This is a genomic window from Marisediminitalea sp., from assembly GCF_984433645.1.
The window spans coordinates 1-40,810 of record NZ_CFIDRX010000017.1; the positions used below are offsets into that span (position 1 = coordinate 1).

A 40,810-nucleotide genomic window follows, 5' to 3' on the forward strand; every position below is an offset into this window, starting at 1 on the left:
CTTAGGTATCTGCCCATATCTGGTACTGTGGATTTTAGGCCTCCAGCCGCATTAATGTAGTCAGATGCGTCAGGTGTAGGGAGACCGTTTTCATGTATCCCACGTCTCCACCTTGCACGTTCACTCTCAGAAAAGTGAGCGTAGGTCTCGATTTGCCCTGTAAACTTAAAGACATAGCGCTTGAGAAGTTGCTCTATCGGCGCATTGTATAGCTCTTCCAGTGCGATACCGATGAGTCGAACACCTGCGTTTGAATAACGATATCTATTTCCTGGTTTTTCTTGAAGTGTATATCCGTTTAATATGTTGAGTAGGTTTTCATCATCGTGGGCAATAAAACATGTCAACCTTTCATCTGGTAAGAGGTTAGCCCCATCACACGATAGATCTGTTGGTAGTCCAGAGATATGTGTCGCTAAATGCCTGACTGTGATTTCTACGCCTTGATATTGTAATGCCTCTTTATTAACCCTATCGAGGTATCGAGAGATTGGCGCATCAAGTTCTATGAGTCCATCAGATACGGCTTGCGCTAAGATTAATCCGACATGCGTTTTGGTAATAGAACCTATGTCGTAAAGGGTATTGTCGGATGGACTTGAGCCATCGGAAAATTCGCCGTAATGATAGGTACTCACGACGCCTTCTGTGACGAATGCTACGGATACTGCACTAATCTTAGCGTTCGAAATGAGCTTCCCAACTTCTTCGTCAACTATTTCAACCTGTTTATACTGCTTAGTTATATTAGGCTTTGTACATCCCAAACCGAAAACGCAAGCTATGAACACCGTAAAAAGACGCAGTCTTTTACGTTTTTTAAAATGAGTTGAATAACACATCAATCTCTCCTTGAAACCTTTGCTTTTGACCCAGAAGGGAAGTGTTAAGCATAAGGCTTTAATACTCTCCTACTCCACTGGCCATAAAGATGATTTCGCGCAAGTGAAGCAAGTATTTCCAGTGAATCATATTCGCTATCAAAGCTGAATATCTGATTGTGATTTACGCCTAGGGGTTCGTCACACACGTCTTTTGAATAATTGCCTGACTGGCTTGTTCACCATATTCATCACCCGTGGATTTTGCGACAGCGAGATCGATGCGAGCCGCATCACATTGACGCTGCAACGACAAAGACATGAGGTAGTTCTGATCTTTTTGCTTTTGTGCCAGCCCCTTTATTCCATTGTATTCGGTTCGGTTTTCGGGGCTTTTCTCTCGCTCATAAGGCGGTGCAGAACTCGTTGAACAGCCACCTAAGAGCAAAATAATAAAGCCAGTCAGAACAGTGTATTTGAACAAAACCGTCACTCCACGTTGTACCAGATAGTATCACGGTGAGTTTATGGTATTAATTCAGGATGTTAGTGCTGATACGCCGGACTTTTTACCCGTTTGTACATACTTGGGAAGTTTGGAAATTCCGAGCCTACTCTTCTTACTTGTTATATGCCGAATAACTCGGGGTTTTCCAGAAAAACCCGTAAGCGCTTTTTTTCAGCGTCGCTGAAATGTGCTGCCATGTATTGTTCAATAGCCTGTTGTTGCTCTGCATCGGTCATTTGCTGGTCTTGTTGCAATGCATTGTGCCACTGCTTGTAATTCTTTACCTTATTCTGCCAGGCCGCACGTTTCTCTGTTGTTGCCTGTAGGCGAGCAGCCACCTCGGCGCCGAACTCTGCCGATGCGGCGTTATATAAGGTTTCGCCTTCATATTGAATGGCGAGTTCACGCAATGCTTTGACTTCCATCGAGTCAGTAAAACCTTGCTTTTGAGACTCGGGCAGCGCAGCCAACTGCTGCTCAATAAGCGCCGCTTTTTGCGCTTCAGAATAATAAGGATCCTGAGATATTCTCAGGCGCTCAAAAGCAGCCAGATCAAACGCGACGTCATCGGCGAACAGACATTCATACTCCGGTTCCGAAAAGAAGTCGTAGCGCATCTGTGTTAGCGCGTCCATTCTTGCTGTAATCGCTTCCAGGTCCGGTGTAGCCATTGCATCTTCTGGTTCGAGAGCCAGCAAAGCCACTTTGTATTCCACGTACCGCGTAAACAAATCCATGTAAGCAGCGAGCTGTTCGCCGTCGTAACCTTGTTGAATTTTGGCTTCCCGGTATTCAGCCAGAATAGCGTCCGTTCCGAGACCTTCTCGTTCAAAAATAAAGGCGTCAAACTCGTCCTTTAAACCCGCATGCAATGTAAACAGGCGCTCTGAGGGAACAGGGTTAATTGAATGGTGAGGTTGTGTGCTGTCATCTGAATCAACCGCCGGGGTCGATTCCATCTTGTTTGACGTGATTGCCCTTTCAACATCGCTTTCAGGTTGTTGTTGCTTTGACGTGGTGGTGAGTTTTAACCCCACCACCAGCACCAAAAGCGCAATCAGTATTACGCTTTTTCGCACGTTACAGGCCCAGTGACTTCAGGCGCTGCGCCTGTTTTACAAATACCTGTACCGGATCGGTTTCAAACCAGTGATGAATACCAAAAACCTGATTGACTTCATCCAGGTGGTTCATGCGATAGCGGTCGTTGATAACATACCCCAACTGAGAGCTACAGCTGGATACCAGGCCGTCGTTGGGCTCGTCAAATGCCAGGCCGGTTAACACCATAAGCGGATCGCTAACATCAAGCGGATTAGTCAGTGTCTTGCCACCACTCCATGAAAAATAGTACACACCATTTTCAGCCAGCATATCGCCGTCATTGGTACAGTAACCACTTGGCATACCCTCTGGATAACGAGCATTAAATTTGGCTGCGCCTTCTGTGGTAAGCGAATCCATTGCCGCTACGCTGTCTGTTGGCAACTCACGCGGATCTGAACCTGAAACAAGTTCAATCACATTCGCAAAGGCATTTACTACCGTACCGGCAACGCCTTCTTGTGGTGAGTCTTCATCCAGGCTTTTGCGCACTAAATCTGCTACCTTGCTGCCCTGATTCACACCCGCAACTGAAGTTGCTGATGCAACCAACTCGGGCGCAACGCTGGCGACGTATCGAATAGTTGGACCACCATGACTGTGACCAATCAGGTTAACCTTTTCAGCGCCTGAATGTGCTAATACTTCCTGTACATACGCTAACAACTGCTCGCCACGTACTTCACTGGAATTGGCAGGTGACACGGTAGCGGTGTATACCTTCGCGCCGTAGCGCGTCAGTTTGTTGGGTACTTTGTAAAAGTAATCAACGCCCAGGGCGTCATCAAATCCAAACAGACCGTGCACAAGCACAATCGGATATTTGGTTGAGGTATCAGGAGCCGCGTAGGCAGGTACAGCAGCATTAAACAACCATGCCAAACAAGCGAAATAGAGTGCTTTTTTCATGTGTGTGTCCTGTATTGTGTATTTTCAGTTGTCATTAATGTTCTGTCGTTAGGCTCTCATCAGAGGTCTAACCATTGTTATTATTTTGTTAACATTTCATTAATTTTCGCAACTTTCAAGTGAAAAATGACTATTTGGACACGCCAGACTTACTACACGATACCAGCAAGATTTGTAGTATTTATTCAATTTTCCTTAAAAATTAGCGCATTAATCACTAAATCTGAAGGTGGAGAGGTCCACCAGCCCCAACATTCACAATATGAATGCGCATCATGGATAGTAGAAATACATTTGAGATAGTAAATACGTCGAGACATCAGTGTAAATGATGTCTCTTTACAAGGAATGGACACCCGGGTTTTGAAACCAGATTAGAAAATTTTGCGTGTTTTACTCAAGCCGACGCGCTGGCTCTTGCGCTAACGAGTTGATGCCAACGTTTAAGGTTTTCCTGATGCTCAGCCATTCTGATTTTAACTACGCGGGCAAAGTCGATTGCGCACAACGCAATAATGTCAGCAACGGTGAATGCATCACCGGCAATGAAGTCACTCTCGCCCAAACGCGCGTCGAGGATATCCAGAAATGCGACAACATCTTTACCGGCTTGTTCTCCAAAAGCAGGCACAGGGGTCATACGGTCTTTGAAATAACCGGTTGAATGTTGAAAACACTGGGTAACGGGCAACATCAGGCACTGATCTACCCGGCGCTGCCACATGCCCACGATGCCCTTTTCTAATGGTGTGGTTCCAAGTAACGGCGGTTCCGGATGCATGGCTTCTATGTAGGTACAAATCGCGTCTGTTTCACTAATACAGGTGCCATCAGCCAATTCCAGAATGGGTAACTTTCCCATCGGATTTTTGGCAAGCATGGCGGGTGACAGGTTTTCTCCTTTCTGGATATCCAGTTGAACATAATTCACGTCAACGCCTTTTTCCGCCAGAAACATGCGTACCCTGCGCGGATTGGGTGCCCGGGAAGCATCATATACAGTGTAAGCCATCATCAGTTCCTTTTTATACGCCTGCAGAACATTCAGATTAGTCGATGAAGTGGCGTTTATAAAGCTGTATGTAATTTACCTTGAGAGACGAAGACAACCGCCATTGGCCTGAAAGCGGGTTCAGTTTCATACCGGTTTCATAGACGGCTTCAAACTTCTCCGGCTTAACCCAACTGGCTAACTCTGCCGGTTTTACAAACTGCTTCCAGTCATGAGTGCCCACCGGTAGATACCGCATCACATACTCTGCCCCCACAATAGCAATTAGCCAGGACAACCAGGTACGGTTTAACGTCGCTAGCACCAATGTACCTTTGGGACTGACAAGCTGTGCACATTGTCCAATAAGTGCGGGCTGATCCGGAACGTGTTCCACGACCTCAGCGTTAATAACGATATCGTATTTGTTGCAAGCTTGAACTTCCTGCTCGGCAAGATGGTGCGAATAGCGAATATTCAATCCGGATTGAGCCGCGTGCGCTTTTGCTACCTCGATACTAACTGCACTGGCATCAATGCCCGTTACATCGGCGCCCTTTCTGGCCAGCGCTTCGCTTATCAAGCCACCACCACAGCCGACATCTAAGACGGACAGGCCCTGTAAACAACGCTCCGAATTGGGGTCGCGATTGTGACAATAAGCCAAATGTTGAATCATATAAGCAGCGCGCGTGGTATTAAACGCCAACGCGGTTTTGAACTTACCGTTCGGGTCCCACCACTCCCTGGCCATCTGATTAAACCGGGCGATTTCCTGTGCCGAGGTATTATCGTTAATCGGTTGACTTAACTGACTTTTGTCTAACATCTGGACTATTCCAAAGACGCCATCACTGGGCGGGAAGTATAGTATAACCAACGCACTTGCATGAACACTTACTTAAGAGACCACCCACTTACTGACGAAAACTATGCTTTTCAATTTGTGTTTGTTCATAACGGTAATAGGTTTAAGTTTAATACCCCCCTCACACAGGAATTGATCAAAGCCCACATTACCGCACCATTTAAACTTAGACTAAAGTTGAAATTGTGCATTTTTCACACTACGTTTTAAGTAATCGTGATAGGAGCGTATCGATGAACCTGCAATTTACGGCTTTGTACACAACGCCGCACCATTCCTTAATCGTAGTCGCAAAAAAAACCGGCACCCAGCTCGCTTATTTGGTTATAGGTCTGGCAGCCTGTGTACTGGCAGGGCATGCTTTCGACATAGAGTATCTTTACCGTCCGGTGGCGGGTGGGCCTGCAACCCATCCTTTTACCGCTATATTGTTTTTGTCGTTGTCTTTTTCCTTGATTTTGCAATTCAGGAAAAAGGTCGTTTCAATTAGCCTGCAAGTCGCTGTTGCTTTGGCCATGCTGAGCCTTTTACTGTTAAATATGGCCTTTCCAGTACAGTCGTCAGATACCTTTTTTTCTTCACCCCATCTGGCTGAAATTTTCCAGCTCCACCCTTCAAATCGCTTATCGGGTAACACTTTCTTAGTGATCAGTTGCTTGTTAATGGCCATCTGGGCCCGAAAGGCTCGACACTCCACAATTTGTCAGGCCCTGGCGTTAATGGCGCTTTGTATTTCAACGATGGCGCTCACCGGGTACGCATACCAGATTCCCGCCTTCTATCAGGATATGTCTTTATTTACCGTGACACTCAGCTTTTTTCTGGCTGCATCAGTGTTAGGAATCACCGCGAATCGGGGCACAGTCCGCGCGGTACTTTCCCCACATTTAGGCGGACAGATCGCACGGGTGCAGTTTATTGTTGGCGGGATGTTTTTCTTTGGCACTGGCTACCTGGTTATTCGCTCAGTTGCCAGCACTCAGGTGTCCAGTCTCTTTGGCAGCTATGTCATTGCCGTGTGCTGGTTTCTGTTTGTTGTGCTTATGATTGGGGCCAGTGTGCATGAACAAACCGATCGCACGCGTCGCAAATTAGAAAAGAAACTACGTGCCGTGGCACTTTACGACGAACTCACCCAGTTATTGAATCGACGTGGCTTTAAACAAGTAATAGACCAGCAATTGGCTCATCAACGACGTGTTGGCGGTGGCGTGGGGTTAATGCTGGTTGACATAGATCACTTTAAACAGGTGAACGACCGCTACGGCCATGACGTTGGCGACAAAGTCATTCGTCATATTGCCTGGAATCTACGGCGTCTGGTGCGAGACACAGATTCAGTGTGTCGTTACGGCGGGGAAGAGTTTGCAATATTGCTACCGCACACTGATCCCGAAGGTGTCATCATTGCCGCCAATACCTTACAACATGCCATTGAGGCGCTTAGCATCCCCATTTTTGAGGAAGAGTCGTTGTCGGTAACGGTGTCGATTGGCTGTGCGAATGTGGTCAATGGGTTAATAGAAAAAGCGCTTAAACGGGCCGATGAAGCCTTGTACGAATCAAAACGCGCGGGGAGAAACTGTGTGTCTGGCAGGTTCGAAGCGCCCCAGTCAGTTTACTCCTTGCCCAAACAGGCGCAGCGGAGCCGCCATTTCTTTCGATCAGCCAAGCAGCAAAATTAAATTGGTTACTGCTGTTTGGCCGACCAGGCCTCCAAGGCGGATTTGGCGTTGGCGTCGATGGCGTCTTTATTCTGACTCACCCAGTATTTTTCCATAACGCGTACATTGGCCTGATTCGCTTTATAGAAAAAGTCTACGATATCGCCGACCAGGGGAATAAATCCCAAACCAAAATCAAGTAGCGCATTGCGCAACATTACTTTCACCAGGCCCGGTGGAAGCCCCATTTTCTTGCCGAGGTACACAATTCTTAACGCGGCGATAAGCATAACCGCATCCCCCAGCCCCGGGATCAAGCCTATAATGGCATCTAGACCGATGCGAAACGGAATAAACGGGAGCTTGAAGGCAGTATCTAACCGATTGGCCAGCTTTTGTGCTTTCAGCAACTCAGTAGGTGCTGTGACTCCCGTTTTATTGTTCATTGTTTGCTTCCCATCTCCTTCGCCAGCTGTTCACGCTGGGCATTGTTGTCTGACACCTGCCAGCCATGCAGGTTTTCCTTAATTAATCCGAACAACATATTGATGTGTTCCGGTTCGCTGTTCAACGCCGGGATATATTCATACCGCTCACCGCCAGCTTCCATGAAGTAGTCACGATTTTCCTCGCCAATCTCCTCAATGGTTTCAAGGCAATCCGCAGAAAAGCCCGGACATACCACTTGTACCGACTTCACGCCCTCAGCGGGTAACCCTTTTAAGGTTTCGTCGGTGTAAGGTTTCAACCACTCTTCACGGCCAAAGCGCGACTGGAATGTTGTCATATACTCTGATTTATCCAGACCCAGCGCCTCGGCTATCAGGCGTGACGTTTTATGGCACTCACAATGGTAAGGATCACCGCTGTCCAGATAGCGTTTTGGCACCCCGTGGTACGACAGGATCAACTTGTCGGCCCGACCGTAATGCTGCCAGTGTTGCTGAATTTTATCTGCCACTGCCTGAATATAATCGGGTCGATCGTGATAGTGACTCACGAATCGAAAATCCGGTAACCAGCGACGCTTTACAAAATCATGGGCTACAGCATCAAAGGTTGATGCCACCGTAGATGCACTGTACTGTGGGTAAAGCGGCAAAACCAGTAACTTGCGTACGCCCTGGCTGAGCATGCGGTCGATGGTGCCACTTACCGACGGTTCGCCATAGCGCATGGCAAATTCCACCACCACGTTGTCACCAAACTCGGTCGCACAACGTTTAGCCAGCGCTTCGGCCTGAGCCTTAGTGTGAACCATGAGTGGCGAACCTTGTTCTGACCACACTGACGCATAGGCTTCAGCTGAGCGTTTGGGGCGAATATTCAAAATAACGCCGTTGAGGATAAACCACCAAATCAACCGCGGCACTTCTACCACCCGGGGATCAGACAAAAACTCTTTCAGATAGGGTTTCAGCGCCGCTTTTGTTGGCGCTTGAGGCGTTCCAAGATTGGTAATTAGCACGCCTATCTTGTCTGACTGACCGTGGGTAAACCCGGCATTTCCAGTGAATTTCATTGATTACTATCTCGCTGTTATTACTTACTGTTTGGGCATACTACGTGGCGTATACCCAAACAGACTACTACGGCTGATAATAAGTCGCGGCGCCCGGTCCGACCGGCATCCCCAACACAAATACCCAGATGTAAAACAACAGGGTCCAGCCAACAATAAATACCATACTGTAGGGCAGCATCATGGCAATCAGCGTACCCATTCCCACATCTTTCTTGTATTTGGCGGCCATGGCCATTATCAGGCCAAAATAGCTCATCATCGGCGAAATAACATTGGTAACCGAATCACCTATGCGGTACGCCGCCTGAATGACTTCGGGCGCAAATCCCACCAGCATCAGCATGGGCACAAACACCGGGGCAGTCACAGCCCATTGTGCCGACGCACTGCCCAGTGACAAGTTAACAATGCCGCACATCAAAATGAACAGGAAGAATACTTCCGGGCCATCTAAACCCAGTTGCTGCAGCAGCGCTGCCCCTTCAACCGCCATTACCGTGCCCAGATTGGTCCATTTAAAGAAGGCCACAAACTGCGCAGCGAAAAACACCAGCGTAATATACAGTCCCATTGAGCCCATGCTCTTGGACATGGCATCGATAATGTCTTTGTCGTTTTTCATCGTGCCAGCGATACGACCGTAAACAAACCCCGGTACGGCAAAGCTGATAAAAATAAATGCGACTATGCCCTTAAGAAACGGCGAGCCTGCCACCGCGCCGGTTTCCGGATGACGCAGGATACCGTTTTCAGGCACCACAGTTAGCGCTAACACTGCACATACCGCGACAAATGCAACACCCGCCCATTTCAGCGCGCGAATTTCCTGTGCAGTCGGCGCTGCCATTTTTTGTTCATCCAGCTTAACCGATGCTTCATTCGCGTCGTATTTACCTAAACGAGGCTCAACGATTTTCTCTGTTACCAGCGTACCCATACCAGCAATCAAAAACGTGCTGATGAACATGAAATACCAATTCACTTCTGGGCCGACGACATAGTCGGGGTCGATCATGTGTGCTGCCGCTTCGGTAATACCAGAGAGTAACGGGTCAACCGTACCCAGCAACAAGTTAGCGCTATATCCTGCAGATACCCCGGCAAACGCCGCGGCCAAACCTGCCAGTGGATGACGCCCCAGAGCGTGGAAAATCATCGCTGCAAGTGGGATCAGGACCACATAACCCAGCTCTGATGCGGTATTAGAGATAATCCCGGCAAATACAATCGCGAAGGTCACCATGCGCTTGGACGCGTTCATTACCAGTGCTCGCATTGCAGTAGACAGTAAACCTGAGTGCTCAGCTACTGAAACACCCAGTAGCGCAACCAATACCGTACCAAGCGGCGCAAAGCCGGTGAAGTTAGTCACCAGGCCAGTTACGATGCGCTGGAGCCCTTCGGCGCTCAGCAGTGAAATAACTTCAATGGTGCCATCTGGCGAACGCCCTTTTGCGCCCTCTGGGCGCGGGTCGATAACGGATACCTCAAAATAACCGAGTATGCCACTCAGAATAACGATACCCACTGCCAGAAGGGCAAATAGCGTAACGGGGTGCGGCAGGAGGTTTCCCAGCCACTCTACCGTCGCAAGAAACCGAGAGAAGAGCCCTTTAGACGGCGTCGATTCTGTCGGTTTAGTTGTGTTTTCTAAACTCAAAACAAGTCCTCTGTCGTTTTTTATTATGATGTTGCTTTTATGCACTGACTTTATTTGTCTTTGTCAGGCTATTTTAAAGGCGAAGTTTACCTCAATTCGCAGCATTTGGGCAGAGAACCAGCAGTATTTGCGGCAGTACGCGATTTATTAAAGAGCAAAAATGGTGTTATTCGATGTTGTAAAGCATATCGTCTGGGCTTTGCTGCTTCCAACAAAAAAAGCCGATGCAATGCATCGGCTTTTTCAACTTGATTTATTGGCGCTGTGGCTGCTTATTTACCGCCGCCAGTGCGCGACTTCATATAACGGAAGAAGTCACTGTCCGGCTCAACTACCAACACATCATCTTTGCTGTTGAAGCTGGAGCGGTACGCGTCCATGCTGCGCAGGAAGCCATAGAACTCAGGATTCTTTGAATAGGCTTCAGCGTAGATTTGCGCTGCGGTCGCATCACCTTCACCGCGTAACTGACGCGCGTTACGTTCAGCATCAGCCAGCATTACGGTAACTTTAGCTTCAATGTTCGCCTTGATAACCTCAGCCTGCTCCTGACCTTGTGAACGGTGTTCACGCGCCACACCAGCACGCTCTGCACGCATACGCTGGAAAATAGAGTTACTGACTTCAGTTGGCAGGTTGATTTGCTTCACCCGTACGTCAACAATTTCAATGCCCAGTTCGTCAGACGACGTGGAGGCTTGTTCCATGGCACGTTCCATTAACTCGGTGCGCTCACCAGAAACAATCTGCGAAATAGTCCGGCTACCAAACTCTGTTCTTAGGCCGTTGTTCACCTTTTGCTTAAGCAGCGCTTCAGCTTGCAGCTTGTTACCGCCGTTTGTAGACAGATAGTAACGTGCGAAGTCTTTGATGCGCCATTTCACATAGGAATTCACGATCAGGTCTTTCTTCTCCGACGTTACAAAACGGTCTGGTGAATCATCCAGTGTTTGAATACGCGCGTCTAACGAGCGCACGGTATCAATAAACGGCAGTTTGAAGTGCAGACCTGGTTCAAACACTTTGGTTTGACCGGTTGTATTGTCACGCTGAACTTTACCGAACTGAATAACAATGGCGCGCTGGCCTTCTTTCACTACGAAAAGTGACCCTGAGCCCATCACCACCAGCGTGATGAGTAATGCAATAAATAAATTCTTCATCAGTGCTTATCTCCCACCACGAACGCTGTCACCGCGTAAACCAGACGACGTTGTTGGCGTTACGCGCGTACCGCTCGTATTGCCACTGTTCACGTTCTGCAGGCCTTCCAGCGTGTTGCGCATACGGTTTATGGTTGTACTGCTGGAGTTCTGACCGTCCATAATCTTATCGAGCGGCAGATACATGATGTTGTTACCGCCTTCACCACTGTCTACCATGATCTTACTGGTGTTAGAGAACACCTGCTCCATGGTCTCAAGGTAAATACGCTGACGGGTAACTTCAGGCGCTTTTTCAAACTGAGGCAGTAATTCACTGAAGCGGGCAACCTCACCCTGCGCTTCCAGAATCACACGCTCTTTATAGGCCTGAGCTTCTTCGTTCATACGATTAACCTGACCACGTGCACGTGGTTCCATTTCACGGGCATAGGCTTCTGCTTCACGAATGAAGCGCTGCTCATCTTCTTGTGCGGCAATCGCGTCATCAAAGGCGTCTTTCACTTCTTCAGGCGGACGCGCATCCTTGAAGTTCATATCAACAATAGCAACACCAATGTTGTACGGTGCCAGGATGCCTTCAAGCTCTTCCCATACGCGTTGACGGGTAACTTCACGACCGTCGGTTAGCACGTCATCCATGCTCGAATGACCCACAACATAACGAATGGCGCTGTCCAAAGCCTGACTCAGGCTCATTTCCGGGCTGGTTACGGCAAATGTCCAACGGTACGGGTCAACGACCCGGTACTGCACTTCCATCTGTACACTCACCACGTTCTCATCTTCGGTAAGCATAGAACCTGAAGATGACTGATAGCGGATAGATTGCACGTCTACCGGGATCACAGTATCGATAAAGGTCGGTTTCCAACGGAGTCCTGGCTCAACCTGAGAATGGTATTGGCCGAAGCGAAGTACAACACCCAACTGGGCTTCGCGAATGGTGTAGAAACCACTCACCACGTACACCACGATAAGCAAACCAACAATAAGTGCTGCACCAACACCGCCGAGCTTCTTACCGGAACCGCCGCTGTCGCCACCGCCCATCTTACCGAGCTTACCAAACAGATTTTTAAACACGTCATCCAGATCGGGAGGCCCTTGATCACGGCCGCCACGATTCTTCCACGGGTCGTTATTCTTATTACCACCCGGCTCATTCCAAGCCATGCTAATACTCCGTAAAAAAAAATTATTATTTAATACTGAATTCTATTCGTTTTAGATTGCAAAACCTACGGGCGTTGCACGAAGTCATTCATGATTATGTACATTTCATCGCAATTATAGGTGCTAAAGCCCTAACGCTGCATTAATGCTTTACTACAAACTGTGACAAACTGTTATCTAACCGCTTTTCCAATCGGTTCCAGTCTGCTGCAGGCATACGAACATCAACCACCCAATCACCCTGTGAGTCGTAGGATTGCTCAGCAATACAATCCAACTCATACAATACACCGCGCAGGCGGCTTTGTGCAGGTGGAATTTTCAAGGTGTAACTCACCATGCTCTGCGCTAAACATTCATTGAGGGCAGTTAACAGGAGTTCAACCCCCACACCGGTTTTAGCTGATAACCACACGCGAATCGGCATGCCGTTTTCGTCGCGGTCAATTTTGGGTTCAACTTCTTCCAGTTGATCGATCTTATTACACACAATCAACTGTGGAATATCGCCGGCCTCAATTTCCTCTAATACCGCGTTCACTTCGTCCATGGTCTCGAGGTAATTGGCGGCTGAATAATCCACAACATGCAGCAACAAATCGGCTTCCTGAGTTTCTTGCAATGTCGCTTTAAATGCGGCAACCAAATCGTGTGGCAAATGCCGGATAAACCCTACGGTGTCTGCCAGGATAACCGGCCCTAATTCCTTCAGTTCGACTTTGCGCAGTGTTGGGTCCAGTGTGGCAAACAACTGGTCAGCTGCGTATACGTCCGCATCGGTAATGTGATTAAACAGAGTGGATTTACCCGCGTTGGTATAACCTACCAGCGACAAAGTAGGAATTTCAGCGCGTTTCCGGGAGCGACGCCCCTGTTCGCGCTGTTTAGCAACTTTTTCAAGCCGCCGAAGAATAGTTTTGATGCGCCCGCGAAGTAATCGTCGGTCAGTCTCTAACTGCGTCTCACCTGGCCCGCGAAGACCAATCCCGCCCTTTTGACGCTCAAGGTGTGTCCAGCCTCGGATCAATCGGGTAGAAATGTGACGAAGTTGCGCGAGTTCCACCTGAAGTTTACCTTCGTGAGTTCTCGCACGCTGAGCAAAGATATCCAGAATAAGGCCTGTGCGGTCGATAACCCGGCACTTACAAACAGCCTCTAGATTACGCTCTTGAGAAGGCGATAGAGCGTGATTGAAAATAACCACATTCGCCTCGTGCGCTTTTACAGCAGCAGCGATCTCTTCTGCTTTACCCGTACCAACAAAGTACTTGGGCTGCGGAGAACTGCGGGAAGTGGTAATAACATCAACGGGGTTTACACCAGCCGACGATACGAGAAGTTCCAGCTCAGCTAAGTCTTCACGACTGTCTTCGTCGGCAAAATTGACATGAACAAGTATAGCCTGTTCACCGGCTTCATAACGGTCAAACAAGCGTGTTACCTTTGCAATTACTCACTTTTGTTCTCAGCGTCCCCTTGAGCACTTGGCATTGTAATGGCACGAGAAGGCACAACAGTAGAAATAGCGTGCTTATAGACCATTTGGCTTACAGTGTTTTTTAACAGGATAACAAACTGGTCAAATGACTCTACCTGCCCTTGGAGTTTGATACCGTTAACCAGATAAATGGAAACGGGAATACGCTCCTTGCGTAATGCGTTTAAAAATGGGTCTTGTAATGATTGCCCTTTAGCCATTTCAAATCCTTAGTTTTTATTATTAAACCGACAAATTTTTCAATTTGTCCCAGCGCTTTTGCTTTATATCACACTTCCTTAAATCAAAGTGTGACTTTTGCAGTAATTTTAGTCAAATTATCTTTAGCAAATGTGTCAAGCCAAGTTAACTCCGACCAGCCACGCAGCCAAGTTAACTGGCGTTTAGCTAACTGCCTTGTCGCAATAATACCTCTATCGCGCATGTCTGCATAGCTTAGCTCACCGTTAAGGTATTGCCACACTTGCCTGTATCCCACCGAACGAATCGATGGCATGTCCTCATTTAAGTCGCCGCGTTGATATAATTTTTCGACTTCAGCGACCAGCCCTTGCTCCAACATTAAGTCGAATCGCTGGGCTATACGATCATGTAACACAGCACGGTCCTGCGGCGCAATGGCAAATTGTTCTATGTTATACGGACAACGTGTAGTTGCCTGTTGCTGCCAGTGCGTCAATGTCTGCCCACTACTGCGATACACTTCCAGCGCCCGGGTCAGTCTCTGCGGGTCATTGGGGTGAATACGGGCAGCAGCCACCGGGTCGATCACAGCTAATTCATCATGCAAGACCTGCCAGCCTTTTTCCTCGGCTTCACGGGCAATGTCGTCGCGAATCTTTGTGTCCGATTTAGGTAGGGGCGAAATTCCATTTATCAAGGCATTAAAGTACATAATTGTCCCACCTGCCAGAATTGGCAGTTTACCTCTACTATGAATTTCACCAATCAGGCGTGTCGCATCCTTTACAAATTCAGCAACGGAGTAGGCCTCATTGGGCTCAATAATGTCTACAAGCCAGTGTGGCGCAATGGCCATTTCTTCGGGTGTGGGCTTAGCCGTACCAATATCCATATGACGGTACACCAGCGCCGAGTCGACGCTGATAATCTCTGCGGGTATGTGTTTGGCTAACTCCAGGGCAAGGCCCGTCTTTCCTGAGGCCGTCGGTCCCATAATGGCCACTACCGGGCCAGTTTGACTCGTCATCGTGTTATTCTTTTTCTATCCACTGCATTAGCGCTTGTTGCGATTTTTTCGCACCACAAGCCTTTAGTATGTCCGATTGTGAAGAAATCGCCAGTTGGTCGAACCAGCGCCATAATGTATCGGGTTGATATGCCTGCGCGGCCAGAGAATTCGCCAGCGCAATAGTAAGTGACTCAACACTGTCAGGCTGCGCTTCGCAAATCTGCGGAAACAATGCTGCCCAGGGTAATTGACGCAGCGGTGCTGGCACTTTCAACAGGCGGGTTTTGCCAGCGTTACAGTGCAATTCAAAAGCGAACTCCTCAAGCACAGCAGACGCAGCAGAATTAACAGCCTGACTGACACTGACTGGCATCAACAAAGGCTGAGCAACCAGCTGACCTTCCAAGATAGCTGCTAGCCAAGGCTGATAGAGTGAGTTTACCGATAATAACCAGCACTGTTCGACACCTGAATCAGCATAAAGCCTGGCAGATTCACCCAACGGCAAAAACGCAATGCCATTGCTACCAGCCTGAACAGCACTGGTAACGCTCTCATCTGTAGGTGTCATCAACTGCTGATAGTTTTGCTGATAGCCTGCACTTACCTGCGGCGATCCGGCTGAGTATGGCCGTCCTGAGATGCCCCGGCTACCGGCACTGCCTGCTACCCCCGCCCTGTGTGACGAAGTTGGCCCGGATTGATTGGGTTGGTCGCTTTGCCCCGTGAAGGCGGTTGGTGATTGAGACGGTGACGCTGGCTGAAACTGGCTGTCCTGATGACTTTCCCGAACAACGGGTGACAGCGGACGAATATAATCGTGTCCGGTATCTTGCTGTATGTCATGATCAACTGCGAAGTCACTGCTTTCGCTCAGCGCATCACACACGGTCTTACAAATAAAGTCATGAACCAGCCTGCCTTGCTGAAAGCGGACCTCGTGCTTGGCAGGATGCACATTCACGTCGACTTCACGTGGGTCAATGGTGAGGTAAACCACAAAGGCGGGTTGCTCAGCACTTCCCAACACCGAATCATACGCCTGACGCAACGCGTGCAATATCAATTTATCGCGCATACCGCGACCATTAACAAAACTGTACTGGCAGTCATTGCTGCTGCGAAGCTGGCGAGCGTCGCCAAGCCAGGCTTCGAGCTTAATAGACGCATAGTCACACTGGGTGTGGATAGCTTGCTGCACAAACTTTTGTCCGCACACCTGCCCGACTCTTACCGCCAGATCGTTTGAGCCGGCAAAACGCTTGGTGACCTTGCCATTGTGGCGCAATACAAACGTGACGTCCGGCCGGCTAAGGGCAATGCGTTTGATCACCTCTTCAATGTGCTGATATTCGGTTTTTTCAGTGCGCAGAAACTTACGGCGGGCTGGCGTATTATAAAAAATGTCCATCACGTCAATGGTTGTGCCGTCAGGGTGGGCCGCAGGCTGGACCTGCACTGCCATATCACGCCCTTCACAACACGCTTGCCAGGCCTGCTCTTGCGCTGCTGGTTTAGACGTCAACGTCAGACGGCTTACCGCAGAGATACTGGCAAGCGCCTCACCGCGAAAACCTAACGAGAGTATTTGTTCCAGATCGTCCAGTGTCGATATTTTACTGGTGGCATGTCGCGACAGCGCAAGTTCTAGCTCGTGCTTTGCTATGCCACTGCCGTTGTCCCGCAGTTTAATGCGCTTGTGTCCGCCTTTTTCGATATCCAGTTCAATGCGATTCGCTCCCGCGTCCAAACTGTTCTCAACCAGTTCTTTCACAACGGAAGCCGGGCGCTCGACAACTTCTCCGGCAGCGATCTGGTTGGCAAGTCGAGGTGGCAATAGCTGAATGGGCAAGGGCGGTCCTGTGTATTTTGCTTGAAAACTTGTGTAACGGCGTGCGGCGTAAATCAGGTACTGGGAATGGTAAGCACCTGCCCGATTCGCACCATGTCGCTGGTGAGGTTATTGGCACGTTTGATACTGCTTACCTTCACGTTGTAACGCTGCGCTAGCAACGACAACGACTCGCCACTGCGCACTTTATGGGTGCGATTTTCCGCTTTGCGAGACGCCCATAGTGTACCATCGGGCGGGGTTTGCTCAAAATAGCGTTTTGTGGCGCTAAACATGGCATCAGCCAATTGCTGACGGTATTTAGACCAGTTGAGATTCTTCTCTTCCTGAGGATTTGAGATAAAGCCGACCTCAACAAGAATCGACGGGATATCCGGCGCGGTTAATACCGCCAGGCTGGCGGCCTGGGGCGATCTTTTGTGCAGTCGGGTTACGCCTTTTAACTCACTGATGACCTTCTTGCTTAAGTCATAGCTGGTCGACATGGAGTGGTCCATAGACAACCCCAGAATGGTTTCCGCCAGATAGCGCTCGGACGCGTTGTCTGAAATCACCTCGGCTGCGCCACCTAACAATTCGGAATGTCGCTCTGTTTTTTCCAGCCAGCGACCTAATTCACTGTCGGCCCGACGCATAGACAACACCCACACCGAACCGCCTCTGGGTTCAGGCTGTGTGAAGGCATCGGCATGAATAGAAATCAGTAAGTCGGCTTTGTGCTGACGCGCCACTTCCGGGCGTTTGTTGGGTGAAATATAATAGTCACCATTACGCGTCATAACTGCCCGCATACCGGCTTCTTTGTTAATGCGATCTTCCAGCATTTTGGCGATGCTAAGGGTAATATTCTTTTCGTAAGTACCGGCAGGCCCAATTGAACCAGGGTCTTTACCACCATGACCGGCATCTATCGCAACAATGATATCCCGGTCGCGACTGGATTGATTCATATCGAGCACCACACCACTGCTTTGTGGGGCCGAGTCGAGTAAATCTACCACAAGTCTGTGCCCCAGGTTGTCGGCCGGAGGCACGGCGAACAGCGACGTTTCTGCTTTGCGGGCGAGTTCAATCACCACGCGCGTAGAGGCTTTATTTTTGGGTGTTGAGTAGCGAACCTTGTTCAGTAAGCTGCCCGTGTTGTCTAATTTGAGCGGAGTGTCACTGCGGGTATTAGCCAGGTCGATAACCAGTCGATGTGGATTACTCAACGTAAAATAGGTGAATTCGGGCGCGTTTTTCAGATCAAAAACCACCCGCGTGCTGGCGCTGGTTGGCCATACCCGAACGTCTTTGATGTCGTTGCTTGCAATAGCGTTAAACGCTAGTAAGCACCAACTTAGTAGTAATATTAATTTACCGCGCAACATGACAAGCCCTGGTCATCAATTGTAGTTATTCAGGCTGTGTAATCCAATGGGTACACCGTCTTGCCAGCATTCCGGCCAGCCGTTAAATGCGTTTACACTGCTGCAAAATCGCCTGTCCCGTCTGCGATTCCGCGTTCACACTGAAACGACGTCCCGTACCATTTGATTCTATACTAATCACTAAATCCGCCGGTGCCAAGCATTGGCCCCCATTTTGCGGCCATTCGATCAAACAGATTTGATTCGTGTCGAAATAGTCCCGGATACCCATAAACTCGAGTTCTTCCGGGTCCCCTAAACGGTACAAATCAAAATGATACAGCGTTAATTTGCCTAACTCATAAGGCTCCACCAGCGTATAGGTTGGACTCTTAACGTTGCCTGAATGGCCAAAAGCGCGGATAAAATAGCGGCTAAACGTCGTTTTACCCGCCCCCAAATCGCCCTGAAGGTAGATGATTACGCCTTTCGCTAGCTGCGACGTTGTGGCCGAAGCCAAATCAGCAGCAAGTTTCGCCGTATCGTCTTCACTTGCTGCATAAAAATCACCGTGTGCCGTGGTCATGGTTTACTTTTGCTTCCCAAAACGGCGTGCAGGCACGCCTGTTACTGATTGATTAGCGCTCGCACAGACTCAAACAGGTCGCTGGCAAGCATGCCGCGTTCACCGTATAAACGCGCCACTTCATCACCCGCTTTAGCATGGATAGATACGCCGTATTTAGTGGCAATATCTTTACTTAGCCCCTGCGCAAGCAAAGCGCCAAGAATACCACTTAATACGTCGCCCATGCCAGCCGTGGCCATACCAGGGTTGCCGTGCTGACACACCCAGGTTTTGGTTTCATTATCAATAATGGTACCTGCGCCCTTTAACACACAAGTAGCATGGAATCGCTGAGCACATTGTTTCACGCTGTTAAAGCGATCCGCCTCGACTTCATCTACTGACATATTCAGTAGTCTCGCGGCTTCGCCAGCATGTGGGGTAAGAATACAATCGGTAATGGAGTACGACAGTGCATGCTTGCTGAGTAGATTTAGCGCGTCTGCATCGATCACCATGGGTTTTGGGTGAGTCTGACAGTGCTTCATAGCCAGTTCGAATGCTGCCAGCGCCCAGTCGTCCTGCCCCAAGCCAGGTCCAATAACGACACACGATGCCCAGTCCAGTGCTTCGTGCAAGTTATCACAGGTTACCATCAGCTCTGGTCGTCCGGCACTCACCTGTACCGTTGAACCTTCATGACAAAACACTTTCACCAGCCCGGCACCTGATCGCAACGCTGCCTCACCGGCAAGTCGAATTGCGCCAGCTGTGCCGCGGTTGCCGCCAATACACAACAACCGGCCATAGGTGCCTTTATGGCTGTGAACATCACGCGGAGCCAGCCCCTTAAATTGCTCAATATTCAGCAACGAACCGCACGAACGCGCCAGTTCAACAAACGGCTTACCGATACCTAAATCGTCGAATACCAGGGTACCGCAGGACTGTTTGCCCGCCCCGGTAGTCAGACCCGGTTTAATACCGACAAATGTCACGGTGACATCGGCTTCAACGCAGCGCCCTAACGACTGACCGGTATTGGCGTCTAGCCCGGATGGCACATCAATACTAACTACAGGTTTACCGGATTTATTCACCGCATCAATCACGTCGGCAAATTCATTGCGAATATAGCTGTTAATCCCAGTGCCCAGTAAGGCATCGATGACCAGACCGCATTTTGCTAAATACCCTCGATTAAACGGCTCTATCTTCCCGCCGGCATCCAGCCATTTTTGTTGCGCAACACCCGCATCCCCTTCGAGGATACGATGAGGTTCAATGGCGCAAAGTAGCACTTGCTTGCCCGCTTTTTTGGCATTGATTGCCGCAATGTAGCCGTCGCCCGCATTATTACCCTGCCCGACTAAAACCAAATACACATCGGTATTGGGTAACAGTAATTGTGACTGGTGGAATACGGCCTTACCGGCGCGCTCCATTAAGGTAAACATTTCAACGCCGGCTTTTTCTGCGGCGGTACGTTCATTTTCGCGCACCTGGTCGGCGCGATAGAGTTTATATGGTAAGCTGTCGATGAGTTGGGTATCTAGCATGTGTACATGTCCGAGTTACAATCGATAGATCTTTACAAGTTGGTAGACGATATCAAGGCTTGGGCCAATGCGCTAGGTTTTCAGCAGGTTGGCATTAGCGATATTGATCTGAGTCAGCACGAGGCTGCCCTGCAATCATGGCTGGATAACCAGTATCACGGCGACATGGCCTTTATGGCCAATCACGGCATGAAGCGTGCGCGACCCGCTGAACTGGTGCCCGGTACATTGCGGGTAATTTCGGTACGCATGGACTATCTCCCTCCCGACGCCTCGTTTGCCAAACACCTGAATAATCCGGATATCGGGTATATCTCCCGCTACGCACTGGGCCGTGACTACCATAAGGTACTGCGCAGTAAATTAAAAAAACTGGGGGAAAAAATTCAGGCCGAACTGGCAGATACTCAGTTTCGCCCTTTTGTAGACTCAGCCCCGGTGCTTGAACATGCCATTGCCGAAAAAGCCGGTATTGGCTGGACGGGTAAACACAGCCTTACCCTGAACAAACAGGCAGGTTCGTGGTTTTTTCTTGGCGAGTTGTTTATTAACCTGCCGCTGCCAGTCGATGAACCCACTTCAGAGGAACATTGCGGCACTTGCACGGCCTGCATGACTATTTGTCCTACTCAGGCCATTGTTGCGCCCTATGTTGTAGATGCCCGGCGCTGCATTTCTTACCTAACCATTGAATATGACGGTGTGATCCCCGAGGTATTTCGCGAGCCCATGGGAAACCGGCTCTACGGCTGTGATGACTGCCAGCTTATCTGCCCGTGGAACCGGTACGCGCCTCTCACCGACGAAGCAGACTTTCACCCGCGGAAGGTATTACATGGCCAGAGCCTGGCGACACTGTTCAGTTGGGATGAAGACACGTTTTTGCGCAATACCGAAGGGTCGCCGATCCGCCGGATTGGTTATACGAAATGGCGTCGTAATGTTAGCGTGGCAATTGGCAACGCCTCATACGACGAACGCTATATTCACTTACTTACAGAAGCACTACCTGACGCCTGCGAGATATTGCGCCCCCATTTTGAATGGGCGTTAGAAAGACAGCAACAGAAGAACGGCGATGCGCTTAGCAGGCCACGCCAGATAACCCGGCTGGTGAGAACAATAGAGAAAGGGCTACCGCGCGACGCCTGATGACGTAGCCTTGTATAACACGTTGCTACGCCTCAGACACCAGGTGCAGAATCACTTGTGGTAAGGCTTACTCAGGCGGTGTACCGCTTCAACGAACACGCCGGCGTGCTCAGGTGGCACATCCAGATGAATGCCGTGGCCCAGGTTAAACACGTGTCCTGTGCCTTCTCCGAATCCAGCCAGAATATCAGCAACTTCCTGCTCGATACGTGCCGGCTGCGCATACAACATTGACGGGTCCATGTTGCCCTGCAGCGCCACTTTGTCGCCTACACGTGCCTTTGCATCGGCAATATCAATGGTCCAGTCCAGGCCTACCGCATCACAGCCTGTTGCTGCAATCGCTTCCAGCCACATACCGCCATTTTTAGTAAACAGTGTAACCGGTACCTTGCGGCCTTCGCTTTCACGTGTCAGGCCATCAACGATCTTGTGCATGTACTGCAATGAGAATTCTTTGTAATCACGAGGAGACAACACGCCGCCCCAGGTGTCGAAAATCATCACCGACTGTGCACCGGCAGCAATTTGCGCATTGAGGTAAGACGTAACAGAGTCAGCCAATACTGAAAGTAATGCATGCAGGGTCTGAGGCTCGCTAAACGCCATTTTCTTGATCTTGGTGAAAGCTTTACTTGAACCGCCTTCCACCATGTATGTCGCCAATGTCCATGGACTGCCTGAGAATCCAATTAAGGGTACGTCACCTTTGAGTTCGCGACGAATAGTGCGTACGGCGTTCATGACATATTGCAGCTCGCCTTCCGGATCCGGTACGCCCAGTTTGTCGACGTCAGCCTTGCTTTCAATTGGATTTTTAAAGCGCGGACCTTCGCCGGTTTCAAAATACAAACCCAGGCCCATGGCATCAGGGATAGTCAGAATATCTGAAAACAGTATGGCGGCGTCCAGCGGAAAACGACGCAGCGGCTGCAGAGTGACCTCGCATGCAAGCTCAGCATTTTTGCACAGCGACATAAAGTCACCGGCTTCGGCCCGTGTGGCTTTATATTCTGGTAAATAACGACCAGCCTGGCGCATCATCCACACCGGTGTCATATCTACCGGTTGCTTTAACAATGCGCGAAGGTAACGGTCGTTTTTTAAGGCTGGGCGTTCAACTGTGCCACTCGAATCTGCCATGCTTATCCCCAAATACTGAAATGGATACTGAAATTGGCGGCGAGTATAGCAAGAATTCCGTTTTCATGGGTAAAAATGAAATCGATGCACGTGATTGAAAGAATTAACTTGATTTATGTCAAACTTAAAGTTAACATTCTGTTCACAAATTAAAGAAGCTCGTTTACGGGCCCTCGCTAAACCATTCCTAACCTCGCCTCGGCGAGGTTTTTTATTGCCTGTAATCAGGGCCTGATCACTGACACAAACGTAAAGTATGTCAGCAACCAGACTCATAAACGCAAGCTAGCGCCGCCTGCCTTTCCAATTGTTATTTACCCGAAAAAAGTAATTCTGTCTGTTTCGCTACTGTGGAAAATTCGAAGCGTTTACTTACCGGTAGCAGCAATAAAACCAGTGAAACGACCACCGGCACAAAGGTGGCAAGCAAGAAGGCCTCGTATAAATGCAGCGCGGCCTCGCCCGGCAGAGGGAAGAAAAATAACCCGGCAACGATGCCGCTCAGAATACCAATAATGGCCTGATAACTTTGATATCGCTGACTGTAAAAGCCGAAAAACACCGGAAATGCAGCAGCACAACACAATAGATCAGCCAGCAGAAACAAGTACAGAATACTCAGTCCTTGTGACGCCACATACAGCGCAATCATAGACAGGATTACCAGCAAATAGCGGGATATCACTTTAAGCTCGCTGGCATTCATGCGAGGAAACACGCGACGGAGATCGACAATAAACAAGCTGTTGAGACCACTAATTGTAGAGTCTGCACTACTCATGATTAGCGCCAGCCCGAACAGGATTATGCCGACTATCAGCCAGTACGGCGCTTCGTTCAGCACTATGGTAAACAGTGCAGTTGACCCGTCTCCGGGCAGACTTAACCCAACAAAAGCCAGACCGAACAGCCCCATTGCCGCAATAACCGGGAAGCTCAACAGCCCGCTGAACACAAAACCTTTGAGCAGGGTCCGACTGTTCCTGGCAGCAAATATGCGTTGCCAGGTGCCCTGGTAAAACAAGCCCGTTAAACCGACGGCCAGAAAAAACGTGATACCGGTTTCCAGCCCCTGGGTGTCGAAAGGATTTAGTAGTTGTGGGGCTTTTTCCATCAAGCCATCGAAAACCGGTTTCATGCCTCCCGTGTACTGCCACCCGAACAGAAGCAGAATCGCAATGAATGGCAAGATCACCAACAACTGAATGCGATCAGTAAAAATAGATACCTTCAAGCCGCCGCCCAGGGTATACGCCAGTGTCGCAACCATCACAATACTGGCAGTGATCCAAAGCGGTATAGGTGCGACCAGGGCGACAAGCTGCGCAATACCCGTAAGGCCCGCGGTCAGCCCAATAAACATGTAAAACAGCATGATAAACGACACAAATCCATACACACCATTGCCGTATCGCACACGCACAAACTCAGTTAATGCATAGCCATTCGGCATGATCCGGCGCAGTCTCACGCCCAGCGGAACCATAAGAAAAGACGGCGCTAATGTACCCAGTGCATAGCCGGCTATCGCGCCAACGCCCCCCCAAACCGCCGATTCAGCGGGGCCAAACAATATCCAGGTGCCCATTGTGGTCGCCAGTAAGGTGGCAAACGTCGCCTGACTCCCCTGACTATTTCGGGCCACAATAAAATCATCGAGTGTGCCCTGATGTTTGCCGTTGTAGTACAAGCCCAGTACCGCATAGAGCCCGGCAAATACAACCAGCCATAAAATTACAGTCGTGCTATCAAGCATATATCTATCCTTGTCTCCTTTCGGTCCGCAGGCAACAACCAGCGTAGGACTATTTGACGGCTTTTAAGCCCATTCCCCAAAACGCCGATTCCAGTTCCACCGCTTTGGTAAAGCGGGCCTGCATGGCTGACCAACGCGGCGAGCTGGTTGGTTCGTTGCCAACCCGGCGCTCAATTGCAAGATCAACGAGATGCCCGACTTTCACGCACACGTCCTGAAACTTGTCACCGCTGTAGGTTGCGATCCATTTTTCATAGGGGTGTCCAACATAATTTGCATCCTTCAGCAGCAGGCCAATTTCGCCATAACCAAAAGCGCAGGGAGCAAGCGCCAGAATCAAATCGAGGAAATCCCCCTGCAGCCCGGAGTCCAGCACATAACGTGTATATGCAATCGTCTCCAAATCTTCCTTGGCATTGAAGACGGTCTGCTCATCAATACCCTGTGCGGCGCAGGTTTCGATATGCAGGGAAAATTCATGATTGATCAGCGAATCCACGGTCGCGGCGCATAACCGCATTTCTTCGGGCGACTCCGCTTTAACGACCCCCAGGGCCCAGGCCCGGGCGTAATGCACCAAATAAACATAATCCTGAATCATGTAATGCAAAAAGGCAGGTTGCGGCAAAGAGCCATCGCGTAAACCCTGCACAAACGGGTGGCCGACGTAGGTTTCCCATTCATCAATACATCCCTCACGCATAAGTGAAAAAGTGCGGCCGTAGTTCGGCAGTTCAGGTAACGTTGTCATAGTCAGTTCCATTATTGTTACGTTTTTACAGAGAGAAAAAGCGTGTTGTTACAAAGGGGCATTACCCATCGCTATCAGGCGAATATCGCCTTGCCAGTAGGTTTGTAATAACCGGGCGGCACGCCACGCCGTTAAACCGGTTCTACACACAATGATTGCGCGACGGTGCGCGTCGGGCTTATATTGCCGGATTCTGAAATCATCCAGTGAGAAGTGCTGTACGATTGCGTCAGATTGGCGCGACGTTTTAGTCATGCCATCACGTACATCCACCACCCAATCTTCTTGTGTTATATCGCGAGGGCTGATGAAGGTCAGTGCATCCTGCGTTGGTGGCTCACTGGCGGAATCGAACCGGAAACCACTTTGCTGCAGATTCTTCAAATCCACCGATAGCAATTGCCCAACGGGACTCGGCTCTATGGCCAGCAAGGTATTCAGCGCAAATTGAGCTTGCAGGCAGCCCAGTACACCAACAACCGGTCCCATTACACCGGCAGATGCACAACTTTGTGCCTGAGCAGGCAGATCCGGGAACACTGCGCGTAAGGAAGGCCTGGTGCCGCAGAAACCACCCACATAGCCGGCAAACGCAAGTACAGACGCGGATATCAAGGGCGTTCGTGTGCGCATACAGGCGTCAGACAAGGTGTAACTCACCGCAAAACTATCGGCACAATCCAGAACGATGTCAGCTTGTTCACACAGTTTGTCCGCGTCGTCGGGACTCAAAGCGCGGAAGTGAGTCACTACCTCAAGCACCGCATTGTGCTGAGAAACCCAGTCCCGGGCACAGGCGACTTTCGGGTTGCCAATATCAGCTTCCTTGTACAATACCTGACGGTGTAAATTTGACTCTGACACGGTATCCGGGTCTATCAGGGTCATTTTGCCGACCCCGGCCCCTGCTAAATAAGGCAGGGCAGCGCAGCCCAACCCTCCCACCCCAACAATCAGTACGTGGGCGTTTTCCAGACGCAGCTGGCCGCTATTCCCGATTTCAGGTAAGCAGGTTTGTCGTGTATAGCGGTTCACGAACAGGCCTCCAGCCACTGTTTCACGCGTAACTCCGGATCTGCGTGTAAGGTGATATCAGTGACCGCCGCGACGATATCGGCACCGGCTGAAAACGCCAAAGCCGCCCTGTCTGTAGACATTCCACCAATTGCCACCAGCGGCATATCACCGACCAGGGATTTCCACTCGGTAACCCGGCCCAGGCCTTGCTCATGCCACTTCATTTTTTTCAGAATAGTGGGATAAACCGGCCCTAGGGCAACGTAGTCCGGCGACAATGCCAGCGCACGTTTTAGTTCCTGGTGATCATGGGTACTGATGCCAAGGCGTAATCCTGCTGCCCGAATCGCATCAATGTCTGCCGTATCCAGATCTTCCTGCCCCAGATGCACCCAATCGCAACCCATCGACATAGCCAACTGCCAGTAATCGTTAATAATCAGTGTGCAATTGTGCTGACGGCAGACCGCCTGGGCTCGCCGAATATGTTGAGCAATGTCATCCTCGGGCAGATCCTTTATTCTCAGCTGAACCAGCTTAATGCCAAGTGGCACCAGACGTTCAATCCAGTCTGCGCTATCAAAAATGGGGTAAAACGAACTCAGTGTTTTTGTCATGATTTAACTCAGCTCTGCCTGACCAAACAACGGCGTAGACGGACATGCCAGATCACGAGGTTCCATGGGCACGGCCGACGCCGCTAACTGACCAGCGTTAATGGCCTTTGCAAACGCTTCAGCCATTTGCGCAGGGTTGCCAGCTTTAGCGACTGCGGTATTCAGCAGGATGGCGTCCATGCCAAGCTCCATGGCCTGAGCAGCCTGGCTTGGCAAACCCAGTCCCGCATCAATAACAAGGGGAATTTCCGGGAAGTGAGCACGCAGGGCCCGTAAGCCGAATACATTGTTGAGTCCCATACCAGACCCAATCGGCGCCCCCCAGGGCATCAGCACTTCACATCCGAGGCTGACCAGTTTGTCGGCGACCACCAGATCTTCGGTGGTATAGGGGAACACCTGAAAACCGTCCTCTATCAGAATACGGGCGGCATCCACCAGGCCAAAAATGTCCGGCTGCAGCGTATCTTCCTCACCAATGACTTCAAGCTTGATCCAGCTTGTATTAAAGACTTCCCGCGCCATATGCGCCGTGGTAACCGCTTCCTTAACACTGTGACACCCTGCGGTATTGGGCAGGATTTTCACATTCAGCGACTGCACAAGCTGCCAAAAGTCCTGTCCGGCTTTATTTGTGCTTGCCTCCCTGCGCAGTGATACCGTGGCAACACTGGCTTTGCTGCGGGCAAATGCATCCGCAAGTATGGCCGGCGACGGGTACTGAGCGGTACCCAGCATGAGCGGAGACGACAGTGACGTGCCATAAAAGGTTTTGGTCATCGCGTTATCCTCCTTGCATCGGGGCGAGAATTTCAACTTTGTCGCCGGTTTTCAGCAACGACGTACCACGACTGTGCTGGGCAACAAATTCACCATTTACCGCGGTAGCGACAACCGCATTTTCATAACCCAGTTCAATAAGCAATGCCGCGAGATTGTCTGACTGGCACAGCACCGGCGTACTGTTGACAAGAATATCTTTCATAACGTACTTAACTCTCAGAGTTGACCGTGAGCCACTCGGGCTCTTCATTGTGTATCAGGTAGTTAGCCACCATTTCTGCTAGAGCCGGGGCCAGTAAAAAGCCATGTCGGTACAGGCCATTTGCGCGAATGACGTTGCCACAGCGATGTATCTGAGGGAGGTTGTTGCTGAAGGCCGGACGACTATCGACACCGATTTCCAGAATGTCGGCCTCTGCAAAACAAGGGCTGATAGCGTAGGCCGCATTCAGCAGCGCCATAACCGAGCGCACCGTGGGGTGCGAGCTGGCTTCGCTCTCAATTTGTGTTGCGCCCAGCATATAAACGCCGTCGCCGCGGGGCACAATGTATAGGGGAATGCGCGGATGAAGCAGGCGAATAGGCCGCTGAAACTGTAATTCAGGGCATTTCAGGATCAGCATTTCGCCTTTAACACCCCGCAGGCCATGCACATCTGACCGCGCCTTGGTGCCGCGGCAGTCGATAACAGTGCCCTCGGTGGCCAGCGCTGCTATATCCGCATCATCGACCGTAAAACGAACGCCCTTTTCGGCGAGTTGTTGACGCAATGTTTGAATAGCGTGTCTCGGGGCAAGATGTGCTTCATCGGCATAGTACAGGCCCTGAGTAAAGCGATTCTCCAGGTCTGGTTCCAGCGCATTAATTTGCGCTTCATTCACTTGCTGAAACGCTGACGTAAGCTGAGCAAATCGGCGTAATTCAGCCCGGTCGCGCGGCATAGCCAGTACCAGCGTACCTTTGCGATGTACCAATTGCGTGTGCTTTTGCCACCAGTCGGCGGCTTTGCTGCCGAGCCGTACAACCGGTTCTTCTGCGCTTTCTGACTCACAATACGGCGCCAGCATTCCGCCTGCCCACCAACTGCAAGACTGTGGACCCGGCTCGGGCGCACGGTCGATGATATGCGGAACAATGCCTCGACTTACCAATTCCGTCGCAATGGTCAAGCCTGCCACACCAGCCCCGACAAGGGTGACGCGGGAAACATCAGGCTTCGCCATGCTGCCCCCACATGTGGTGAAAGTGATGTACCGGGCCGTGTCCCTGCCCTATTTGTAATGTGTCGGCCTGAATGATGGCCTCATGCAGGTAGGCATTAGATGCTGTCACGGCTTGCGCCATGGACATACCTTTGGCCAGACAAGCAGCGATGCTGCTCGAATAAGTGCAACCTGTTCCGTGGGTATTGGTGGTCGCGATTCGGGGGGTATCAAGCGTAATGACTTGCTCATCTTGCAGCAGCAATAAATCTGAACAAACGTCTTCGGTGCCGTGACCGCCTTTGATCAGCACATTTTTAGCCCCCAACGACAACAGATTACTTGCCTGTAAAACAACAGGCATGGCGGTACTAGCATCGCCCAGCAAGGCTGCGGCCTCGGGTAGGTTAGGAGTCAGTAAATCGACGCGCGGGATCAGGGCGGATTTTAACGCGCTTACCGCGTCTTCCTGTAATAACCGGTCGCCGGATTTGGCTACCATCACCGGGTCCAGTACAACCAGCCCCTTGAAGTCACGAATGGCATCGGCAACGGCTTCAATGAGCGAGGACGAAAACAACCTGCCTATTTTTATAACGTCCACATCGATGTCCGACAGCACGGCGTCGATTTGCTTGGTAACGACATCGATGGGAATAGGGTGAACGGCTGTGACATGCTGCGTGTTTTGCGCCGTAACGGCGGTAACTACGCTGGCCCCGTATACGCCGTGGGCAGAAAATGCTTTGAGATCGGCCTGGATACCCGCGCCCCCGCCACTGTCGGAGCCTGCGATGGTTAATGCGATAGGTGTTGATTGTGTTGTCATCTATATCACCAGAAAAACTGAGCGACATAGGAAAAGAATGCGGGATCGCACGCAAGGAGACACGTGTGATCTTATCCGTTCCCTACGCCGATACTAATCGGATCAGGTTCACCGGGTTGATAGACACTATCTCTCAGCCAAAGCCGTAGCAAAGGCACCCCGACGGAATGTGCAAAAACGATAATCGATTATTTTTGGGATTACAAGCGCAGTATTCGGTGCTTAGATTAATTTTACTGGTGATACGGTGAGACACTACCTGCCCCACCGCTTGCTCGAAAGGCGTGTTAGCTGGCGCAGTTCAATCTGGCCGGATTATTCAGGCAGTTACAATAACGCATTGATAACCTGTTCGATTTGCTCTGGCGAATTGTATATATGCGCAGACAACCGGAAACCGCGTTTTCGCACATCAAAGTGAACATTTAACGCATTGAGCCTGGCTTCTATTGCATCTCGATTTGGCGGATTCACAACCAGAGTACCGGTTCGATATTGATCCTCATCAGGCGAAACCAGCCACGAGGCTGGCAAGGCATCAATGACTTTTCTGGCCAGCATGACGTTGTGCTCACGCACCTTTTTTACGCCAATTCTGCACATCTGGTCGATGCTGTTTTTCGCAATGGCATACGGTAACACAGACGGTGTCCCGCCCCAGAAACGCAGCGCGGATTCTGCGTACTCAAAATTGTGAATGTTGAACTCAAATGGATTCTTGTGGGAGAACCAGCCGATATCGACGGGCTCAAGGTGATTCAGTATTTGTTTACTTACCCAAAGAAAGCCTGCTCCCGGGCCGCCACACAGCCACTTCACACACGAACCGGCAACGACATCAGGCTGCCAGTCCGTGAAATCAATAGGAATAACACCCGCCGTTTGTGCAATATCAACAATACTCATTACGCCCTGCTGACGAGCGATACTGATGACGTCTTTTACCGGCACAAGCTTCCCTGAGTTGTAGTGTCCGTGGGTGATCAGTACTGCATACACCCGCTCAGTCAGATGCGTTTGCCAGGTAGCGGTATCGAGTACATCTTCATCGTCTTTAATGAACTGGACTTCATAGCCATAGTAGCTTGCCTGCTGCATAACAAAGCCGATTGACGGAAAGTCATTCTCAGAAATCAGGATCACGTTGCGGCCGTTGTTCTGGCTGGCCGGCGGGAATGCGCTCAGTAACTTGCTTAGCCCACTGGACACGTTTTGTTGCGGGCAAAACTGACTGGCATCCGAATTAAACAGCTTGCCCAGGCTTTGCTGAAATTGTTCAAACACCGGAAACCACCGTGACCAGGGATCTGGCGTACCGTTTTCCCAGGCATCGAAAAACTGTGCCTCCGCGACCTCACGGGTACTGGCGGGCATGCAACCAACAGAATGATTTAGCAGATATATGCCGTCTTTTTGCGTAAATAAAGATTGAATATCCATAAGTTACAGGAACCCTTTGAGTGTTTGAACATCGTTGTAACGCGTAGGAATATCGTCGCGTGGCGCAGCCGTGCGTAAGTCGTGTAGTTTCTGAAGCGCTGCCAACAAAACTTCCAAAGGCGGTCCACTGGCAGTCATATCCTGGCGTTTGGTTAATTCGTATTTTGCAGCCGGACTTTCAATGAACCGGGAAATCAGCTGTTCGTGATGTTGTCGGGCCGTTTCGCCATGCGCCTCGCACACCGCCAGGAAAGCCTGTAAATGCGGTTTGAACCAACTGGCGTTGCGTTCTGCTTCTGTGGCGTTTAAAAACGCATCCATCAGACTGGTTCTGCGCATACAGTCTCGCAAAATCAGTTGCTCTTCCGGACGCATAAACAAAAATTTATCCACCAACAATTGCGAATAGTAAGGGTCGTCCCCCCGGCACAAACCGAGCAACAAATCGATGACGTTGATACCCGCAAAGTCACCGGCATTCGCACCGCGATACTCATGACGGCCCACTTTGTGGGTTTTATAGTAAGGTCGTACATTGTAAAAGAAGCGGTCGACATCCAGTTCGTTAAACAACGCCGTGTTATTCTCCACTACCTGCTGTAAAGCAACGCGCGCAACATTGAGTAGATCCAACGTGACCGGATGAGATATGCCCAGAGGCAGCGTATGCAACAAGGCTTCTGATGCGCGTACAAAGCCGAACACTCCTCGCGTGTTGTAATCGAGAAACGTCTTCTCATCTTCCAGGTGCGTAAATGTTTTGTATTTACCATTTATCGCGCGATTGTGTGTTTCCAAATGCGCGGAAGCAAATCGCGGTACTACGCCCAACGAGGCGCCCAGTTGCATAGCAAGGGCTGAGGCGTTCTTCAGCGTTGGGTGTTGCTCATCGATTTCGTGCCTGCGGCAGGCTGCCAGTACAAATCCCACATTACCAAGCAAATCAAACCCACTGTCAAAACCTTCATCGGTATTGCCTTCCCCCAATAACGAGCGAATAAACTCACCGCTTTCTTCCAACAGGCTGGTTTTCAGATCATCACCGACATGGCTTACTTCCTCTCTGCGTTGCTGAGCAAAATAGCGATGCTCCAGCTCCGTATTGATATCAACAAACCGGGTTCGAATCCAATGATCAAAATCATTAACCAGTGGCGTGCTCATTATTGTGGCCTCTTTGACTGTTCCATAGTGAATACTAAGCCTAAGTATAGCCCAGCCCCACTAGTCATTTAGGTCACAAGGCTCTATGATTATCAGATATATGAGTTTTTAAGTTTAACAAATTCAGGTTTAATAGCATTTTATGCCAATAAATTTAGACAAAACGGATCTGGCGATTTTACGGGCGCTACAGGATGATGGCCGTATGACGAATGCCGAGTTGGCAGAAAAGGTTCATCTCTCACCTACGCCTTGCCTACGCCGTATCAAAAGGCTCGAGCAAGCAGGCGTTATTGATCACTACACGGCCGAAATAAACCGCTCTTTGGTTGGCATTGAGATATCCGCATTTGTGTTCGTGCAACTGCAGCGCAACTCAAAAGAAAACGCCGCACAATTTGAGCGAGCCGTTGAACAACTCAACGAAGTACAAGAGTGTTTTGTGGTGACCGGCAGCTACGACTACATGCTGAGCGTTGCTACCCGCAACCTCGCGAGCTACGACCGGTTTATAAAAGAGAAACTGGGTGATATCGAAACAGTCGCCAAAGTCGACACCACCATTGTGTTGAATCAGGTCAAAAGCCGACGCCAGTTACCACTTTAACCGACGCTTCGGCTCTCAATAATACCTGTATTAAGAAGAACGCTGCGCTTTTAGACGTTCAACCAGCGTGTTCACCATTTTGCCGGCAATCGACAACGTCGGCGGCGTAGTTGGCAGATTATCAATGTGATACCAATCGGCTTCGACGATTTCTTTTTCATCAATCACAATGTCACCGCTGTCGTACTCTGCAAAATAGCCCATCATCAGCGAGTGCGGGAAAGGCCAGGCCTGGCTGCCGTAGTATTCCAGATTTTTTACCCTGACACCGACCTCTTCCAGAATTTCACGGTGTGTAGCCTGCTCAACGCTTTCGCCACTTTCTACAAATCCAGCGATAATGGAATACATGTCAGAGTTGCGATGTCTGACACTTCTGGCTAACAGGATCTCTTCACCGCGATAAATGGCAACAATGGTACAAGGCGACACCCGGGGGTAGCAGCGATGACCACATTGGCGGCATTGAACCGCCATTTCCCAGTCAATTGCTTGGGTGGGTGAACCACACTGCCCGCAAAATCGGTGCGTACGCATGAAATGCACATACTGCCAGGCTCTGGCCAGTGCTTCATAGGCAACCCGTTCTTCACTAACCAGTAATTGTCTGAATGACACGCTTTCCCACCCCGGCTCGGAGATTTGCTCAGCGCCCAGATCAACCACATACAACGGCACGTCGAGTGGTAAATCAGCAGCGTTTAGTTGTCTTACCTGGTCTTTGTAATGATGAATAAAATGCAACGACTGCCATTCCAGCTTTGGCATTGTGGCCTCGCCCGCTGGCACGATGATTTGATCCCGGCTAACAATAAGCCATAGCCCAGCCTGAGCAGCACTGCTTTTAGTTAATTCCAGCACGTTGACTTTCCTGTGATGAACATTGCAGCCAAGAGTATAACCCAGCACGCTGTAACACGCAGTGGCTAAAACTTTTTTACTGGCATATTCAGCCTGTTAGCGCATCGTTCACAGAAGAAAAGCGCATGAAATCGTAAATATTAGTGTCTGTGATTTGTACGTCTGTGAGGCGGTGTTATACTCAAATAAAGTGGTTATAGCAGCGAAGGTGTCTTTGGATGTTAAATCAGGTAGAAGTCGCAAAGCAGCGCTGGGGTGGCGCAAACAACACCATTGATGGGTGGCTGCTCGGCCGTAAGCAATTGCTAATTCAATATTGTGAACTGGCAGGCGTAAACTACCAACGTCGCGAGTCGCTACCCGATGCCAACGAAGTCAGTGAGTTTTGTACCTTGCTGATGGATTACCTGTCTGCCGGGCATTTTGAGGTTTATGAGATGCTAGTGGGCGACGACACTACCGGACAACAACTCAAACAACGCTTGTATCCTTTAATCGCAGCGACGACCGACCAGGCATTGGATTTTAACGATAGTTATGCCGACAACTTTCATCCCGACCACGCCATGGAGTTTGAGCAATCAATAGCCAAACTTGGCGAGGCTCTGGTAGAGCGATTCGAATTGGAAGACGAGCTTATACAGCATATGCATGGGCTGGTTCAACAACCCGTAACCGAGTAATAACGTAGAATCAATAGCTTATTATCTGTAAAGTACAACGGGTACAGACTGACGTAAGAACATAATAACGCATGAAAAACGCAACAATCATTAATAAAGCCAGAGCATACTGTGAACAACGCGGCGCCAGATTTACGCCATTGCGGGAAAAAGTGTACGAGCTAATGCTCGACAAGCACGGCCCAACCGGCGCTTATGAACTGCTGGATGGCCTAAAAGAGACAGAATCAAGCGCAAAACCCGCGACGGTGTATCGCGCGCTGGATTTTTTACTCGACTTTGGTCTGATTCACCGACTGGAGTCTACCAATGCGTTTGTTGCCTGCTATCATTTTGGTTGTCATCACCCGGTACAGTTTCTAATTTGCGACAGTTGTGGTGACGTCTCTGAGATACAGTCAGAAGGTCTGAAAGAGACACTCGACAACCAGGCCAAACAACACGGGTTTAAGATTTCCAAACAAACAATTGAAGCTCACGGACTCTGCGCTGATTGCCAGGAAAGCGAGTCATTGGAGATGGGAGAAGAACACCATGAATGCTGAGTTTGTTAACCCGTTCATTGCGGGATTACTCAATGTTCTTGAGACGATGGCACAAACCACGCTGTCTCCGGGCAAGCCGAAGCGAAAAAATTCCGATGTCGCCTCAGGCGATGTGTCTGGATTAATTGGCATGGTCGGCCCCAATATAAAAGGTTCAATGTCAATTACCTTCGAAGAAAAGCTGATTCTGGACATCATGTTAAAGATGGTTGGTGAGGCGCCGGAGGAAGTTGACGCAGAAGTGGCTGATCTCGTGGGCGAGGTTACCAATATGATTTGTGGCAACGCAAAACGGGATTTAGCCGAGAAAGGATTTGAATTTGGTATGGCAACCCCCGTGGTTGTCTCCGGAAAGCAACACTCTATCAGCCATCAGGTTGATGGCCCGAAGATTATTCTGCCTTTTAACCACGAACTTGGAAAAGCGTATTTGGAAATCTGCTTTGATAAATAATTCCTGGTACTGTGAAAAAATTACTCTGTGCCCCTACTCAAGGGGTTTTCATTTAATTACTGATGAGATCACCTCTGCACTTCCGCAAATTAAGCATGTTGAAGTTGGCTTATTGCACCTGATGCTGCAACACACGAGTGCCAGCTTAACAATCAATGAGAATGCCGATCCATCTGTAAGAAGGGATTTAGAATCCTTTTTTAATCATACAGTTAAAGAAAACTCTCCGTACTTTACACACACCTACGAAGGGCCGGATGATATGCCCGCGCATATCAAAAGCAGTCTGCTTGGATGCCAGTTAACCATTCCTGTACAACGTGGTAAACTAGCCTTAGGTACCTGGCAAGGTATTACACTTGGAGAACACCGCGACCACGCGGGCCCGCGCACCATTATTGCCACGCTGCAAGGGCAATAAACTCAACGTTGAAATATGGAGAGCTCTAATGTGGCACAAGTTTCGCATAGAGCTTAGGACACACTTTATTGCAAAACAGGAAGTCTACAATGAAAAAAACTTCAATCACTCTCGCACTGATTGCCGCAGGCTTGGTGGCTTCACCCGTATTGGCACAAGAGTCTAAGCCAAAAAACTGGGTAGGCGGTTACGGCACGTATTACAGCACTGACGCAGGCAAGCCTCAGCCAGCTGCACAAATTGATGATGGTTTTGGCATTGGTGCCGAAGCTGGTTTCCGTTTCGACGAAAACTGGGCTGCGCGTATCTCTGCTTCTTACCTGGACCTTGACGGCGCCAACGGTGGAAATGGTGAAAGCGGACCTATGATAGGTGTTGACGCTATGTATTTCTTCCTGGATGACATGTTCTATGCGTTTGGTGGTTTGTATCACCAGGAACTGGATGATGACTACCAATTACTGGGTTACGGATTGGGTAAACAGTGGGCGGTATCTGATAAGTGGAGCATCATCACAGAACTGGCCGCTTACCGTGACCTGAGTGAAAGTCTTTATGACGTAAGCGCAAAACTGGGTGTATCCTATACATTCGGCGAATCTACTCAGTCTACTTATACTGCACCAGCTCCGGCGATGGCAGCACCGGCTGATGCTGATAACGACGGCGTGATCGATCGCCTGGACCGTTGTCCTGGTACGCCGATGGGCTCGCCAGTAGACGAAATGGGCTGTGACGCTGACAAAGATGGTGACGGCGTGATCAACAGCAAAGATCAGTGCCCTAACACACCAGCCGGCACCGCAGTTGACGGTAAAGGCTGTGCGATTGAGCCAGATACTGACGCCGATGGCGTTGTAGACAGCAAAGACATGTGTCCTGACACACCGGCTGGCGATGAAGTACACCCTAACGGTTGTACCATCTTCACTGACGAAAAAGTGTCAATCGAAGTTCGCATTCTGTTTGCAAACAACAGTGCCAAAATTGAAGATACCAGCGATCCGCAAATCGTTGACCTGGCAGAGTTCCTGAACCGCTACGGTAAAACAAAAGCGGTTATCGAAGGCCACTCTTCAGCACCAGGTGCGGCTGCTTACAACAAAGACCTGTCACTGCGTCGTGCGAATGCACTGAAAGCTGTACTGGTTAAAGACTACGGTATCGATATGTCACGTTTAACGACTGTTGGTTACGGTGAAGAGCGTTTGCTGGATACAGCAAACACCAAAGAAGCGCATCACGTTAACCGTCGTATCGAAGTGAAAGTAAGTGAAACCATTTCTGTACCTAAGAAATAATCACTGACTACACTGGTTAATCATAGAAACGCCCGCTTATAGCGGGCGTTTTTTTATTTCGCAGTAAAAGACCATTTCAACTAAAAAACTATCCGACTTGTATACCAAATACATCTAATATCCTTCACTATATCCTTCAGTATATCGGTGGAGACATCTCAATGTCATTGTCTGGCAGGCTTTTTTCAATACTACTGTTGTGCGTTCAATTCATTCCTCCTGCACTTGCAAGCGACGAACAACGCTTTGCAGATTTTGGTACATGTCGTCTAAGCAGCGGAGCAAGCCTGAAGGATTGCAAAATAGGTTATCGCACCTATGGCAAGCTCAATGAAGCCAAAAGCAATGCCATATTAATTCCCACCTGGTATGGTGGCTCGTCACAAGAACACGCTTATCTTGCGGATAGCCAATACATCAGCCCCGAGAATTTCTTTGTTATTATTGTTGATGCAATTGGCAATGGCGTGTCGGTTTCGCCCTCGAATAGCCAGTCACAACCACTGGGGCAATTTCCGACTTTTACTATTACAGACATGGTATCTGTGCAGCATCGTTTGCTAACAGAAAAGCTGGGAATAACTAGTTTACATGCCATCGTTGGTCTGTCTATGGGCGCTATGCAATCCCTTCAATGGGCTGTTCAGTACCCAGGCTTTGCTACCCGATATGCTTCGATCATTGGATCTCCTAAGCTCGCCGCATTCGACATAATAAACTGGTCCACACGGATAAAACTGATGGCCTGGCACCTGGAATGCCAGTGCCAGACTCCGCTTGAAGTTATGGCAGCTATGCGAATGCTGGGGCAAACACCGGCAAGTCTGACAGAGACCTTCGATGGGCTGGATGTTGAAGCCGAAATAGCCAAACGCGCAAAAAGCGCCCAGCTACCCACCGGACAAACCTGGAACAAAATCAGACAGGCTCAGGCCATGCTTGCGTATAATATTACTGAGCAGTTCGACAACGATTTAGCCAAAGCGGCAAACGCCATCAACGAAAAACTATTGATTATTGTCAGCAAGGGGGACCGGGTGGTAAGTCCGGGGCCAGCGACAGCGTTGGCCAGACTGACTGATGCCACACTACTCGAACTGGATAAGGGCTGTGGACATGCCGATCCCTGGTGTGACGCAGAAACTTTCAGCAATGCATTGCGGGAATTTCTGGCCGAATAGTGCCTGTTTCAGTGGTTTGAAATAGTTGTGTTTTAAGATTAGTATTCGTCGTCAAACGCCGGGCCGGCATAGTTGTCGAACCGTGAGAACTGGCCCTGGAAAGTCAGTCGACAGGTACCGATTGGACCGTTACGCTGCTTACCGATAATAATTTCTGCGATGCCCTTGTATTCACTGTTTTCGTGATACACCTCATCACGGTAAATAAACATGATCAAGTCGGCATCCTGCTCGATAGAGCCGGATTCACGCAAGTCTGAGTTAACCGGGCGTTTATCAGCACGTTGTTCCAGACTCCGGTTTAGCTGTGACAGGGCAACTACCGGAATATTGAGTTCTTTCGCCAGCGCTTTCAATGAGCGCGAAATCTCGGCGATCTCCAATGTCCGGTTGTCGGCCAGCGACGGTACACGCATCAGCTGAAGGTAATCCACCATGATCATGCTTAAGCCACCGCGCTCACGGGCCAGTTTACGCGCCCGGCTTCGCACATCCATCGGCGTCAGGCCGGAAGAGTCATCCACGTAGAGATTGTCTTTCTCTTTCAGCATTGCCATGGTGTTTGAGATACGCGCCCAGTCTTCATCGTCTAACTGCGCGGTACGGATCTTGGTTTGGTCTACCCGGCTCAACGACGCCAGCATACGCATCATGATCTGTTCAGAAGGCATCTCCAAACTGAATACCAATACCGGCTTGTCTTCTGCCAGCATTGCGTTTTCACACAGGTTCATCGCAAAGGTGGTTTTACCCATGGATGGACGCGCCGCTACAATGATGAGATCAGACCCTTGCAGACCACTGGTTTTTTTATCCAGATCCTGAAATCCTGTTGTAACACCGGTCACTTCTTTGTCGGTTTTAATCAGGGTTTCCAATCGGTCGATGGTTTTTCCCAACACCGACTCGATGCTCTGCGGCCCTTCCGATTCACCGGTCCGGCGCTCAGCAATTTCGAATACCTTGCTTTCGGCCATATCCAGAATGTCGGCACTGTCGCGACCTTCCGGGTTGTAGCCCACTTCAGCGATCTCATTCGCCACCCCGATTAACTCGCGGGTAATGGCTCGCTCGCGGATAATTTTGGCGTAAGCAGTAACGTTGGCTGAGCTGGGCGTATTGCGCGCAAGCTCACCCAAATAAGCAAAGCCACCGGCATCCTCTAGCTGGTCATTTTTTTCCAGCACTTCGGAAACGGTAATCAAATCAACCGGATTACTGTTGGCCAGCAAATCCAGAATAGCTTTGAAAATGATTTGGTGAGAACGGTTATATAACTCGGTGTCAGTAACCAGCTCAGTGACTTTATCCCAGGTTTCCGGATCGATGAGCATACTCCCCAATACCGCTTGTTCAGCCTCTATGCTGTGTGGCGGTATTTTGAGCTTCTCAACACTTTTGTCGGAACTGGAAGAAACGGCTTTCACGTAACCTGACTACCTGTGTAATTAACCAAACCCGTATTATGCGATATTTCATGCCACGAAGAAACCACAATGGCACACTACATGATGAACAATCCGTTGACCGTATCTTTACGTTACCCGTCTCTAAAAGACTTGAACATATCGAGAATACTGCCAGCATGATAATCTGAATCCCTAGCCGTAACGTACTGCCACGATAATAGTTAACCACCTATCGGAGCCCCTATGCCAGCGACATCCAAGACGTTTAGCACATCGGTAAAACGCACAATCAAACAATGCGTTTTAGGCATTTTTGCGAGTAGCGCAGCAGTCAATGCTTTTGCCGACTCACTGGTAGACATCGAGAGTTATCCAGAACCGGGGGCGTCGCGCCCTATGCCTACATTTAAAGTAGATGCGGCCTGGCCGACGTTGCCTGACACCTGGCTTATTGGGCAAGTTCCTGGGCTAGCGGTAGATAAACAGGACAATGTATGGCTGTTGCATCGCCCAAACTCATTAAGCGGCCTGGATCTGGCTTTGGAACAATCCCCTAAAACCGGACTATGCTGCGAAGCGGCACCTCATGTATTACAACTTTCCCCCGAAGGTAAAGTGCTTAACAGCTGGGGCGGTGAGTCAATTTCACCTAAGCTAAATGGCGTGAATCAGTGGCCACAAACTGTGCATGGCCTGTATGTGGATGACAAGAATACAGTCTGGGTTGGCGGCAACGGCAAAGGCGATCACGTGGTACTGAACTTTACTGCCGACGGTAAATTTATTCGTCAGTTTGGTGAACGCAACAACACTGATGGCAACATGAGTGAATCGGCACTGGGTAACCCGGCAGATATTCATCACGACACGCATACCGGCGAGGTCATCATAGCCGATGGCTACATCAACAAACGTATCATTGGCTTCGATACCAACAGCAATGAATTCTCAAGACTATGGGGCGCATACGGCACTGCGCCGGGCGGCGGTACCCGCGATGGTGACTTTGACGTATCACAAGCCACAGCAGGCGCTGATGGCATTAATTTAACAGCCCGCAACTTTGGCGACATTGTGCATTGCGTGA

At 49.8% G+C, this 40,810-nt stretch carries 41 protein-coding genes and 1 riboswitch; of the genes, 10 read left to right on the forward strand and 31 right to left on the reverse strand.

Features of this window, described 5'->3' with window-relative positions; translation table 11 throughout:
• The 6 genes from AC4MRN_RS04085 to ubiG form a co-directional block, all read right to left on the reverse strand.
• Window positions 1-842 (reverse strand): serine hydrolase domain-containing protein (locus AC4MRN_RS04085; protein ID WP_491202573.1); only part of this gene is annotated, 842 nt, incomplete at its 3' end.
• Between the two features lie 169 nt (window positions 843-1,011).
• Entirely contained in the window at window positions 1,012-1,305 is a 294-nt protein-coding gene (locus AC4MRN_RS04090; RefSeq protein ID WP_491202574.1) for a hypothetical protein, read from the reverse strand.
• Window positions 1,306-1,448: 143 nt separating this feature from the next.
• Window positions 1,449-2,408 carry a lipase secretion chaperone gene (locus tag AC4MRN_RS04095; RefSeq protein ID WP_491202575.1) on the reverse strand — a complete coding sequence of 320 codons (960 nt, stop codon included), beginning with the start codon at window positions 2,406-2,408 and terminating at the stop codon, window positions 1,449-1,451.
• Window position 2,409: 1 nt separating this feature from the next.
• Window positions 2,410-3,342, reverse strand: coding sequence for a lipase family alpha/beta hydrolase (locus AC4MRN_RS04100; protein WP_073316645.1), 933 nt, complete (start codon window positions 3,340-3,342; stop codon window positions 2,410-2,412).
• Window positions 3,343-3,739: 397 nt separating this feature from the next.
• Window positions 3,740-4,354, reverse strand: a complete 615-nt coding sequence (locus AC4MRN_RS04105) for a glutathione S-transferase family protein (protein WP_491202576.1) — start codon at window positions 4,352-4,354, stop codon at window positions 3,740-3,742.
• Between the two features lie 37 nt (window positions 4,355-4,391).
• Window positions 4,392-5,162: a bifunctional 2-polyprenyl-6-hydroxyphenol methylase/3-demethylubiquinol 3-O-methyltransferase UbiG gene (gene ubiG, locus AC4MRN_RS04110; protein ID WP_491202577.1), complete on the reverse strand. Its 771-nt coding sequence runs from the start codon at window positions 5,160-5,162 to the stop codon at window positions 4,392-4,394.
• A gap of 272 nt (window positions 5,163-5,434) precedes the next feature.
• Here ubiG and AC4MRN_RS04115 point away from each other — a divergent pair, with 272 nt between their 5' ends.
• The gene (locus AC4MRN_RS04115) at window positions 5,435-6,886 is read left to right on the forward strand and encodes a GGDEF domain-containing protein (RefSeq protein WP_491202578.1); all 1,452 of its coding nucleotides are present in this window, start codon (window positions 5,435-5,437) and stop codon (window positions 6,884-6,886) included.
• 5 nt (window positions 6,887-6,891) lie between these two features.
• Here AC4MRN_RS04115 and AC4MRN_RS04120 read toward each other — a convergent pair whose 3' ends face one another.
• The 12 genes from AC4MRN_RS04120 to AC4MRN_RS04175 all read right to left on the reverse strand — a co-directional run bounded on the left by AC4MRN_RS04120 (window position 6,892) and on the right by AC4MRN_RS04175 (window position 20,407).
• Complete coding sequence (locus AC4MRN_RS04120; RefSeq protein WP_073316655.1) at window positions 6,892-7,311, reverse strand: DUF4112 domain-containing protein; 420 nt, start codon at window positions 7,309-7,311, stop codon at window positions 6,892-6,894.
• Window positions 7,308-8,387, reverse strand: a complete 1,080-nt coding sequence (hemH, locus tag AC4MRN_RS04125; protein ID WP_073316656.1) for a ferrochelatase — start codon at window positions 8,385-8,387, stop codon at window positions 7,308-7,310. Before hemH ends, AC4MRN_RS04120 begins: the two co-directional genes overlap by 4 nt.
• 67 nt (window positions 8,388-8,454) lie before the next feature.
• Window positions 8,455-10,050, reverse strand: a complete 1,596-nt coding sequence (locus AC4MRN_RS04130; protein ID WP_073316658.1) for an AbgT family transporter — start codon at window positions 10,048-10,050, stop codon at window positions 8,455-8,457.
• Between the two features lie 272 nt (window positions 10,051-10,322).
• The gene (gene hflC / locus AC4MRN_RS04135; RefSeq protein WP_073316660.1) at window positions 10,323-11,213 is read right to left on the reverse strand and encodes a protease modulator HflC; all 891 of its coding nucleotides are present in this window, start codon (window positions 11,211-11,213) and stop codon (window positions 10,323-10,325) included.
• A gap of 6 nt (window positions 11,214-11,219) precedes the next feature.
• Window positions 11,220-12,389: an FtsH protease activity modulator HflK gene (gene hflK / locus AC4MRN_RS04140; protein WP_491202579.1), complete on the reverse strand. Its 1,170-nt coding sequence runs from the start codon at window positions 12,387-12,389 to the stop codon at window positions 11,220-11,222.
• A 142-nt stretch (window positions 12,390-12,531) separates the two neighbouring features.
• Window positions 12,532-13,821, reverse strand: a complete 1,290-nt coding sequence (gene hflX, locus AC4MRN_RS04145; protein WP_073316664.1) for a ribosome rescue GTPase HflX — start codon at window positions 13,819-13,821, stop codon at window positions 12,532-12,534.
• 17 nt (window positions 13,822-13,838) lie between these two features.
• The gene (gene hfq, locus AC4MRN_RS04150; RefSeq protein WP_073316666.1) at window positions 13,839-14,087 is read right to left on the reverse strand and encodes an RNA chaperone Hfq; all 249 of its coding nucleotides are present in this window, start codon (window positions 14,085-14,087) and stop codon (window positions 13,839-13,841) included.
• An 83-nt stretch (window positions 14,088-14,170) separates the two neighbouring features.
• Complete coding sequence (gene miaA, locus AC4MRN_RS04155) at window positions 14,171-15,097, reverse strand: tRNA (adenosine(37)-N6)-dimethylallyltransferase MiaA (RefSeq protein ID WP_073316668.1); 927 nt, start codon at window positions 15,095-15,097, stop codon at window positions 14,171-14,173.
• A 4-nt stretch (window positions 15,098-15,101) separates the two neighbouring features.
• Window positions 15,102-16,931, reverse strand: a complete 1,830-nt coding sequence (gene mutL, locus AC4MRN_RS04160) for a DNA mismatch repair endonuclease MutL (protein WP_491202580.1) — start codon at window positions 16,929-16,931, stop codon at window positions 15,102-15,104.
• Between the two features lie 53 nt (window positions 16,932-16,984).
• Entirely contained in the window at window positions 16,985-18,301 is a 1,317-nt protein-coding gene (locus AC4MRN_RS04165; RefSeq protein WP_370240240.1) for an N-acetylmuramoyl-L-alanine amidase, read from the reverse strand.
• Window positions 18,302-18,383: 82 nt separating this feature from the next.
• Window positions 18,384-18,866 (reverse strand): tRNA (adenosine(37)-N6)-threonylcarbamoyltransferase complex ATPase subunit type 1 TsaE, encoded by a 483-nt coding sequence (gene tsaE / locus AC4MRN_RS04170; RefSeq protein WP_073316673.1) that lies wholly within the window; start codon window positions 18,864-18,866, stop codon window positions 18,384-18,386.
• A gap of 41 nt (window positions 18,867-18,907) precedes the next feature.
• A complete protein-coding gene (locus AC4MRN_RS04175; RefSeq protein WP_491202581.1) occupies window positions 18,908-20,407 on the reverse strand; it encodes an NAD(P)H-hydrate dehydratase in 1,500 nt (499 codons plus the stop codon).
• 6 nt (window positions 20,408-20,413) lie between these two features.
• Between AC4MRN_RS04175 and queG the strand changes: the two genes are divergently transcribed.
• The gene (gene queG, locus AC4MRN_RS04180) at window positions 20,414-21,559 is read left to right on the forward strand and encodes a tRNA epoxyqueuosine(34) reductase QueG (protein ID WP_491202582.1); all 1,146 of its coding nucleotides are present in this window, start codon (window positions 20,414-20,416) and stop codon (window positions 21,557-21,559) included.
• 51 nt (window positions 21,560-21,610) lie between these two features.
• On the opposite strand, the gene hemE is transcribed toward queG, so the two are convergent.
• The 11 genes from hemE to AC4MRN_RS04235 form a co-directional block, all read right to left on the reverse strand.
• Window positions 21,611-22,702 (reverse strand): uroporphyrinogen decarboxylase, encoded by a 1,092-nt coding sequence (gene hemE / locus AC4MRN_RS04185; RefSeq protein ID WP_155015985.1) that lies wholly within the window; start codon window positions 22,700-22,702, stop codon window positions 21,611-21,613.
• Between the two features lie 310 nt (window positions 22,703-23,012).
• Window positions 23,013-24,458: a sodium:solute symporter family transporter gene (locus AC4MRN_RS04190; RefSeq protein ID WP_491202583.1), complete on the reverse strand. Its 1,446-nt coding sequence runs from the start codon at window positions 24,456-24,458 to the stop codon at window positions 23,013-23,015.
• A 49-nt stretch (window positions 24,459-24,507) separates the two neighbouring features.
• The gene (gene tenA, locus AC4MRN_RS04195) at window positions 24,508-25,209 is read right to left on the reverse strand and encodes a thiaminase II (RefSeq protein WP_491202584.1); all 702 of its coding nucleotides are present in this window, start codon (window positions 25,207-25,209) and stop codon (window positions 24,508-24,510) included.
• 48 nt (window positions 25,210-25,257) lie between these two features.
• On the reverse strand, window positions 25,258-26,244 hold the full coding sequence (locus tag AC4MRN_RS04200; protein WP_491202585.1) for a ThiF family adenylyltransferase: 987 nt from the start codon (window positions 26,242-26,244) through the stop codon (window positions 25,258-25,260).
• On the reverse strand, window positions 26,241-26,843 hold the full coding sequence (locus tag AC4MRN_RS04205) for a thiamine phosphate synthase (RefSeq protein WP_491202586.1): 603 nt from the start codon (window positions 26,841-26,843) through the stop codon (window positions 26,241-26,243). Before AC4MRN_RS04205 ends, AC4MRN_RS04200 begins: the two co-directional genes overlap by 4 nt.
• A 3-nt stretch (window positions 26,844-26,846) precedes the next feature.
• Complete coding sequence (locus AC4MRN_RS04210) at window positions 26,847-27,623, reverse strand: thiazole synthase (protein ID WP_491202587.1); 777 nt, start codon at window positions 27,621-27,623, stop codon at window positions 26,847-26,849.
• 4 nt (window positions 27,624-27,627) lie between these two features.
• Window positions 27,628-27,828, reverse strand: coding sequence for a sulfur carrier protein ThiS (thiS, locus tag AC4MRN_RS04215; protein ID WP_073316693.1), 201 nt, complete (start codon window positions 27,826-27,828; stop codon window positions 27,628-27,630).
• A gap of 7 nt (window positions 27,829-27,835) precedes the next feature.
• Window positions 27,836-28,849: an FAD-dependent oxidoreductase gene (locus AC4MRN_RS04220; protein WP_491202588.1), complete on the reverse strand. Its 1,014-nt coding sequence runs from the start codon at window positions 28,847-28,849 to the stop codon at window positions 27,836-27,838.
• Window positions 28,836-29,657 carry a bifunctional hydroxymethylpyrimidine kinase/phosphomethylpyrimidine kinase gene (gene thiD, locus AC4MRN_RS04225; RefSeq protein ID WP_491202589.1) on the reverse strand — a complete coding sequence of 274 codons (822 nt, stop codon included), beginning with the start codon at window positions 29,655-29,657 and terminating at the stop codon, window positions 28,836-28,838. Before thiD ends, AC4MRN_RS04220 begins: the two co-directional genes overlap by 14 nt.
• 62 nt (window positions 29,658-29,719) lie before the next feature.
• Window positions 29,720-29,829: riboswitch (TPP riboswitch) on the reverse strand.
• A 155-nt stretch (window positions 29,830-29,984) separates the two neighbouring features.
• A complete protein-coding gene (locus tag AC4MRN_RS04230) occupies window positions 29,985-31,097 on the reverse strand; it encodes an aminotransferase class V-fold PLP-dependent enzyme (RefSeq protein WP_491202590.1) in 1,113 nt (370 codons plus the stop codon).
• Between the two features lie 3 nt (window positions 31,098-31,100).
• Complete coding sequence (locus AC4MRN_RS04235; protein ID WP_491202591.1) at window positions 31,101-32,261, reverse strand: PrnB family protein; 1,161 nt, start codon at window positions 32,259-32,261, stop codon at window positions 31,101-31,103.
• A 142-nt stretch (window positions 32,262-32,403) separates the two neighbouring features.
• On the opposite strand from AC4MRN_RS04235, the gene AC4MRN_RS04240 reads away from it, so the two are divergent.
• Window positions 32,404-32,868 (forward strand): Lrp/AsnC family transcriptional regulator, encoded by a 465-nt coding sequence (locus tag AC4MRN_RS04240; RefSeq protein ID WP_073316697.1) that lies wholly within the window; start codon window positions 32,404-32,406, stop codon window positions 32,866-32,868.
• A 30-nt stretch (window positions 32,869-32,898) separates the two neighbouring features.
• Here AC4MRN_RS04240 and nudC read toward each other — a convergent pair whose 3' ends face one another.
• On the reverse strand, window positions 32,899-33,729 hold the full coding sequence (gene nudC, locus AC4MRN_RS04245; protein WP_155015994.1) for an NAD(+) diphosphatase: 831 nt from the start codon (window positions 33,727-33,729) through the stop codon (window positions 32,899-32,901).
• 218 nt (window positions 33,730-33,947) lie between these two features.
• Between nudC and AC4MRN_RS04250 the strand changes: the two genes are divergently transcribed.
• The 6 genes from AC4MRN_RS04250 (at window position 33,948) to AC4MRN_RS04275 (ending at window position 38,314) form a co-directional block, all read left to right on the forward strand.
• The gene (locus tag AC4MRN_RS04250) at window positions 33,948-34,412 is read left to right on the forward strand and encodes an Rsd/AlgQ family anti-sigma factor (RefSeq protein ID WP_073316701.1); all 465 of its coding nucleotides are present in this window, start codon (window positions 33,948-33,950) and stop codon (window positions 34,410-34,412) included.
• A 71-nt stretch (window positions 34,413-34,483) separates the two neighbouring features.
• Window positions 34,484-34,957, forward strand: a complete 474-nt coding sequence (locus AC4MRN_RS04255) for a transcriptional repressor (RefSeq protein WP_073316703.1) — start codon at window positions 34,484-34,486, stop codon at window positions 34,955-34,957.
• A complete protein-coding gene (locus tag AC4MRN_RS04260) occupies window positions 34,947-35,411 on the forward strand; it encodes a chemotaxis protein CheX (protein WP_073316705.1) in 465 nt (154 codons plus the stop codon). Before AC4MRN_RS04255 ends, AC4MRN_RS04260 begins: the two co-directional genes overlap by 11 nt.
• Window positions 35,401-35,832 carry a secondary thiamine-phosphate synthase enzyme YjbQ gene (locus AC4MRN_RS04265; protein WP_370240250.1) on the forward strand — a complete coding sequence of 144 codons (432 nt, stop codon included), beginning with the start codon at window positions 35,401-35,403 and terminating at the stop codon, window positions 35,830-35,832. The genes AC4MRN_RS04260 and AC4MRN_RS04265 overlap by 11 nt, the downstream gene beginning before the upstream one ends.
• Window positions 35,833-35,921: 89 nt before the next feature.
• Window positions 35,922-37,133 (forward strand): OmpA family protein, encoded by a 1,212-nt coding sequence (locus AC4MRN_RS04270; protein WP_491202592.1) that lies wholly within the window; start codon window positions 35,922-35,924, stop codon window positions 37,131-37,133.
• Window positions 37,134-37,294: 161 nt separating this feature from the next.
• A complete protein-coding gene (locus AC4MRN_RS04275; protein ID WP_491202593.1) occupies window positions 37,295-38,314 on the forward strand; it encodes an alpha/beta fold hydrolase in 1,020 nt (339 codons plus the stop codon).
• A 38-nt stretch (window positions 38,315-38,352) separates the two neighbouring features.
• Here the strand turns inward: AC4MRN_RS04275 and dnaB are convergent, their stop codons facing one another.
• Window positions 38,353-39,741, reverse strand: a complete 1,389-nt coding sequence (gene dnaB, locus AC4MRN_RS04280) for a replicative DNA helicase (RefSeq protein WP_491202594.1) — start codon at window positions 39,739-39,741, stop codon at window positions 38,353-38,355.
• Between the two features lie 225 nt (window positions 39,742-39,966).
• Here dnaB and AC4MRN_RS04285 point away from each other — a divergent pair.
• A partial coding sequence (locus AC4MRN_RS04285) for an NHL repeat-containing protein (RefSeq protein ID WP_491202595.1) occupies window positions 39,967-40,810 on the forward strand: 844 nt, incomplete at its 3' end.

Bases quoted from the DNA above. Each gene is read 5' to 3' on its own strand.
- AC4MRN_RS04235 (WP_491202591.1), bottom strand. From the start codon at position 32,261: ATGAGCACGCCACTGGTTAATGATTTTGATCATTGGATTCGAACCCGG.
- AC4MRN_RS04115 (WP_491202578.1), top strand. From the start codon at position 5,435: ATGAACCTGCAATTTACGGCTTTGTACACAACGCCGCACCATTCCTTA.
- AC4MRN_RS04270 (WP_491202592.1), top strand. From the start codon at position 35,922: ATGAAAAAAACTTCAATCACTCTCGCACTGATTGCCGCAGGCTTGGTG.
- AC4MRN_RS04165 (WP_370240240.1), bottom strand. From the start codon at position 18,301: ATGTTGCGCGGTAAATTAATATTACTACTAAGTTGGTGCTTACTAGCG.
- thiS (WP_073316693.1), bottom strand. From the start codon at position 27,828: ATGAAAGATATTCTTGTCAACAGTACGCCGGTGCTGTGCCAGTCAGAC.
- hflC (WP_073316660.1), bottom strand. From the start codon at position 11,213: ATGAAGAATTTATTTATTGCATTACTCATCACGCTGGTGGTGATGGGC.
- AC4MRN_RS04205 (WP_491202586.1), bottom strand. From the start codon at position 26,843: ATGACAAAAACACTGAGTTCGTTTTACCCCATTTTTGATAGCGCAGAC.
- tenA (WP_491202584.1), bottom strand. From the start codon at position 25,209: ATGACAACGTTACCTGAACTGCCGAACTACGGCCGCACTTTTTCACTT.
- tsaE (WP_073316673.1), bottom strand. From the start codon at position 18,866: ATGACCACGGCACACGGTGATTTTTATGCAGCAAGTGAAGACGATACG.
- AC4MRN_RS04230 (WP_491202590.1), bottom strand. From the start codon at position 31,097: ATGGATATTCAATCTTTATTTACGCAAAAAGACGGCATATATCTGCTA.
- AC4MRN_RS04105 (WP_491202576.1), bottom strand. From the start codon at position 4,354: ATGGCTTACACTGTATATGATGCTTCCCGGGCACCCAATCCGCGCAGG.
- AC4MRN_RS04100 (WP_073316645.1), bottom strand. From the start codon at position 3,342: ATGAAAAAAGCACTCTATTTCGCTTGTTTGGCATGGTTGTTTAATGCT.
- AC4MRN_RS04190 (WP_491202583.1), bottom strand. From the start codon at position 24,458: ATGCTTGATAGCACGACTGTAATTTTATGGCTGGTTGTATTTGCCGGG.
- ubiG (WP_491202577.1), bottom strand. From the start codon at position 5,162: ATGTTAGACAAAAGTCAGTTAAGTCAACCGATTAACGATAATACCTCG.
- AC4MRN_RS04260 (WP_073316705.1), top strand. From the start codon at position 34,947: ATGAATGCTGAGTTTGTTAACCCGTTCATTGCGGGATTACTCAATGTT.
- AC4MRN_RS04255 (WP_073316703.1), top strand. From the start codon at position 34,484: ATGAAAAACGCAACAATCATTAATAAAGCCAGAGCATACTGTGAACAA.
- AC4MRN_RS04220 (WP_491202588.1), bottom strand. From the start codon at position 28,849: ATGGCGAAGCCTGATGTTTCCCGCGTCACCCTTGTCGGGGCTGGTGTG.
- AC4MRN_RS04275 (WP_491202593.1), top strand. From the start codon at position 37,295: ATGTCATTGTCTGGCAGGCTTTTTTCAATACTACTGTTGTGCGTTCAA.
- thiD (WP_491202589.1), bottom strand. From the start codon at position 29,657: ATGACAACACAATCAACACCTATCGCATTAACCATCGCAGGCTCCGAC.
- miaA (WP_073316668.1), bottom strand. From the start codon at position 15,097: ATGACGAGTCAAACTGGCCCGGTAGTGGCCATTATGGGACCGACGGCC.
- queG (WP_491202582.1), top strand. From the start codon at position 20,414: ATGTCCGAGTTACAATCGATAGATCTTTACAAGTTGGTAGACGATATC.
- hfq (WP_073316666.1), bottom strand. From the start codon at position 14,087: ATGGCTAAAGGGCAATCATTACAAGACCCATTTTTAAACGCATTACGC.
- hemH (WP_073316656.1), bottom strand. From the start codon at position 8,387: ATGAAATTCACTGGAAATGCCGGGTTTACCCACGGTCAGTCAGACAAG.
- AC4MRN_RS04175 (WP_491202581.1), bottom strand. From the start codon at position 20,407: ATGCTAGATACCCAACTCATCGACAGCTTACCATATAAACTCTATCGC.
- hflK (WP_491202579.1), bottom strand. From the start codon at position 12,389: ATGGCTTGGAATGAGCCGGGTGGTAATAAGAATAACGACCCGTGGAAG.
- AC4MRN_RS04210 (WP_491202587.1), bottom strand. From the start codon at position 27,623: ATGACCAAAACCTTTTATGGCACGTCACTGTCGTCTCCGCTCATGCTG.
- hemE (WP_155015985.1), bottom strand. From the start codon at position 22,702: ATGGCAGATTCGAGTGGCACAGTTGAACGCCCAGCCTTAAAAAACGAC.
- AC4MRN_RS04240 (WP_073316697.1), top strand. From the start codon at position 32,404: ATGCCAATAAATTTAGACAAAACGGATCTGGCGATTTTACGGGCGCTA.
- AC4MRN_RS04120 (WP_073316655.1), bottom strand. From the start codon at position 7,311: ATGAACAATAAAACGGGAGTCACAGCACCTACTGAGTTGCTGAAAGCA.
- AC4MRN_RS04250 (WP_073316701.1), top strand. From the start codon at position 33,948: ATGTTAAATCAGGTAGAAGTCGCAAAGCAGCGCTGGGGTGGCGCAAAC.